This is a genomic window from Methylomonas sp. MED-D, from assembly GCF_050276835.1.
GTDB classification, from domain to species: domain Bacteria; phylum Pseudomonadota; class Gammaproteobacteria; order Methylococcales; family Methylomonadaceae; genus Methylomonas; species Methylomonas koyamae_A.
The window spans coordinates 5108142-5164957 of sequence record NZ_CP189965.1; the positions used below are offsets into that span (position 1 = coordinate 5108142).

General features: G+C 56.3%; 53 protein-coding genes (2 of these 53 cut by a window edge). 19 read left to right on the forward strand and 34 right to left on the reverse strand.

The window, feature by feature from the left end; translation table 11 throughout:
* Positions 1-1026 carry the 5' portion of an L-serine ammonia-lyase gene (locus ACQE3E_RS22795; protein ID WP_427501121.1) on the reverse strand. 354 nt of this gene lie to the left of the window's left edge, so 1026 of the gene's 1380 nt are visible here — the first part of the coding sequence; the start codon lies at positions 1024-1026; the stop codon falls past the left edge of the window.
* A 196-nt stretch (positions 1027-1222) separates the two neighbouring features.
* Here ACQE3E_RS22795 and ACQE3E_RS22800 point away from each other — a divergent pair, with 196 nt between their 5' ends.
* The 5 genes from ACQE3E_RS22800 (at position 1223) to ACQE3E_RS22820 (ending at position 4105) form a co-directional block, all read left to right on the forward strand.
* Positions 1223-1876, forward strand: coding sequence for a transglutaminase-like domain-containing protein (locus tag ACQE3E_RS22800; protein ID WP_071160790.1), 654 nt, complete (start codon positions 1223-1225; stop codon positions 1874-1876).
* Positions 1877-1920: 44 nt separating this feature from the next.
* Complete coding sequence (locus ACQE3E_RS22805) at positions 1921-2577, forward strand: FMN-binding negative transcriptional regulator (RefSeq protein ID WP_313730958.1); 657 nt, start codon at positions 1921-1923, stop codon at positions 2575-2577.
* Between the two features lie 14 nt (positions 2578-2591).
* Positions 2592-3161 (forward strand): class IV adenylate cyclase, encoded by a 570-nt coding sequence (locus ACQE3E_RS22810; protein ID WP_313730957.1) that lies wholly within the window; start codon positions 2592-2594, stop codon positions 3159-3161.
* Positions 3142-3309 (forward strand): hypothetical protein, encoded by a 168-nt coding sequence (locus ACQE3E_RS22815; RefSeq protein WP_313730956.1) that lies wholly within the window; start codon positions 3142-3144, stop codon positions 3307-3309. The genes ACQE3E_RS22810 and ACQE3E_RS22815 overlap by 20 nt, the downstream gene beginning before the upstream one ends.
* Before the next feature lie 166 nt (positions 3310-3475).
* A complete protein-coding gene (locus ACQE3E_RS22820; protein WP_313730954.1) occupies positions 3476-4105 on the forward strand; it encodes a hypothetical protein in 630 nt (209 codons plus the stop codon).
* 107 nt (positions 4106-4212) lie between these two features.
* On the opposite strand, the gene ACQE3E_RS22825 is transcribed toward ACQE3E_RS22820, so the two are convergent.
* The 6 genes from ACQE3E_RS22825 to ACQE3E_RS22850 all read right to left on the reverse strand — a co-directional run bounded on the left by ACQE3E_RS22825 (position 4213) and on the right by ACQE3E_RS22850 (position 7823).
* On the reverse strand, positions 4213-4797 hold the full coding sequence (locus ACQE3E_RS22825) for an NUDIX domain-containing protein (RefSeq protein ID WP_313730953.1): 585 nt from the start codon (positions 4795-4797) through the stop codon (positions 4213-4215).
* Positions 4798-4930: 133 nt separating this feature from the next.
* Positions 4931-5212: a hypothetical protein gene (locus ACQE3E_RS22830; protein ID WP_313730952.1), complete on the reverse strand. Its 282-nt coding sequence runs from the start codon at positions 5210-5212 to the stop codon at positions 4931-4933.
* A 35-nt stretch (positions 5213-5247) separates the two neighbouring features.
* Positions 5248-5565, reverse strand: coding sequence for a HigA family addiction module antitoxin (locus ACQE3E_RS22835; protein ID WP_313730951.1), 318 nt, complete (start codon positions 5563-5565; stop codon positions 5248-5250).
* A gap of 9 nt (positions 5566-5574) precedes the next feature.
* Entirely contained in the window at positions 5575-5832 is a 258-nt protein-coding gene (locus tag ACQE3E_RS22840) for a type II toxin-antitoxin system RelE/ParE family toxin (RefSeq protein ID WP_427501662.1), read from the reverse strand.
* Between the two features lie 153 nt (positions 5833-5985).
* Complete coding sequence (locus ACQE3E_RS22845) at positions 5986-6864, reverse strand: 3'(2'),5'-bisphosphate nucleotidase CysQ family protein (protein WP_313730948.1); 879 nt, start codon at positions 6862-6864, stop codon at positions 5986-5988.
* Positions 6855-7823, reverse strand: a complete 969-nt coding sequence (locus ACQE3E_RS22850; protein WP_313730947.1) for a phosphotransferase — start codon at positions 7821-7823, stop codon at positions 6855-6857. The genes ACQE3E_RS22845 and ACQE3E_RS22850 overlap by 10 nt, the downstream gene beginning before the upstream one ends.
* A gap of 83 nt (positions 7824-7906) precedes the next feature.
* Between ACQE3E_RS22850 and ACQE3E_RS22855 the strand changes: the two genes are divergently transcribed.
* Complete coding sequence (locus tag ACQE3E_RS22855; protein WP_313730946.1) at positions 7907-8956, forward strand: threonine aldolase family protein; 1050 nt, start codon at positions 7907-7909, stop codon at positions 8954-8956.
* Between the two features lie 756 nt (positions 8957-9712).
* Here ACQE3E_RS22855 and ACQE3E_RS22860 read toward each other — a convergent pair.
* The 8 genes from ACQE3E_RS22860 to yihA form a co-directional block, all read right to left on the reverse strand.
* Positions 9713-10009, reverse strand: a complete 297-nt coding sequence (locus ACQE3E_RS22860; protein ID WP_313730945.1) for a type II toxin-antitoxin system RelE/ParE family toxin — start codon at positions 10007-10009, stop codon at positions 9713-9715.
* Positions 10006-10233, reverse strand: coding sequence for an addiction module protein (locus ACQE3E_RS22865; RefSeq protein ID WP_071160799.1), 228 nt, complete (start codon positions 10231-10233; stop codon positions 10006-10008). Before ACQE3E_RS22865 ends, ACQE3E_RS22860 begins: the two co-directional genes overlap by 4 nt.
* A 1017-nt stretch (positions 10234-11250) precedes the next feature.
* Positions 11251-11556 (reverse strand): hypothetical protein, encoded by a 306-nt coding sequence (locus tag ACQE3E_RS22870; protein WP_313730944.1) that lies wholly within the window; start codon positions 11554-11556, stop codon positions 11251-11253.
* Complete coding sequence (locus ACQE3E_RS22875) at positions 11540-11866, reverse strand: DUF6804 family protein (RefSeq protein WP_409521130.1); 327 nt, start codon at positions 11864-11866, stop codon at positions 11540-11542. Before ACQE3E_RS22875 ends, ACQE3E_RS22870 begins: the two co-directional genes overlap by 17 nt.
* 83 nt (positions 11867-11949) lie before the next feature.
* Complete coding sequence (locus ACQE3E_RS22880) at positions 11950-12627, reverse strand: hypothetical protein (protein ID WP_313730942.1); 678 nt, start codon at positions 12625-12627, stop codon at positions 11950-11952.
* A gap of 199 nt (positions 12628-12826) precedes the next feature.
* Complete coding sequence (gene lnt, locus ACQE3E_RS22885) at positions 12827-14416, reverse strand: apolipoprotein N-acyltransferase (RefSeq protein WP_313730940.1); 1590 nt, start codon at positions 14414-14416, stop codon at positions 12827-12829.
* Between the two features lie 59 nt (positions 14417-14475).
* A complete protein-coding gene (locus ACQE3E_RS22890; RefSeq protein ID WP_313730939.1) occupies positions 14476-16827 on the reverse strand; it encodes a penicillin acylase family protein in 2352 nt (783 codons plus the stop codon).
* Between the two features lie 126 nt (positions 16828-16953).
* The gene (gene yihA, locus ACQE3E_RS22895; RefSeq protein ID WP_313730937.1) at positions 16954-17568 is read right to left on the reverse strand and encodes a ribosome biogenesis GTP-binding protein YihA/YsxC; all 615 of its coding nucleotides are present in this window, start codon (positions 17566-17568) and stop codon (positions 16954-16956) included.
* Between the two features lie 112 nt (positions 17569-17680).
* On the opposite strand from yihA, the gene ACQE3E_RS22900 reads away from it, so the two are divergent.
* The 4 genes from ACQE3E_RS22900 (at position 17681) to ACQE3E_RS22915 (ending at position 22298) form a co-directional block, all read left to right on the forward strand.
* On the forward strand, positions 17681-18352 hold the full coding sequence (locus ACQE3E_RS22900; RefSeq protein WP_064031452.1) for a c-type cytochrome: 672 nt from the start codon (positions 17681-17683) through the stop codon (positions 18350-18352).
* A gap of 371 nt (positions 18353-18723) precedes the next feature.
* Positions 18724-19329: a thiol:disulfide interchange protein DsbA/DsbL gene (locus tag ACQE3E_RS22905; RefSeq protein ID WP_064031453.1), complete on the forward strand. Its 606-nt coding sequence runs from the start codon at positions 18724-18726 to the stop codon at positions 19327-19329.
* A gap of 108 nt (positions 19330-19437) precedes the next feature.
* On the forward strand, positions 19438-20964 hold the full coding sequence (locus ACQE3E_RS22910) for a GGDEF domain-containing protein (protein WP_313730935.1): 1527 nt from the start codon (positions 19438-19440) through the stop codon (positions 20962-20964).
* A gap of 14 nt (positions 20965-20978) precedes the next feature.
* Positions 20979-22298, forward strand: coding sequence for a GGDEF domain-containing protein (locus tag ACQE3E_RS22915; RefSeq protein ID WP_313730934.1), 1320 nt, complete (start codon positions 20979-20981; stop codon positions 22296-22298).
* 53 nt (positions 22299-22351) lie between these two features.
* Here the strand turns inward: ACQE3E_RS22915 and ACQE3E_RS22920 are convergent, their stop codons facing one another.
* Complete coding sequence (locus ACQE3E_RS22920) at positions 22352-23038, reverse strand: hypothetical protein (protein ID WP_064031456.1); 687 nt, start codon at positions 23036-23038, stop codon at positions 22352-22354.
* Positions 23039-23245: 207 nt separating this feature from the next.
* Positions 23246-24946 carry an exo-beta-1,3-glucanase gene (locus ACQE3E_RS22925; RefSeq protein WP_313730933.1) on the reverse strand — a complete coding sequence of 567 codons (1701 nt, stop codon included), beginning with the start codon at positions 24944-24946 and terminating at the stop codon, positions 23246-23248.
* 229 nt (positions 24947-25175) lie between these two features.
* Here ACQE3E_RS22925 and ACQE3E_RS22930 point away from each other — a divergent pair, with 229 nt between their 5' ends.
* Positions 25176-26900, forward strand: a complete 1725-nt coding sequence (locus tag ACQE3E_RS22930) for a multicopper oxidase domain-containing protein (RefSeq protein ID WP_064031459.1) — start codon at positions 25176-25178, stop codon at positions 26898-26900.
* Positions 26901-26942: 42 nt separating this feature from the next.
* Here the strand turns inward: ACQE3E_RS22930 and ACQE3E_RS22935 are convergent, their stop codons facing one another.
* A complete protein-coding gene (locus tag ACQE3E_RS22935) occupies positions 26943-28583 on the reverse strand; it encodes a multicopper oxidase family protein (protein ID WP_427501123.1) in 1641 nt (546 codons plus the stop codon).
* Between the two features lie 250 nt (positions 28584-28833).
* Here ACQE3E_RS22935 and ACQE3E_RS22940 point away from each other — a divergent pair, with 250 nt between their 5' ends.
* Positions 28834-31464: a UPF0182 family protein gene (locus ACQE3E_RS22940; protein ID WP_313730930.1), complete on the forward strand. Its 2631-nt coding sequence runs from the start codon at positions 28834-28836 to the stop codon at positions 31462-31464.
* Between the two features lie 38 nt (positions 31465-31502).
* On the opposite strand, the gene ACQE3E_RS22945 is transcribed toward ACQE3E_RS22940, so the two are convergent.
* On the reverse strand, positions 31503-31949 hold the full coding sequence (locus ACQE3E_RS22945; RefSeq protein ID WP_254786882.1) for an Rsd/AlgQ family anti-sigma factor: 447 nt from the start codon (positions 31947-31949) through the stop codon (positions 31503-31505).
* Between the two features lie 99 nt (positions 31950-32048).
* On the opposite strand from ACQE3E_RS22945, the gene ACQE3E_RS22950 reads away from it, so the two are divergent.
* Positions 32049-32888, forward strand: coding sequence for a hypothetical protein (locus tag ACQE3E_RS22950; protein ID WP_313730929.1), 840 nt, complete (start codon positions 32049-32051; stop codon positions 32886-32888).
* Positions 32889-32923: 35 nt separating this feature from the next.
* Here ACQE3E_RS22950 and ACQE3E_RS22955 read toward each other — a convergent pair whose 3' ends face one another.
* From ACQE3E_RS22955 to ACQE3E_RS22965, 3 genes are all read right to left on the reverse strand, one after another.
* Entirely contained in the window at positions 32924-33310 is a 387-nt protein-coding gene (locus tag ACQE3E_RS22955; RefSeq protein WP_064031462.1) for a hypothetical protein, read from the reverse strand.
* 164 nt (positions 33311-33474) lie between these two features.
* The gene (locus tag ACQE3E_RS22960; RefSeq protein ID WP_064031463.1) at positions 33475-34308 is read right to left on the reverse strand and encodes an SDR family oxidoreductase; all 834 of its coding nucleotides are present in this window, start codon (positions 34306-34308) and stop codon (positions 33475-33477) included.
* Positions 34305-34895 (reverse strand): DUF4124 domain-containing protein, encoded by a 591-nt coding sequence (locus ACQE3E_RS22965; protein ID WP_064031464.1) that lies wholly within the window; start codon positions 34893-34895, stop codon positions 34305-34307. Before ACQE3E_RS22965 ends, ACQE3E_RS22960 begins: the two co-directional genes overlap by 4 nt.
* Positions 34896-34973: 78 nt before the next feature.
* Between ACQE3E_RS22965 and recC the strand changes: the two genes are divergently transcribed.
* From recC to ACQE3E_RS22980, 3 genes are all read left to right on the forward strand, one after another.
* The gene (gene recC / locus ACQE3E_RS22970; protein WP_313730928.1) at positions 34974-38069 is read left to right on the forward strand and encodes an exodeoxyribonuclease V subunit gamma; all 3096 of its coding nucleotides are present in this window, start codon (positions 34974-34976) and stop codon (positions 38067-38069) included.
* Positions 38059-41574 (forward strand): exodeoxyribonuclease V subunit beta, encoded by a 3516-nt coding sequence (gene recB, locus ACQE3E_RS22975; RefSeq protein WP_427501124.1) that lies wholly within the window; start codon positions 38059-38061, stop codon positions 41572-41574. Before recC ends, recB begins: the two co-directional genes overlap by 11 nt.
* Positions 41575-41676: 102 nt before the next feature.
* The gene (locus tag ACQE3E_RS22980; protein WP_313730926.1) at positions 41677-41862 is read left to right on the forward strand and encodes a YjfB family protein; all 186 of its coding nucleotides are present in this window, start codon (positions 41677-41679) and stop codon (positions 41860-41862) included.
* A gap of 39 nt (positions 41863-41901) precedes the next feature.
* On the opposite strand, the gene ACQE3E_RS22985 is transcribed toward ACQE3E_RS22980, so the two are convergent.
* Positions 41902-42288 carry a hypothetical protein gene (locus tag ACQE3E_RS22985; protein ID WP_313730925.1) on the reverse strand — a complete coding sequence of 129 codons (387 nt, stop codon included), beginning with the start codon at positions 42286-42288 and terminating at the stop codon, positions 41902-41904.
* Positions 42289-42537: 249 nt separating this feature from the next.
* On the opposite strand from ACQE3E_RS22985, the gene ACQE3E_RS22990 reads away from it, so the two are divergent.
* Complete coding sequence (locus tag ACQE3E_RS22990) at positions 42538-42930, forward strand: DUF5675 family protein (RefSeq protein ID WP_168028652.1); 393 nt, start codon at positions 42538-42540, stop codon at positions 42928-42930.
* Between the two features lie 61 nt (positions 42931-42991).
* Here ACQE3E_RS22990 and ACQE3E_RS22995 read toward each other — a convergent pair whose 3' ends face one another.
* The 3 genes from ACQE3E_RS22995 to ACQE3E_RS23005 all read right to left on the reverse strand — a co-directional run bounded on the left by ACQE3E_RS22995 (position 42992) and on the right by ACQE3E_RS23005 (position 48222).
* Complete coding sequence (locus tag ACQE3E_RS22995; protein WP_313730922.1) at positions 42992-44182, reverse strand: Wadjet anti-phage system protein JetD domain-containing protein; 1191 nt, start codon at positions 44180-44182, stop codon at positions 42992-42994.
* Positions 44179-47469, reverse strand: a complete 3291-nt coding sequence (locus ACQE3E_RS23000) for an ATP-binding protein (RefSeq protein WP_313731069.1) — start codon at positions 47467-47469, stop codon at positions 44179-44181. Before ACQE3E_RS23000 ends, ACQE3E_RS22995 begins: the two co-directional genes overlap by 4 nt.
* A 120-nt stretch (positions 47470-47589) precedes the next feature.
* On the reverse strand, positions 47590-48222 hold the full coding sequence (locus ACQE3E_RS23005; RefSeq protein WP_313730920.1) for a DUF4194 domain-containing protein: 633 nt from the start codon (positions 48220-48222) through the stop codon (positions 47590-47592).
* 144 nt (positions 48223-48366) lie between these two features.
* Here ACQE3E_RS23005 and ACQE3E_RS23010 point away from each other — a divergent pair, with 144 nt between their 5' ends.
* Positions 48367-48642: a type II toxin-antitoxin system Phd/YefM family antitoxin gene (locus tag ACQE3E_RS23010; RefSeq protein WP_071160822.1), complete on the forward strand. Its 276-nt coding sequence runs from the start codon at positions 48367-48369 to the stop codon at positions 48640-48642.
* Positions 48642-48977 carry a type II toxin-antitoxin system RelE/ParE family toxin gene (locus tag ACQE3E_RS23015; RefSeq protein WP_427501125.1) on the forward strand — a complete coding sequence of 112 codons (336 nt, stop codon included), beginning with the start codon at positions 48642-48644 and terminating at the stop codon, positions 48975-48977. Before ACQE3E_RS23010 ends, ACQE3E_RS23015 begins: the two co-directional genes overlap by 1 nt.
* A gap of 351 nt (positions 48978-49328) precedes the next feature.
* On the opposite strand, the gene ACQE3E_RS23020 is transcribed toward ACQE3E_RS23015, so the two are convergent.
* The 8 genes from ACQE3E_RS23020 to ACQE3E_RS23055 form a co-directional block, all read right to left on the reverse strand.
* On the reverse strand, positions 49329-50240 hold the full coding sequence (locus ACQE3E_RS23020) for a hypothetical protein (protein ID WP_427501126.1): 912 nt from the start codon (positions 50238-50240) through the stop codon (positions 49329-49331).
* A gap of 62 nt (positions 50241-50302) precedes the next feature.
* Positions 50303-51469, reverse strand: coding sequence for a hypothetical protein (locus ACQE3E_RS23025; protein ID WP_313730917.1), 1167 nt, complete (start codon positions 51467-51469; stop codon positions 50303-50305).
* Between the two features lie 285 nt (positions 51470-51754).
* Entirely contained in the window at positions 51755-52141 is a 387-nt protein-coding gene (locus ACQE3E_RS23030) for a type II toxin-antitoxin system VapC family toxin (protein WP_313730916.1), read from the reverse strand.
* Positions 52142-52375 (reverse strand): type II toxin-antitoxin system Phd/YefM family antitoxin, encoded by a 234-nt coding sequence (locus ACQE3E_RS23035; protein ID WP_281021847.1) that lies wholly within the window; start codon positions 52373-52375, stop codon positions 52142-52144.
* An 83-nt stretch (positions 52376-52458) separates the two neighbouring features.
* Positions 52459-53913 carry a DUF3375 domain-containing protein gene (locus ACQE3E_RS23040; RefSeq protein WP_313730915.1) on the reverse strand — a complete coding sequence of 485 codons (1455 nt, stop codon included), beginning with the start codon at positions 53911-53913 and terminating at the stop codon, positions 52459-52461.
* Positions 53910-55268 (reverse strand): DNA recombination protein RmuC, encoded by a 1359-nt coding sequence (locus tag ACQE3E_RS23045; RefSeq protein ID WP_313730914.1) that lies wholly within the window; start codon positions 55266-55268, stop codon positions 53910-53912. The genes ACQE3E_RS23040 and ACQE3E_RS23045 overlap by 4 nt, the downstream gene beginning before the upstream one ends.
* Before the next feature lie 160 nt (positions 55269-55428).
* The gene (locus tag ACQE3E_RS23050; protein WP_313730913.1) at positions 55429-56388 is read right to left on the reverse strand and encodes an SdiA-regulated domain-containing protein; all 960 of its coding nucleotides are present in this window, start codon (positions 56386-56388) and stop codon (positions 55429-55431) included.
* Positions 56389-56437: 49 nt separating this feature from the next.
* Positions 56438-56816, reverse strand: partial view of a lamin tail domain-containing protein gene (locus ACQE3E_RS23055; RefSeq protein WP_313730911.1) — the 3' portion only. It continues 299 nt past the right edge of the window; only the last 379 of its 678 coding nucleotides appear in the window; its start codon lies beyond the right edge, outside the window; its stop codon occupies positions 56438-56440.

Below are 56816 nucleotides of genomic sequence, written 5' to 3' on the forward strand. Positions count from 1 at the left end.
GACTTCGGCACCGGACAGCGAAGCGTTTTCCTTGTACAAAATCGCGATGGCCGCCGCCGTCAACAGGAAGCGGATCACGCCGTCTTCGCTGGCGTCCGGGCAAAACCGCCAGTAATAATGCAGCACCGCCGGGATGATGCCGGCCGCGCCGTTGGTCGGCGCGGTGACGACCCGGCCGCCGGCGGCGTTCTCCTCGCTAACCGCCAACGCGAATAGATTGACCCATTCCATCGTGCCGACCGGTAGGTTCGGCGTCTGGCTGGGAATTTCGCCGGTCAATTGCCGGTGCAGATTGGCGGCGCGGCGTTTGACCTTCATACCGCCCGGCAAAATGCCTTCCTCGTGCAAGCCGCGTTCGACGCAGGCCTGCATCACGTGCCAGATGTTCAGCAATTTAGCGCGGATTTGCTCCTCGCTTTGCCAGGCTTTTTCGTTGCTCAGCATCAGCTCGCTGATCGGCTTGCGGTGGGTGTGGCATAGCTTTAGCAGCGCGGCGCCGGTGCGAAACGGGTAGGGCAAGCGGGTATCGTCGTGGGTCAGTTGGTCCAGCGCCGCCGCCGCATCGGTCACGACGAAGCCGCCGCCGACCGAATAAAAATCCGCTTGCGCCAATTCGGCGGCGTCCGCGTCGAACACGCTGAAACGCATGCCGTTGGCGTGATAGGGCAGCGCCTTGCGGTGAAACAGCAAGTCGGCTTTTTCGTTAAACGGCAACGGATAACGTTGCAGCAGGTTCAACAGGCCGGTATCGCGGATTGCCGCCAAGCGGGTCGGGATAATCGCCGGATCGATCAAGTCCGGCGCTTCGCCTTCCAGGCCCAGCATCACCGCCTTGTCGCTGCCGTGCCCCTTGCCGGTGGCGCCCAACGAGCCGAACAGCTCGATTTTGACCCGGCTGATTGCCGGGGCGATACCGCGTTGCTCCATGTTGGCGGCGAAAGTCATCGCCGCCCGCATCGGTCCGACGGTATGCGAACTGGACGGGCCGATGCCGATTTTAAAAATGTCGAAAACGCTGATTGCCATGAAGGTTGCCCGAAATTCGAAAGGAATATCGGCAGTTTACCAATTGCAGCGCAAAACGCCGCGTCGATCGGCATTCTGGGCGGCACCCGGCCGGCAAACGGCGGCGAACGGTTTCTCGCTTAGCCGCGAACATCGCACAGACCCCAGACGAATGCGATAATCGTGCCCACCCTTTGCCAAGCATTCGAAGTCCGCGATGACCAACCCAACCGACCCCGCAGCCTTCCTGGCCGCCAGCGAATACATCGACTGGCGGCATCCGGCCGTTTTGGCCCAAGCCGCCGTTTTGGCGGCCGGCGCGGGCGGCGACGAAGACATCGCCAAACGCTGCTTCGAATTCGTCCGCGACCGCATCCAACACAGTTGGGATTACCGCAAAAACCCGGTGACCTGCCGCGCCTCCGAGGTTTTAAGCCACGCCACCGGCTATTGTTACGCCAAGAGCCATTTGCTGGCAGCGTTGCTGCGCGCCAACCGAATTCCGGCCGGCTTGTGCTACCAGCGCCTATCTATAGACGGCGACATTCCGCCGTATTGTCTGCACGGCTTGAACGCGGTGTATTTGACCGACCACGGTTGGTACCGGCTCGACGCGCGCGGCAACAAAGCCGGCGTCGCCGCCGAGTTTTGCCCGCCGACCGAACGCTTGGCCTTCGTACCGCGCGCGCCGGGCGAAACCGACATCGCCGGCATTTGGGCCGAACCGTTGCCGTCGGTAATCCGGGCCTTGACCGCGCACGCCGACATCGAACAGGTTTACCGCCATTTACCCGATTTCGAGCCTGGCGATCTTGGCCCGGCCTTGCTCCCGTTCCACGGCCAACGCAATGGCGCGCATCAAGTGCCATAGCCCGGCTTCCCAACGCATCCTCCCAACCATCGCCGCTGAGCCCCATGTACAGTCCCGAACAGTTCGCCGAACCCCGCATAGAAGTCATGCAAGACCTAATCCGCCAATATCCGTTGGCGACACTGGTGACGCTGGCCGGCGACGGTCTGAACGCCAACCACATTCCGCTGCATTTATGCGGCGACGACGGCTCGGCTTACGGCTGCTTGCGCGGTCACGTCGCCAGAGCCAACCCGCTGTGGCGCGCCGACGAGTCGTCCACGGAACTACTGGCGATTTTCCAAGCCCCGAATGCCTATATTTCGCCAAGCTGGTACGCCAGCAAACGCGAAACCGGCCGGGTGGTGCCGACTTGGAATTACGCCGCCGTCCACGCCTACGGCCGTTTGCGAGCCTTGGACGATCCGGTCTGGATACGCGAACAAATCGCCGCTATGACGGCGGCACAGGAGGCGGCGTTCGCCGAGCCTTGGGCCGTCGCCGACGCCCCGGCGGATTTTACCGAGCGCCTGCTGACCCAAATCGTCGGCATCGAAATCCGGATAACGCGCTTGCTGGGCAAATGGAAAGTCAGTCAAAATCAACCGGCGGCGAACCGGAGCAGCGTGATCGCCGGCTTACGGGAAGCCGGGCACGACGACATGGCCGACTTGGTTGCGGAACGCTCCGAATCCGCCGCCCGCAACCCACCCGAAACTTGAACGACGGACCTCATATGGCCAGAAATATCGAAATCAAAGCCCGAATCGCCAGCGTCGCCGCGCTGCTGCCGCTGGTCGCCGGTATCGCCGATCAGGGACCGTTCACGCTGACACAGGACGACACCTTTTTTCAGTGTCCGAACGGCCGCCTCAAGTTGCGGGCGTTTTCCGACAACAGCGGCGAACTGATTTTCTACCAGCGTCCGGATCAAGCCGGACCGAAAACTTCGTTTTATCGAATCTCGCCCACCGACGCGCCGGCCAGCCTGCGCGACGCGCTGACGCTGGCCTACGGCACCATCGGCCGGGTCCGCAAGCAACGCACCTTGTTCTTGGTCGGCCGCACCCGCATCCATTTGGATCAGGTCGAAGGCTTGGGCGATTTTCTGGAGTTGGAAGTGGTGTTGAACGACGCCGAAAGCGAAGCCGCCGGCCGAGCGGTCGCCGACGGCTTGATCGCGGCGTTGGACATACGCCCGGAACAGTTGCTGGCCACCGCTTACCTGGATTTGCTAGCCGAGGCTAGGCCTTCCGAGGATTCGGTAGCAAACTCGAATCGCGACGATGAAACGCCATCTGCTTAGCGCCGCGCTGCTGCTGACCGCGCTAGCCTGCTATTGGGCCGGCTATGCCGGCGCCGGCACGATAGCCTTCGCGGTCGGCGGCGTTTTCGAGGCCGGGTTTTGGTACCGGATTTTGTTCGGGCCGATGGCGGACAAAGAAAAAGAGTAGGCGATTATCTTAGGCAGGGATGGACATTAGCCGGTTTTGATCTAACTTCAGATGTCGGAAATCGGAAATCGCAAGCCGAATCGACCATTACCCAAACGGCGGCGCGCGAACCGCCGTCGCCCCTCCACACCCGCCAATCCAACCAGCCTATCGCCTAGGAGGCATCATGCCATCGAAAACTCTCCCCCAACAAAACGGCAATTCTTGCGCGGCGCATTGCACGGTCATTGCGATCGCCGAACTTTCTAACAATCAGCTGTGTTTGGACCAGACATTTGCCGAAAAAACCGTCTGGCCGGCCATCCAATTCGTATCCACGGGCGGTTTGGCGCCCGGAATCGACCAGCTCGCCGCCGCCAAAAATAGCGACCCGCGCAAAATCATCACCGAAACCGACAAAATCTCGAACAAGACGGTAAAGGCCGAGTTGGTTTGCGACGATAGCCAAAAGACCGGCGCGCTGGTTTACGTAACCGACCTCGCAACAAAACAAGGGCTGGGTTCGCTGTTTAATTTGATTAAAGGCGGCGGGACAAGCACCAGCCTTACGCTAACCGACGGCGTTTTCTATAACGCCAGCTACTTGATGTTTAACGGCGCCAAAGCAGCCACCGGCACCTTTACCGGTATGCACAATATCTTGGTGACCCGCGAAGGCGGCAAGGATTACTACTACAACCCCAACGAAAACAAACCCGGCTGGAGTTTAACTTCGGATTGGAAAGTACTCGACAACCAAAACGGCGGAAACCACAGCTACGTGTTCACGGGCGTTTGCGTGGAGATGAAAAAGTAGGGCAAGTTGACGATCAAAAAAAGGATTTCGCGCTGAGTATGAAACACGTCCTTCCGGGAGAGGCTTTAACTGCGATTACCGGTGTGTCGGCCGGATAATACCTAGGCTCAACGGTCGGTCGGGCACTCCGCCGCCGATGGCAATAGCCCGTCCGTTTTGGCTTGGCGCAATGCCTTGAGCGAGTTCGGCCAAAAATAAATTTCGTCGACCGGGCCGTCGTAGACCGAAACCCGCAGATCGTCGGCACTCGAGTCCAAAGCCTCACCGAATTCGTGGTCGCTTACCCAGACCCATTGCTTGCGCTCGACGTGCAAGCATTCTCGCTGCATCGCCAGCACGTTGGCCGGCACGAACGGCACTTTCGCGACGAAGGTTAGAAACGCTGAGTCCGGCGACCGGGACGGCCCGCGGATATTCGCATCGGTAAGCGCCGCCAATCGATAGACGCAGTTCGACTCCTCGAAAAACTCCCTGGCGGCCGTCTCAATTGGCGATTCGCTACCTTCCCGCGTGCCGCCGAAATGCGCCCAACCTTGCCGTCCCGGCGCGTCGTCGAACGCCAACAGATGAAGAATCTGCCCATTCCGGCACGCATACGCCGCAATGCCGGCCGGCGGCCCCGGTTCGGCAACGGATGAGCCGACGAGAAACCATAAAAATAAGGCAATAGGCACCGAAAGAATGAAGCGCATGGTTCGAACTCCCCGAAGGCAATGTATCGATCGGCCAATACTATACGGCGACTTCTCGATGGCAAATAGCGATTTTCCGCCGCGTTAAAAATTCGCGACCGGCTGGTGTCCATGGCAATTGCCGAGTTATACGTCATAAGCTTTCGAACCATGCCGTATCAATGCTGACGCGTTCCACGAGTTCCGTTTTTACCCCGAGCGCCAACTCTTTCAATTTCTCCGCTAACTCGTCGCCATCAACCAGATCGATTGGCGGCGCACCATCTCTGGTGACTTCTTTTACGGGGAAACGTGAAAACTCATGAAACCATGGATACGGGCAATGCCTTCGCTTCAATTCCGCAATCCAGACGGCACGAACGAATCGAAGCTTGCCATCATCCGTGGCACTGGATGCCCGTTTCCCGGCGGGCATGACGGCGTTGCTTAAATCCGAAAACCTTATTTCAGTCAGGCGCTTTTCTTGAAATGATGAAAATCCTGAATGCTATCTAACTCAGCCTGTTCAAATTGCTGGGTTTGATAAAGATCCCAACGAATTTGTATATTCAGCCAAAAATCGGCGGACATGCCAAAAAAACGGGCGAGCCGTAAAGCAAGGCTGGAGTTAACGCTATCATTTTGCTGAATCAAATCCTCGATTTTTTGCAGAGGCACATGAATCGCTTCGGCCAATTGCTGACCCGTGAATTGCATCGGCTTTAAAAACTCTTCTTCCAACATTTCGCCCGGATGAGTGGGTTTTCTATGGGTTGGTATGCGTACCATGGGTCACCTCTAGTGGTAATCGACGATTTCGACCTCGTCCGGCCCTGACTCCGACCACTTGAAACAAATTCTAAACTGATCGTTAATGCGAATACTGTATTGCCCTTTTCTGTCCCCCGATAACGCTTCAAGACGATTCCCCGGCGGAACCCTTAATTCCTCCAGAAAAATGGCCGAATCCAACTGATCGAGCTTTCTAGCGACGATTCGCCAAATGGCTTGCGGGCAAGCTTTTCTGGCGATCGCCGAAGATACGCCGTTGAAAATATCTTCGGTAGCCTAATCTTTGAATGCAACGATCATGAACACAGCTTAACAAGCATCGTTTAGTCCATTCGCCAATGGATTCCCGGTAAACTCATCCGAAGCTTGGGGCGGCGAGCCTTACCTCATTCGAATCGTAGCACGGCCTCGCCCGTTTTAACCAGATAAACGCCGATACAACGCCAGCATCCGCTCCGCGATCCCGCCGTCGCTGCAATACAACACGCCGCAATGGTTTAGATAAGTCGAGCCTTCCGGATTCAAGGCCAGCGGCCGGCCGCGCATGTCGCTAAACGGCGCGCCGGCTTCGCGAAACAGGCAGGCGGTGGCGGCATAGTCCCAGATGCTGCCGCCGCCGACTTGGGGTTTGGGGTATTTGAAGTAGCAAGCCGGGGTTTGCAGCGCCAGGCAGGCGTTCAGGGCCGCGCCGCCTTGCAGTTTCAATTCGGTCTTTGCGTAGCCCAGTTCGGCGGCGATGCGCTCGAGCTCGGGCAAGGTCGCGGCGTAAAGCGGGTCGTCGGCGAAGCTTTTATCGGTGACGAAGGTCAGGATCGGGCTGCTCGGACGCGCCGGCAACCGTTGCCGATTGCGCCAAGCGCCCCGGCCGGCAACGGCGCTATACAAGGTTTGGCTCAACGGGTCGTAGACCACGCCGATCGCCGGCGTGCCGTCGCGAGCCACCAGCGCGATGGCCACCGAATAGCCCGGCACGCCTTCGATAAACGGCAAGGTGCCGTCCAGCGGGTCTATGCACCAGAAATAATCCCGGTCCAGCCGCGCCCTATCGTCCGGGCTTTCCTCGGACAACAGCGCCAAGTCGTAATGCGCGCAGGTCGGCAGCAACACTTGCAAAATCACATCCTGGCTGAGATGGTCGACTTCGGTGACCACTTGCGCGGCCAGGCTGGCGCCACCGGCCTTGGTGTTGACCGCTACCTCGCGCGCGGCGTGGCGGGCGATCAGTTGGCCGGCCTGGTAGGCGGCCGAGATCGCGGCTTGGCCGAGCAGGTGCAAGTCCAGGTCGCTCAATCGCATTGGACCTCCTTCAGTTGGGTTATCACTTGCCGCGCCAGCCGTTCGCTGTAGCTGTCGCGCGGCCAATGGCCTGGACTCCAGCCTTTTAAAAAGCGGTGAAAATCGGTCCAGGCCAGCGGATACAAGGCCCGCCAGTCGCGTTCCAGCGCGTCGGCATCGATATCCGGGCGCTTGACGCTTAAGGCCCGGCGCAGTTCGGCGAAATACACCGCCAACAATTCGGCCTCGCGCCGTTCGCATTCCGGCAAGGGCAAGCAACTGTCGATGAAATAGGCCACGTCCTTGACGCCGGGCCCGCCGCCGACGTATTGAAAATCCACCGCCGCGACTGGGCCGCACTCGGCGAAGCAAAAGTTGTCCAGCTTGGCATCGCCGTGGACCAGGGTTTGAAACGGGCTGGCGCTCAGCGCCCGGTCGATCGCGGCGGCGGCCTGTTGTAACGGCGGATCGTTCAACGCCTGCAACTCGTCGGGCCGGGTCGCCAGATGCCAGTAAGTGCCGGTCGGCCACAAGCCCTCCGGCTTATCGCCAAGAAAAGTCGCGTGAAAATTCGCCAGCCAGGCCAAACAGGCGCTTAAATCGTCCTCCGTAATCCGCGAGCGGCGCCGGCCGAAACCGGCGGCATCCAGGTCTTCCAGGATCAGCACCACTTCGTCGCCGAACCTGGCCGAAGCCAAGCTCGCCGGCACCCGGCAAGCATGATCGCAACGCGAACTCCAATCGCTATACCAGACGGTTTCGACTTGATAGGAGCGCAATTTGCGCCGGTGCGAGAGGTCGCCGTGCCCGATGCGCGGCGGCTTGACGTGCTTGACCACGACGCCGGCGCGGTCGGCGCCGTGCAAGCGGTAGCGGACGATCCGGCCGTAGCCGCTCCACAGCCGTTGCACGACTTGGTGCGGCTCGGTCTGGACGGCGCCGGTGGCTTGGCAAATCAGGGCGGCGATGTCGGGCGGCATAAGCAGTCGGGCTGAGAAAATCGTCATTATACAAAGCGGCGATCTGGGTTAAGGTAGAGCGACCTTTGCACTCAGGATTTGCGATGAACTTTGCCTCCGACAACTGGGCCGGCGCTCACCCGGCCATCGCCCAACATTTGCTGGCCGCATCGGCCGGTTTCGCCGCGCCTTACGGTGCCAGCGAGCTGGACAAAGCGATCGAATGGCGCTTTAACGAACTGTTCGAACGCGAGGTGGCGGTGTACTTCGTCGGCACCGGCACCGCCGCCAACTCGCTGGCGCTGGCCGCGATCAACCGGCCCGGCGGCGTGACCTTCTGCCATCGCGAAGCCCACATGCTGGAAGACGAATGCGGCGCGCCGGAATTTTTCACCCACGGCGCCCGGCTGGCGGCGGTCGACGGCGAGTTGGGCAAGCTCGATCCGGCCAAGCTGGCCGCCGAAATTCGCCGCTTTCCGGCCGATTTCATCCACGCCGGCCAGCCGATGGCGGTGTCCATCACCCAAGCCAGCGAAATCGGCACCGTTTACCGTCCCGACGAAATCGCCGCGATCGCCGAGGTGGCGCAAACCCACGGGCTGCCGCTGCACATGGACGGCGCCCGCTTCGCCAACGCCTTGATCGCGCTGGACCTGACGCCGGCCGACATGACCTGGAAACTCGGCGTGGACATCGTATCGTTCGGCGCCACCAAAAACGGTTGCTGGTGCGCCGAGGCGCTGGTGTTCATGAACCCGGCCGCGGCCAAGGATCTGCCCTTCATCCGCAAGCGCGCGGCGCAGTTGTTTTCCAAAAGCCGCTTTATCGCCGCGCAATTCCAGGCCTATCTGCACGACGGCCTGTGGCTGGCATTGGCCGGCCACGCCAACGCGATGGCCGCGCAACTGCAACAAGGCATCGCCGCCTCCGGCCGCGCCCGGCTGGCCTGGCCGGCCGAAGCCAACGAGGTGTTCGCGATTTTGACCCAGGCCGACGCCGCCCGGCTGCGCGCGGCCGGCGCGGTGTTTTATCCGTGGAATCCGCCGCACGCCGCGCCGGGTCTACTCGCCGAGCACGAAACCCTGGTCCGCCTGGTCGCCAGCTTCGCCACTAAGCCGGACGACGTGGAGAGGTTTATCGATGTGTTGGGTTAATTGATACGGCGGAACCGCCGACGCGTTCCGCCGAGTTTTCACCGACCAAAAAACGCAAAAACCCCAAGGTCTGGGGATTCTAGGGTTACCGGCATGAATAAAAATGAATCATGGAGACTAGCGCCACGCCCGATGATTCAAGCATTTCGCTGATTACAAAGCCGTCCCACCCTTAGCTAAGCTCCAGCGACATGCGGTGTCGAGTATTTTTGCCCGGCCGACTACCAGCGATACTCGGCGCCGAATGTTTTTTGCTCGGCCGACCACCAGCGATACGAACCCACCTTTCCCGCCAGCCGGAGTCGCCCAAACAACTCGGCCGGAGTACAAACCTAGGTTTGTACTCCAATGCAACTATCCCCTGGCGCCAAGCTCCGCAGCGAGAAATCGAGTGGATAGGCTTAACAACATCTCGGCCAGAACTTGCCCCGCCTAATCGAGCAAAACGCGGTTTATTTAGGCTCAGGGAAGTCCATCAAACGCCCCGCCGGAATCGCGGGACAGTGGTTGGGGATTGAGGTCAGGTAGGGCGGAAGCCATCAGGCGTTCCACCTTACGGGTTTGATCCACCAGCTGGAAGGAGAGCACTGTTGGCGCCGAACTGAAACCGCCTGTCGATAGCGCAACGACGACAGCAAGAGACAGGAGCACCGAGGCGAGACGGAGCATGACGGCTAACGTAGAGCTAACCGGGCGCGGCACGAAAAGCTGAAAAAATAAGACTGCATCACAACCCCGCTCCGGTTGAGCGCCAGGTTAGGCTCTCGCATGCCAAATGGCGGGATCTCTGCTGCAATGAAATACCGCCAAGACAACGATGCGATGATCTTCTGCGCGAAAATAAACGTTGTACGGGAAACGATTGGCAACAACACGTCGTATGTCCGCACGAACAATGGCAAACTGGAGCGGCTGTTTAGATGCCAGCGATACGCAACGTTCAATTTCAGCCATGAACTCAAGTGCAAGACCAATTCGCTTGGCCTCATACCACGCACTTGCCTCGATGAACTCTGCACTGGCGGCACGATGAAACGTGACGCGCAGACTCATTGCCTGATTTTGGCAAGAGCAGCGGCTTTTACTTCACTCCAGGGAACTACATCATCGGGGTTGGCAAGGTGGTCCGCGAGGCGGCGGTCAAGTTCCGTTTTTTGCGCTTCGGTCAACGATGGCGTGGCGCCACGACTAACAATACCATCCCATATAGCTTCAACCAGTTCGATCTGCTCATCAATGCCAAGTACACGAGCTTGCTGTAAGAGTTGTGTATTCATGATCTGGCCCCCGTTCAAAGCTAACTAAGAATTCTACCGAGCTTTGCTGCCAATGTCGAACAGAGGGCTAACGTGAAAGTGAGCTGACCTGCGCGGCTTTTCGCGCAGGTCGCCTCGAACGCAGGGTTAGGGTTAGGTTTCATGGATGAATTCCCTGCTTACTCGGTAGTGCCGTCGTGCTCGATCTTGCGAAGCACGACATGAATGGTGGCAAGGTAGCGGAAATAGAACATCCAACTTAACCAAAGAACCTGGTAGGGTACGCACCGCGTACCTTCTTCATCGGAAACCTCGAAAATGGCATGCGGCGCATGCATGGCTGTTGTTTACGATTTGAAAACCCGCCAATCAGGAATTTCCAATACCTAACGCTCATGAAACAGTTGCGTCGCCCCGGCAAATGAAAGTCCCTGGCGTGGGAGCGGCTCTAGCCGCGATTGACAACGCTACGACACCGAATTGAGTGACCGCTTCGGGTGACTTTCAGAGTAATGAATCGGTAACAGCGTGTCGCGTGGGCACAAACACCGTGCCCACCCTACCTGGCTGTAGGGTGGGCAAGTTTGCCCACCGGTAGCGTTTGATTCCGCGTGGGCACTAAATCGTGCCGACCTTACATTACTACCCGCCAACAATTCTACTCGCGGCGGGGTTAATCCCCTGATGCCGCGCCGAGCACCGAAGGGTTCGAGCGGAAATTGCCCGGCAGGGGCGCGGCAGGGATGCCGCGCGTTTTTGGAGGGCTATGGATAGCCCTTCCAAAAACCCCGCTCAAACCCGCAGGAGCGCAGGATACAAGCGGCATGGGGTGTCCTTTCTTTTGGATACTTTTCTTTGGACAAGCAAAGAAAAGTATCTCGGCTGTCGGGCCGAAACCCGACATTAAATCAGCTTCACGTTAGCGAAACACAAAATAAATTTGCTTTCAATCCGCGTGGGCACAAACACCGTGCCCACCCAGGCTGTTGGTTTGGCGGAACCGCTAACGCGTTCCGCCTTACGGGTTACCCGATTAACTTAGCGCTTCACTGCACTGACAAGCGATGCAAAAAACGCCGGCACCATAAAGAGCAGACCCGGTGCCGCGAAAAGAAGCGCGAAGAACCAATGCCAGTCCCAGATGTTCTTGGCGAAAAGGAATGCGCCAAGAACTATTGGAATGGTGAATCGGAAAAAAATTGCAGCAACCGCTGCCGCACACCCCCAGCCCCAGCCAAACGAATCCTCGATTCCGGCCCAGCCAGCGCCAAGCTGCAGGATGCCGAAACCAAATAAGAGGATTGCGAACCCGCAACCGAATGTGCTCTCAAGCTTCTCCCCCATGTTGGTTCCCCTTGTTGAGTCGTAACACTTTATGGCCATACCAAGCCACAACCCCAATCGTCACGACATTGACGATAGACCAAATCTCCCGATTGGCATGCACGGGAAAGATTGGGTTGTAGATACCAGCGATCACTCCCCAGCACCAAGCCCACTCCTCGCACTCATTGCGGTATGACGTGAGTGCAAGCCGCGCGCATGACGCACAGACAACCCAGCGCATTACGGAGTAGTAGCCATACGGTAGTGACGGAATGAGGGCCACAACAACCGCGATACCAACAACCCATAGGATGCCGTTTGTGCGCATGCCGTGATTCCTACGTTCAGGTCAAAGGCGTTGCGCGGCATTATCGCGCAGCGTCCCATGGACCGCAGGGTTGGGTGTCGGCGTCAAAGAGCACCTTCCTGATCTGCCAAATACATGACTCTCGCAATCTTTTTCAATTCGGCCAAATATGCCGATTCGAAGATGGGAATGTATGAGGCAACGGAGAGTTGGAGTGGCAAACTGGTAGAGATACCTACAGGGGATTTAACGGTGGGCGAACCACTCTGGAAGGATGAAATCAGGAAGTTGGCAAATTTCTCCTCTGGGGGAACGTCTTTGTATTTTTCATCGTATGAATAAGCCATGCTGCGTTTTAGGAGTAGCTCCGTTGGCAAGTCGAAGTTCGTTTTGCTTTCCAGTAGCGAACTAGTGATATTGGCGGAAACCTTCAAGCACTCGAAATACGCGTCATCCTCGGGTTCTTCATCATCAGCGTTGAGGATCTCGCGCATCAACCAGTAGTGGCAGAACGCGGCGGCCTCGAAAGTAACTGCGTCATAAGCGAATGGACTGTTGGTGCCCCTAGTCTTTGCCAGAGATGTCAGCATTTCGCGCAACCCAGTTGAGAACCGATGAGCGAGGTATAGAACCCAGGTCGATAGGGCAGCAGGAAGACGGAGACTCTCATCTTTCACAGATCGGTAGGTTGCTTGGGACTGCTCCGGCGTTACTAAACTTACAAACGCTTCAAGTGGCGTTTGCACCGCGTGTTTCTGGAATAGCTTGGAGAAGATGCCCATCTAAGTAGCCCTGTGGATTTAAGACGCCTAACTATTGATCATCAGGCAAATCCGCCCGTATAAGCCAATATTAACCGCCTTTTCAGGCAATCCTGCCTGCGCATTAATTTGCCGCCGACTCTATCAGGTAGGCACTCTATGTCAAGCGAGATTCCCGTAGCCACAAGCACCCAACGAATACCCAACCCATCAATCGTCCTCACGTCTCCCGTCTCTTCCGTTTATTGAGCAACACACCCGCGCCCAGCAATCCCGCCAGCCCAGCCCATAACAATCCCGGCATCAGATAGAAATGGGTCTGATAGAAAGTGGCGGGCGGTTCGGCCACGAAGGGTACGTGATAAGACTCGGCCCAGCGGGTATGAAAGGGCGAAAACGCCAACACGTCGCCGTTGGCCAGCGACACGGTGGAAATGCCGGTATTGGTGACCCGCAACACCGGACGGCGGAATTCGATGCCGCGCGCCAAGGTCATGTACAGGTGCTGGTAGGGTTCCTGCCAGGTGCCGTACCAGGAATCGTTGGTGACGTTGACGATGAATTGCGCGCCCAAGTCGGCCAGGCCCTTGGAAAACTCCGGAAACAAACTTTCGTAACAGACTTGCGGCCCCATTTTGAAGCCGTTCATCTCCAGCAGTACCGTCGGCCCCGGCCCGCGGCCGAACTGGCCGACCATCGGCAACAGTTGTTTCAGCCAGGGGAAGGTTTCCGCGCCGGGCAGGTATTCGCCCAGCGCCAGCAGAATGGTTTTGCTGTAGTGCGGCTCCAGCACCTTGCCGGTCTGATCGACCGCGAACAGCGAATTGGTGATGTCGCCGTTGCGGTCCCGGCCGTAGGCGCCGGTCAGCAGCGGCAATTGGCGGTTGCGCAGGTATTCGCTCAGCAATGCGGCGTAAGGCGATTGGTTGAATTCGCCGCCGAGCAGCGACGGGAACGCGGTTTCCGACCACATCGCAAAATGCACGTTTGGCGATTTTTCCAGGCCAAGGTCGGTGGCTCGGAAATATTCGGTCAGGATTTCGGCCCGGTAACCCTTGCCGCCCTCCATCGCCCGCTTTTGGCCGTTGTCGATATTGGCTTGCACCAGCAACACGTCCAACGCGGCGTCCGGCTCCGGCAAGCGCTGTTTCAGCCACAGGCCACCGCCGTTGGCGCCGGCGAAGGCCAGCAAAAAAACCAGCAAGGCCAGTTTGCCGGCCCGTTGCCGGCGGCGCTGCCAGACGAACAGCAGCCACAGATTGGCGAGTATCGTCAGCATGCTGAGGCCGGCGAAGCCGACGAACTCGGCCCACTGGTAAAGCGGCAGGCCGGCGCCGTACCAGCTATAGCCGAAATTCCATTTGAACAGCATCGGCACGTACAACTCGGCCAGGGCGGTGGTTACCGCCATCAGTCCGTAGGACAGCCCGGCGCGGCCAGCCGCGAACCGGCGCAGCCCAAACCAGGCAATTCCGGCAAGCGGCGCGAACACATGGCCGAACATCGCGAAAATCAGCATGCCGATCCCGGCGACCAACCAATTCACCTGGGCGAATTCGTGCAGCGTATACGTCACCCAATTGAAGCCGATCAGGGTGTAGACGGTGCTGGTCAGCACACCGCCGTAAACGACCGGCTTCAACGCGGTTTGCCGCTGCCAGAACAGCCACAACGGCACGAAGCCGAACAGCGAGGCCCAGGGCGGAAACGGAATGTAACTGGTGCCGATGAATAGGCCGGACAGAACCGGCAGCCACCACTCGGAAAGGTTGCGCGCCCGGTCCGCCGGCGCCGTCGAAATGCTTGTCATGAGTCGTTGTTCCGGCCCGGCCGGATTCGGTTGAGGAAAGAGGATGGTCCGGCGCCGGCTTATTCCGGCAAGACCTCGAGCACACCCGGCCGGGCCGGGCCGAACAGCGCCGCCGGTTGGCCATTTTGCCAGAAGGCTTGCTGGTCGCGGTAATGGGCCGATAGAAAATGGCCGGACTGACCGCCCGGCATTTGCAGAATCGCGTCTTCCGGATGCGCAGGCGACAGCACCAGACGTTCGCTGGCGCCGTGGGCGTTGTCCATGACCCGCACGCAAACGCTGGCGCAACCTGGGCTGGCGAAGGCGGGCAGATTCAATACGGCGGCCAGTTGCGGCATCGCTTTGGTGAACGGGTGTTGCAGGCCGATGGCGTGGGCTTCGCCCCAAGTCAGCCGATCCGGCTCGGTCCGCGGATATTGTTGCCGCAGTGCCCGCACGGTTTCGCGCAGGGTATCGGAGATCATCGCCGACCAATCGTCGCGGTAGGACTCGGCCAGCAAGCCTGGCGGGCGTTCGGTCAGCAGTTGGCGTAGCGGGGTTTCCATGGCCCGCCAGGCATAACGAAACTCCGGATCGTAAACCCGGCAAGCCGCGACGATCTTGGCGAACACGGTTTCCGCCAGGCGTTTGCGAAATTCGTTGACCACGGCTGCGCCGACGCTATCGGCGTTCATGCGGCCGTCCCAGGCCTGCAACGCGCGTTCGGCGCTTTGCAAATCGCCGTCCTTGTTGGATAGGTTTCGCAGTTCGTCCAGCGCCAGTTGCTGGTAAAAGTCCAGCGCGCCGGCCCGGCTATCGAGCTGAATCGCCAACATGGCCGATTCGTCGATCTTGTCCTTGCCGCGCAATAATTCGGCGATCCGAAACGCGCGGTAGCCCAGGGCCCAGTTGTGGCCGATCACGTACGGATAGTCGGCGCCCAGCGTGCGATTGTTGGCGGTGGCGATAAAGCCCTCGGCCGGGTCCACCAATCTCGGCAATTGCTCCGGCGGGATGAAGCCTTGCCAGCCGATGTCGCCGTCCGCCCAGGAACGGCTAATCAAGCCGTCGAAGCCGCTCCGTTTTGGGAAACGGCCCATGTAGGTCCAGCCGATGCGCCCGTCCCGGTCGGCAACGACCACGTTTTGCGGCGGACCGGCGGCTTGATTGATCAGCGTCAATGCCTGATCGACGTTGGCGGCGCCGTCCAGATCGAGCAAGCCCAAATCGACGCCGTAGCGTTCCAGCGCGGTCCATTTGATCGCGACCGGCTTACCCAGCAAGGGCTGGTCGGATACCGGTCCCCAAATCGTGTCGCGCAATTCGATGTCGACGTCCGGCTGGCCTTTGACCTTGATGGTTTCGCGCCGGCTGGCGAAGGGTTGCCAACCTTGCGGGGTGCGGTAGGCGCCGGGATGGTCGGCGTCGGTTTCCAAGCTCACCAAGTCGAACAGGTCGGCGGTGACGTTGGTAAAACCCCAGGCTACCCGACCGTTGCCGCCGACGATGACGCCCGGTACGCCGGGCAGCGTAACGCCGGCGACCTGCCGGTCCCGGTATTGCAACTCGGCGCGGTACCAGATGTTGGGCAGGCCCAGCGCCAAGTGCATGTCATTGGCGACGATGGCCCGGCCGTCGGCGGTCTTGCGCCCGGATACCGCCCAATTGTTGGAACCGGCGACCGCGTTGTCGGCATCGACGCGGTTGACCGCCAGTTGCCGGCCGGCTTCCGGCAATGCCGCCAGCGCATCGCGGGGCAGGTTTGGACTGTAGCGGCGCGGTCGGTCGCCGCCGGTCAGTACGGTCGCGTAGGGATCGGTGTCGGGGGTTAGGAAGGTCAGCAAATCGGCCGGCAACGCCTTGGCCATCACGCTGGCCATGCGCTCGTCCTGCTCGTAGCCGTTCAGAGTTTGGAACATCGCCAACACCACCAGCAGGCTGTCTTCCGGCCGCCACGGCTCAGGGCGCAAGTGCAGCGCCAGAAATTCCGGCGCCAATATCGTGGTTCGAGTCAGATACGCGTTGACGCCGGCGGCGTAAGCCTGCAAAGCCGAACGCTGGGTTTCCGGCATATCCGCAAAGATTTGCCCGGCGACCCGCTCGAAACCGAAAATCCGCTGCTTGCGGTCCAGGGCCAGCGCCGAATCGCCGAACAACTCGGCCAGGCGGCCGGCGCTCTTGCGCCGCATCAATTCCATTTGAAACAACCGGTCGCGGGCGTGCAGAAAGCCCAGCACCCGAAAGGCGTCGTCCCGATTCCGCGCCGCGATCGTCGGAATCGCCAAGTCGTCGCTCCGCACCGTCGCTTCCGCCGACAAGCCCGACAAACGGATCTCGCCGTCTTGGTTCGGCAACGATGCCGCGAGCAGTCCGTAAACTACGGCGGCGATCGCGAGAATCAGTCCGAATATCGAAAAACCGGCGGTTTTCATGGCGGCAATTGGTTCGCTGTTGAATGGATGGAACGGATCGAAGCCTCGCGCCGGACCTCGACGATCGGGATTGCGGATAGGCTTGGGCTAGCCTTCACGCGGGATCGCCGGCACTATCCGGCGCTTTCAAGCGCTCGCTTCGGACGAAAATCCAAACCATTCGTCCAACACCTGGTGTACGTCGTCGATGCCGGTTTTATTCAAGGCCGAAAACAATTGCAGGCTGACGACGATTTCGGCCCGGCTCAAATCGCGCTGCACTTGCAACAACGTGGTTTTGGCGGCGCCGAATTTCAATTTGTCGGCTTTGGTCAGCAGGATGTGCAGCGGCAACTTGCTGACCTCGCACCATTCGACCATTTGCCAATCGAAATCGGTTAGCGGATGGCGAATGTCCATCACCAACACGATGCCGGATAGCGCTTTGCGATTCTTCAGATAGGTTTCCATCATTTGCTGCCATTCCCGTTTCATCGCCTCCGGCACCTTGGCGTAGCCGTAGCCGGGCAAATCGACCAACTTGCGGTCGTCGTCGATGCGAAAGAAATTCAACAGTTGGGTGCGGCCGGGGGTTTTACTGACCCTGGCCAACGCATTTTGCTGCACCAGCGTATTGATCGCGCTGGATTTGCCGGCATTGGAACGGCCGGCAAAGGCGATTTCCATCCCTTGATCCGGCGGCGCATCTTGCAATCTCGGCGCGCTGGCGACGAATGAGGCCTGATGATAAAGGGGGTTCATGACGATCTCGCTTAGTCAAATTAAATCGGTTAGAATCCCGGCATTATAACGTCTATAGGCAAGTGTCCATTTGCTTATGTCGATCCATCATCCTGAACAGGGGCTTCAAATAATGATAAAAAAACTGCTGACTGTTTCCGTCACCCTGGCGCTGGCCTTTACCGGCCACGCGTACGCGCAGGGGAATAGCGCGGGCAAAACCAAGGCTGCGGCTTGCGCCGGTTGCCACGGCGAAGACGGCAACAGCATGATGCCTAGCTTTCCCAAACTGGCCGGCCAACACCAAAATTATCTGGCCAAACAGTTGCAAGCGTTTAAATCCGGCACCCGCAATTCGCCGATGATGGCGCCGTTGGCGGCCGGCCTGGACGAACAAGCGATACAAGAAATCGCCACCTATTATTCGGCTAACCGCATCGCCGGCAACCCGGCTCCGAAACTACCGGACAATGACGACGACGAGGCGCCCGCCAAAACCGACGAACAGAAAAAGGCCGAATTGACCGCGCTGATCGCTCAAGGCAGCGACCTGTACCGTAACGGCGACTTGAGCCGCGAGGTTTCCGCTTGCGTGGCCTGCCACGGCCCCTTCGGCGAAGGCAACAAACCGGCCGCGTTCCCAGCCCTGCACTCTCAGCATGCCGATTATTTGATCAAATCGCTGACCGACTTTAAATCCGGTGCGCGTAGCAACAACCCGGAAAACATGATGCACATGATTGCCGGGAAAATGACCGATCAGCAAATCCAGGCCGTTGCGTACTACATCTCCACGATGAAGTAGCCTAATCCGCCGCCGGCCTTTTCGGACCGGCGGCGCCATCTGTCGCTGTTTCGCCAAACAAGCCGGTTGAATCGGCTCACCGCCTCCCTCCGCATTGTCGGCCCGCAACGGGCGACATCCGACCTCCTCCTAAAACAGCCGGATGCGGAGCTTGCCGAATCGGCGTCCAGCGTAACGCCAACCGTCGCGCCAACCCGTCTTCATCCGCCCGGATTTTGCGTTTTTCGTAGTGCCCGCTATAGTGTCGGCACTTTATCGGGACAGCCGAGTCTGAACCGACAATGCCGGATTCGGCGGCCATGTATCCTGTTCCATTCATGTCGACCGGGATAACGTTTTTGTTGGGATTTCATTCTTACGGAGAACTATAGATGTTGAAAAAAATCGCGATATTAGGCCTGTTCTGCTTCACCGCGCTGGCGCGCGCGGAAGGCGGCTACGAAACCTTGACCCCCGCTCAGCCGGTGCAAAATCCGGAGAAAGTCGAAGTCATCGAATTCTTTTGGTACGGCTGCCCGCATTGCTACAGCTTGGAACCGTCGATGGCGGAATGGTTGAAAACCAAGCCGGCCAACGTCGAGTTCATCCGCCAACCCGCGGTTTTTAGCGACATCTGGGGCAAGCACGCCAAGGCATATTTTACGGCGGAGGCCCTCGGCGTCCTTGAAAAGGTCCACGCCGACTTTTTCGACACCATTCAGAACAAAAAACAAAAACTGATCAGCGAAGACGAACTGGCTAAATTCTTCGCCGAACACGGTGTCAAGGACGAAGATTTTCGCAATGCTTACAATTCTTTCCTGGTGGACGCCAAATTGCGTCAGGCCGAAGCGATGGGGCCGCGCTACGGCATCACCGGCGTACCGGCCTTGATTATTAACGGCAAATATAAAGTGACCGGGCAATCCGCCAAATCCCAAGCCAATATGATTAGCGTGACCAACGAACTGATCGCGCAAGAATCCCAAAAGAAATAACCAGCCCCAGCGCGTTTTTCGGCCGGGCCAAGGTCCGGCCGCCGCGCGACTTATATTGAATAGTCTATAATTCTCCGTCGGCGAATTGTAAATTTTGGGGCATGTTTCATGGTTTTTTTCAGGAACAAGGATGACGGGCAGGAACAGTGGAAGGAAAAGTACTTCCACCTGCTTGAAGACCAGGAAAAAACCGAAAAACAGTACAAGGCCAACGAAGATCTGCTTTGTAAAACCATCGTCCGTTTCGCGTTGGCGGTTAAGGGTCTCAATCGCCAATTGGACCCCCACTTAAACCGGATACGCAACCTACTGAAAAATGGCTTGCAAAGCCAGTTGCTGCAAAAGGAACTGACCGCGTTCTCCAGTGCCTTGATCATGCTGGAAGACGATGGCGCCAATCATCCGCTCGATTCCACATTGCTGTTCGAATTTCTGGGCAAGCTGTATCCGCAATGGCCAGACCAGTTCGAAGATATACAGCAACGCTACCAAAACCGGCAATTCGCCAATAATCAAGCGCTGTACATGGCGCTGCTGGAGTTGATCGACCAGGACAAATCGGCCAACAGTATCGATTTGGCGCTGGATTTCGCCGAGATCGACAAGAAGGCCATCAATCTGCAGTTAATGAGACTGCTTGAAAGCATCGATATTCCAACCCAATTCGCCGAGAAATCGGCGCAACTCAAGCACCGTCTGAACGAAAACCAGTCATTGGGACCCATTTTCGACGACACCGTGGCGTTATTGCTCACCATCAAAAAATACATGGAAGCCGAGCAATTGGAAATGGCGGCGTTTCTGTCGAAATTGACCGAACAATTGACCGAGCTGGGCATCAAGGCCATCGGCGTCAATCTGGCTAACGAATCTTCGGCCAAAAAACGTAACCTGCTGGATCGCACGGTCTCGGATCAACTGGTGGATTTGCAAACGCAATCGGCCAACGCCACCCAGCTCGAACCCCTCAAACAGTTGATCAATAGCCGCTTGCAGACCATTAGCCAACAAATCCAAGCTCACAATCAACTGGAACAGCAGGAACGCGAAAAAGTCGACCGCGAATTGCGCGTGTTAACGGAAAAATTGAAAGACATGGAAGCGGAATCCGGCGAATTGCGGGAACGCTTGGACCAAGCGCAACACCGCGCCACGCGGGATCCGTTGACCGGTTTGGCAAACCGGCTTGCGTTCGAAGAACGGATTGACCTCGAAATCGCGCGTTATCGCCGCACTCTTCAGGCGTTCTCGTTGATCGTCTGGGACGTGGACTTTTTCAAGGCCATCAACGACACCTACGGCCACAAATCCGGCGATAAGGCCTTGGTAGCCATCGCCAAACTGTTATCCAAACACTGTCGGCAAAGCGACTTCGTTGCCCGCTTCGGCGGCGAGGAATTCGTGATGCTGTTGCCGGACACCGATGCCCAAGCGGCATTGTCGGTCGCCGAAAAATTGCGGGCCATCGTCGGCAACAGCGGCTTCGTAGCGAACGGTAACCGTTTGGCGATCACGATTTCCGGAGGCATCAGTCAATTTGCCGCCAACGACACCCAAGAAACCATCTTCGACAGGGCCGATAAAGGTTTATATCAAGCCAAACAGAACGGCCGAAATCGTTGCATAGTCGCATAATCGGGATTTATTAAATGGAAGTCATGTCCCCGTACGCCAAACCGGCCGACATCGAAAAGTTTTTGTACAAATTGGTGTTGCAACTGCTGATATTTAGCCAGGGCAGCCACAAATTATTGGAACCCCATTTGGTGACGATAGGCGGCAAGCTCAGAAACGGCGCCAATTTGAACGATTTGGTCGGCGACTTACACTCGGTTTCCAAAACCCTGCTACATATTTCCAAAACCAAACAGGACGTCAAACCGGAAACGCAAACCTACCCAGCCGCCCAGGACGATTATCTATTAAACCGCCTGGACGAACTGCTCGCCGAATCCGAAGTACCGCTACGCTTCCAGCAACATACCACGTCATTGCGGCAACGCATTCGAGAACGCGACGGCGAACAATCCTATCGAAAAGTCATCGATTCGGCCTTCAGCCTGTTGTTGAACGTTCGGGATTTTACCGTCTCCGAACAATCCGGCGTTGATGCGTTCTTATCCGATTTGAGCAATCAATTGATCGAGATCGAGCAACAAGCTGAAATCGCCAGCGAAGCAAATCGACTGTCGATCGATAGTCGCGACTCGTTGAATCATTCGATACAACGCCAAGTTCACGATTTTCAGGATACGATGCGTTCTGTCGACGAATTGAGCAGCGTCAAAAGCAAGACCGGCGAACATCTGGATAGGCTGTTACTACAACTGTTGGAACACAAACAGCAAGAAGATGCCAGACAACAAGAAGCCCAGCTGAAGATTGAGACGATGGCACTCAAGCTGATGGAACTGGAATCGGAAACCGAATCGCTGCGGACCAAACTGAAAATTGAACACGACCGCGCCTTGGGCGATCCGTTGACCGGGCTACCGAACCGCGCCGCCTACAATAACCGGGCCGAAATGGAGCAAAACCGGTGGCGCCGCTATCGTTCGCCGTTGTCTCTGGTGATTTGGGATATCGATTATTTCAAGCGCATCAACGATACTTACGGACACAAAGCCGGCGACAAAACCCTGACCCTGGTTGGTCAATTGCTGGCTAACAATTGTCGCGAAACCGATTTCGTGGCGCGCTATGGCGGCGAAGAGTTCGTGATGTTGATGCCCAACACCAGCGCGCTGCAAGCACTGGAAGTCGCCGAGCATTTGCGGAAAATGATTCAAGGATGCGGCTTTAATTCCAACGGCGAGCAAATCGATCTGACGTTAAGCTGCGGTATTAGCGCATTCGACAACGACGATACGCACGACGATGTCTTTGTCCGAGCCGACAAGGCCTTGTACCATTCAAAACGCTTGGGCCGCAACCGATGCACGGTGTATGCGGCCGAGATTGACAACTAACCGAATCGACTTGTTTGTTTCGACAAAACGGCTAAATTCGGTGGCAATAACGATTACGCGTAACTTACCGTTCTCGTAAACTTTTGAAATAGAGCCACCGGCTCCAAGCAACGATCGAAAATACCGATTGCCTCGTCACAGGAAATGACTTCCTGCTGACTATCCAGGATAAAATTCGCCAAACTTAATATACATTGCCAATGGCAGGAGTTTTCGACGAAACGGAAAGCCTGTTCCAGCAATTCCTGCATTTTTTCTTCGCGCTGAGCTTTGGAAGCGATGAAACATTCCAAATACCCTTCGGCTTTTTCCAAGTCGCTGTAACCGCCGTAATTATGTAGGGCTTCAAAACTCATTAGACCCAGGTTGAAAACCTCGTCGTCTCGAATAGCCACATATTTAGCTTCGGCCAAAGGCCCGACCAATAAGTTGACGACATCGGCTTCGTAAGCCCTTTGACAACTATGCTGATAGGGTTCGTCGGAAAATGTGGCGAAACTTTCCAGCACCGCTATCGGCAAATTTTGAATTAAATTGCCATCGACGACTTTGGCGGTAAAGTATCGACTATCGAGGCTGGGACGTTTAAGTTGGATTTCGAAAAATACTGGGGGTAATTGTTTTTGGCGGTTGCCTAAATGTATCGCAGCGGCATGCCCCGCTTCATGGAAAGCCGTCCGCCGATTTAACTCGTTGGGATGAACAAACGCGGACTTAGTAGAGCAAAAGTTCCGTTCCATAAGTAACCTCGTCCAAAAAAAGATGCGGCACAGAGGCCGCATTGAGGAAGGATATTAAACTCTTTACCCTTTAGGAGAGGGAGCGCATACAAGAGTTGCACATAGTTTATTGGCATCCGCTCGATTTGAAAATGTGACAAATTGCCGCGCGGCAAACTGTCACTCAATCCGCGACAAAAGAAACTCAAGCATGGAGCCGCGCCGGAATCAATTTCGTTCCGCGCTGTTACGATTAGTCCAGAACGGCAACGACAACGTCACCAAGCAACCCAACCAACTCAAGAGTTGCCAGTTATATAAGGTATATTCCAGCGCCACAGGTAAACCGGCGGACAATCCAGGATGGGCCTGGATAAAATCTCGGCCGCCCAAGAAGGCCATAGCTTCTCCGAAGACCATCGCCAAACAGGCTAACGTCAGGAAATACGCAATCAGCGGATCGCGCCGACGACCTAAATTCCAACCGATTAATTGATCGAAAGACAACAGCTGACCATTGATCTTCCCGTGCGCCAGCCACTGACAAGCCATCAAGCCCAGGATACCGAGCGCGGGTATTGCAAACTGTTCGATTGGAAAACTCAAATATCGGCCGTGAAAAGCCAAACCGTATGTTTTATAGAACGCCAAACCGATAAACAGCATATACGCGGTGCGCAAGATATTGGCCATTCCGAAATCGCCGGCTTTATCGCGTAAAATCGCCGAACAACGATGTAACAACGCGGCCGCCAAACCGGTATTGGCAAGCGTGATAACCACGGTATAGGCGCGTTGCCAAACGCTATAACTGGTATACCAAAGAAAATCAGCCAAACCCACCAAACAGGCGGCAAACACTTGGGCCAACGCCAAAAACAAAATCAAGCGACTAATAGGCAACGTCGCCAGTGAATTTCGAAAAAGCCCAGCCGCCAACAGCAGCAATAACGAGGCGAGCGCATAAGTAATCGGCCAATCCGGGTTTTCGTAAACCGGTCCGGTCAACGGAAACACCGGCTCCCTATCGACCGACAACAAACCCCAATTGGCGCCGACCACGCCTTCCAGCTCGCTTTTCCAGGGTTGGTTGAAGGCTTCCACGATGTTGTAGTCGAAGCCGTGCCGATTGGCGACCTGTATCATGCCGCGAATGAACTTGGCTTCGTTGACCACGCCGGGTACCGCCATGCCCCGTTGCCGCCCGGCGCTGGGCCAGCCCGACTCGCCAATTAATATCGGCTTGCCCGGTGCCACGCCGCGCGCTTCGTTTTCGACTTGGCGAACGATCTTTTCCAAATGCTGGGAGGCGTTATCGACCGAAATCGGCTCGTCCTCCCAATAGGGCAAAATATGGATGGTGATGAAATCCACCTCGGCGAACAACTTGGGATGCTTCATATACATCGACCACACATCGGCGTAAGACACCGGTTGCTTGACCGCCCGCTTCACCTCGCGGATGTAGCCGATCAGCCGATCCACGTCCAACTCGCCGCGCAGCAGCACCTCGTTACCGACAATCACCCGTTTCACCACATCCGGATTGGCGTTGGCGGATTGGATCAAAGCATCGACTTCCTTGCGGTTATCCTTATAACCTCCGCCTATCCAGGCGCCTTGTATCATTTTCAAGCCGGATTTGCGGGCCAAATCCGGCGTCGGCTGCAAACCGCCCAGACTCGAATAGGTGCGGATGGTTTCGGTCTTATCGGCCACCACCTGCAAATCTTCTTCGACGTGTTCGGCGAGCGGATAAATCTCCTCGAGTGGACTATAGCCCTCGCGGAATGGCGCGAACGACAAACTGCGCAGTTTGCCGGAAGGCACGTCGATACCCGCGTCTTGCGGGCGATTGGACAACCAGTCGTAACCGCCGTGAACGGCAAGTATCAACAATAGGAACAGCAGGATTCTGGAGCTGGGCATGATAGCGATGAAATCAGTGAAGAAGGCCGGATCGGCTAGTAATTTGCTAGCGTCGTGGAATTATAAAGGGCATTGTTTGGTTTGCGAAAACCGCATCTATCCAAGCGGCTCCGGTAATAAAGAATTGCTGTACTTTGCCTATGGGTTCTGGTTACAGTATCGCGCTTTTCTAATGTTCTTGGCCGCCACCCGGGTGGCTAGATAGTCGTCTGCTTTATGAGGTTTTTCTATGCATAAAAAGGTTATCCCCATGCTGTGTGGGGCTCTGCTGCTGCCGTTGTCTCCGCTTGCCCTAGCGGTCGCCGACAAGCTGCCGAGCTCGACCAGCGTTAAATTGGGTGCGGCAGAGGAAGTTTGTTCGGAATTTACCGATGCCAAATGGCGTGACGCGCAAGTGATCGACGGTGTGGAAATACAAGAATCACGGATGTGTAACCCAGATAATCCCGCCGAGGTCGCGGCCTTCGTCAAAGGCACCAACAATATATCGATGGCGACGCTGATGGAAACACAGTTGGCCGCCGACGCGCTGACTGTCAGCAACGATATGGACGGCGACGGCGATCCCGACCATTACATCATCAAGCTGGAAATCGCCGAACTGAACGGCCATTCGCCCGACATGCGCGAACCGACCACCACTTTCGACATCGCGCCCGGCATTCAACCGACCTTCTGGGTATTCGCGCCGAAAACTCGCGACATGTCGACGCTGAGTCTTTACGAACCCATCGCCAACCCTTTGCTCAGAGCACCCTCGCCAACCATAAGGGTCGAGCAGGGCGACATTGTCTGGATCGTACTGGAAAACAATCATTACTTTCCGCACTCCATCCATTTGCACGGCATCGACCATCCCTACATGGATCATAGCGGCGAAGGCAACGACGGCGTCGGTCAAACCAGCCAAATGGACGTGCTGCCCGGCCAAAGCAAAACTTACGTGATCAAGCCGCGCCAACCCGGCACGATGTATTACCACTGCCACGTCCAGCCGCATGTCCACATTCCGATGGGCTTGCAAGGCATTTTCGTCGTCGAGGAAAACCGGCCGAACAACTGGGTGCAAGTTTTCAACGTCGGCAACGGCCAGGTTCGCCATCCTTCGGTCGCCGTCAAGGAAAAGTACGCGGCCGAATACGACTTACACTACCAGTCCGCCGACAAGGAATTGCACGAAATGGCTCGGTCGGCCAATGATCCGCGCCTATTGGCGCGCCGCTTGAATCAGGAATACGACATCACCGATGCCAAGCCGGATTACTTCATGCTGAACGGCCGCTCGTTTCCGTACACCTTGCGGGAATCGTTGATTCTGATGGAAGAAAACAAAAAGGTGAAACTGCGGGTTCTCAACGGTCATGAAGAAGCCTTCGCGCTGCACATACACGGCCACAAGCCGATGGTGACGCACTACGACGGCGTCGATAACGGCCCGTCTTCCTACATCAAACGCGACGTACACGGCATGGTGCCGGCGCAGCGTCTGGATTTGGAACTGAACGGCGTCGACGACGGCCTGAATAGCTTCGGTCAAGGCGTGTGGATGTTCCACGACCACGTCGAAAAATCGTTCACGACCAACGGCATGGGCGAGGGCGGCGACATCAGCTTGGTCGTCTACAAAGGGTTCATGGACGAACGGGGCATACCCAAAGTTCACGGCATGAGTCTGGCGCCTTATTTCACCAAGGAATTCTGGCAAGGCAAATTTCCGGCCTGGCAAGATTACGACGCCTGGAAAAGTTTAGGCTTGCCGGAAATCACCACTAAAAAGCAGGCCGCTTTCGTGCCGCCCCCGCCGGTAGCGCCGAAAACCGACGCAACGGCGCAACCGACCGGCTCGGACACGTCGTTCTTCGGTCAACTGTTTAACGGTATTCTGCTTGGCGGCTTGCTGTACGCGGCTTACATCAACCGCGAACGCATCCTGTCGATGTTCGCCAAAAAATAATGCTGCACGGCTCCGAGCGCCTCGCTCGGAGCCGCTCCCGCTTCAATAAACGTAAAACTGCCGCATCATCCCCAAATCCTCGTGCTCGAGGTTATGGCAGTGGTAAAGAAACAAGCCTTTATAATCCTGAAACGGTTTGGCGATTTCCACGACTTCTCCCGGCATCACCAGCACCGTATCTTTCCAACCGCTGTCGATAAATCCGTCCTTGACGCTGGCGTAGCCATCGGTATCGGCGGCATGTCGGGACAGAATCTGATATTGCTGGCCGTGTAGATGAATCGGATGGGCCATATTCATCATCGCTCCTCCCATTCCCCCCATATCATGCTCGGGGTTCGGGTCTGCGTCGCCTCCATGCCGCATACCGCCCATCATACCCATGCCGCCACGGTGACCGCCGCGGGAATGGTCGTGAAAAATCCGGATCTTCTTGATCGATCCCAACGGTACTTTCTCGGCTTCCACGACCCTGTCCATCGCAAACGACATGCCGTTCAATAGCGGCCGCATCGGCTGCATCGAAAGCGCGATCGGCAGCGGGCTATCGGCATTGTCGGTGTCGGCGGCGGTCAAGCGCCGGAACGGCACCAGTTTTTCCGGCAATTTCGGCGAATCGGAGACTTTTTCGGTAACTTCAAATACCGCGATTGGAAATTTAGCGCCTTGGTGTATACCGCCGTGCATCATGCCTCCGTGCCCCATCCGTTCGTACATCGCCGGCATCGCCCCGCTGTACGGCAGACTATATAGCGTCAATTTCGATCCGACCGCGCGGCCGCTGAAGTCCAGCCACAAATCGATACGCTCGCCCGGCGCCAACATCAGATAAGGCCGGGTTTCCGGCCGGGCCAGTAAACCGGCGTCGGTAGCGATGGCGGTCAGCGGCGTGCCGTCGTCCCAGCCCAGCTTATAAATTCGGGAATTGGACCCGTTCAAGGCCCTGAACCGATAGGCCCTGGATTTGACTTGAAACCCGGCGTTCGGCTTGCCGTTGACTAGAATCGTATCGCCGAGAAAGCCCATCATCCGTTGCGGCATGCCGTGTACATAACGGAGCTGGTTGCGGTTGTCGAAGCTTCGATCTTGTATCACCAGCGGTAGGTCGTAGTCTCCTTCCGGCAAATCCAGCTTGGCTTCCTCGACGTCCCGGACCACGATCAACCCCGACAATCCCCGATAGACCTGCTCGGCGGTCAGATTATGCGCGTGCGAGTGGTAAAAACTGGTGCCGGCCGGGTTACGTACTTCGAACTCGTACACATACTGCTCGCCCGGCGCTATCGTATACATCGGGTGGCCGTCGCTGCTTTGCGGAACATGCAAGCCGTGCCAATGTATGATTGTGGCCTCGCTAAGCTGATTGGTGAAATAAACCCGTACTTTCTGGCCCTGCTGGAGGTTCAAAATCGGCCCAAGGTAGTTGTTGGGCAATTGCACGAGGCTATTCGCCGGGCCCTTGCGCACAGTGCCGAAAAATTTCTGTACCGCCGTCGCCGGTCCTTGGTTCAATATCTCGACCCGAGCGAGCTTGGCCGTGAAGTCCAGCTCGACGTCCGGATGGAAACCGGCCGTCGGGGCATTTCGAAGCGTCTCGGCACTCACCCATCGCGGACAAGCCGCCCACGCACCGCCCAGGGCGGAATACTTTAAAAACCGGCGTCTGCCGGCGTCGATAGACATGGATGTACCCATGAGTTCCCCCCTTCCTCGTTGTGATTGGCTTAATCGATAAGCTCTCGTTATTGACGCCGACCATACTCTTTTTCCTACCCCTAAACAACGCCCTATTACGCCAACCGAGTCCCTTACCGCGAAAGGTCACAATCCGGATTTGGGTGTTAGAATGCTCGGCTGGGGGCGATCTCTAATCACCGGCCGCGCGGCAAAGCGCCCATCGCGGCGGTGCCGGAATCTAAGCAAAGAGGAAATTATGCGTAACTGGAAACTGTTACCCGCGTTCGTGGCGGCGACCTTGGTCGCCGTTGTCGTGTCATACGTCGCGTTTTACTTCGTGTTTCTCGATTTTTTTGTCGATTTGTGGTGGTTTCGTTCGCTGGAATTCGAACCCTATTTTTGGCTGAGATTACTTTATCGCTTCATCTTCTCCGGTGCCGTGACGGTATTCTTCTTCGCCGTCTTCATGTTCCATTTCTGGATCGCCTCCCGCTACCTGGGCCTAAATCCACCCGACGAGGTGCTGCTCGACGACGGCAAACGTAAGCGCTTCCAACGCTTCGCCGAGATCTTCATGAGCGGCTCGACCAAGATCTACACGCCGGTATCCCTGCTACTGGCGATCGCGATCGCCGTACCGTTCTATCTGCAATGGGAACAAGCCCTGCTGTTTTTTTTCGGCAACGCGTCGGGCGTCATCGATCCGGTTTACGGCAACGACGTCAGCTTTTACATGTTTGCCTACCCGATCTACATACTGATTCAGAAAGAGTTGCTGATCACCGCCACTCTAGTGTTGGCGGCCACCGGCGTGCTCTATTGGCTGGAGCACATCTTCGTTCCCAACCAGAGCAAGGAATTCCCGCTTGGCGCGAAAATCCATCTGGGCGCACTGTTCCTGTTCGTCGTTGCTTTCGTGATCTGGGGATATTTGCTGGAGCGTTTCTCGCTACTGTACGTGGACAGCAACGAACCGGTGTTTTTCGGCCCCGGCTTCGTTGAGTTGCACTATCAGCTGCCGCTGATCTGGCTGGAAATCTTCTTCGTGGTAGCGATCGCCGCGGCCGCGCTGTTCTACGTGTTTTCCGAACGCCATCGCAGCAAGGTGCCGGCGGTGCTGGCGACCTTGGGTTTACTGAGCGTGGGCGGATTGAAACACACGCATTCTATTCCCGAGATGATCGAGAAATTCATCGTCAAGCCCAATTTTACGCGTACCGAAAGCGAATCGATGTTGAGTAACATCGACGCCACGTTGGCGGCATACGACCTGAACAATATCAAAACTATCGATTTTCAGGTCAATCTGGACGCCACCAAGGACATCGAAGAGTGGTCGACCAAAAAACATTTCGAAAATATTCCGGTTTGGGACCGCGAATTTTTGATCGACAGTTACATGCAATTGCAAGGCATACGGCCGTATTACGTGTTTCCGACCGTTGACGAGGATCGATATTTCATCAACGGCCATCATCAACAAGTCAATCTGGCCGCACGCGAGGTCAATATCGAACGCCTGCCCAAGGAAGCGCAAAACTGGGAAAACAAACACTTGCGCTATACGCACGGTTATGGCGCGGTGATTTCGCCGGCCGCTCAAGATGCCGGCATCCCTATCGTTTGGTATTTGCGCGACCTGAACATGAGTTCCGAAGTTGGCTTCTCGGTCACGCACCCGGATATTTACTACGGTCAGGAAAAGTATCAATACGCGATCGTACCGAACAATTTAACGGTCAAGGACATTTCCAGCTCGCGCGACAGCAGCAACTACGAAGGCAAATCCGGCATCCCGATTCCATCGTATTTTCGGAAAATGTTGCTGGCGTTTTATTTGCGGGACGAAAAGATCTTTTTCTCGCCGAACATTTCCAACCAAAGCAAGGTGTTGATCCGCCGCAATATCGACGAGCGGATTACCGCGCTGACACCGTTCCTGCATCTGGATAAAGATCCCTATCTGGTCGTCGACAAAGACCGGCTCTATTGGATTCAGGACGCTTACACGCTATCCAATTACTATCCGGTCTCCAAGCCGGCCGCCGACGATTATTTGGACGGCAAGCATAAATTCAATTACATTCGCAATTCGGTGAAAATCGTTGTCGACGCCTATGACGGCGACGTCGATTACTACATCTCCGATCCCAAAGATCCGATTATCGCCGCCTATAATCGGGCATATCCAGGGCTATTCAAAAAGCTCAAGGATATGCCGGACCAACTGCTGCAACATTTGCGTTATCCGCGCGATCTGTACTACATGCAGATGAAGATCTACGCAAAGTATCATCAGCGCAGCCCGGAGCTTTTCTACGAGCAGGCCGAAACCTGGGAATACGCTAGCGTGGACGGCCAATCGGTGTTGCCTTATTTCATTACGATGGACTTCGACCGCTGTAACGACGAAGAAGAATTCGTCATGATCAATCCAATGACGCCGGTGCACAGAGACAATTTGAGCATGGTAGGCGTTGCCGGCACGATGGACCCGATCAATTGCGATCACAGCTACCAACCCGGCTTGACGATATTCAAGTTTCCCAAAGCGGTCCAGGTCAACGGTCCATCCCAGGTCAATGCGCTGATCGACCAAAATCCGGAAATCGCCGCCCAATTCACGCTATGGAACCAACAAGGCTCCGAAGTTCGGAAAGGCCGTATGGTGATATTGCCGATGGGCAATTCGATATTGTATGTGCAGCCGATTTATATGTTGGCGACCAAAACCCGGATACCGGAACTGGCCAGGGTCATCGTTTCGATCGGCAATCAAGTGGTAATGGATAAAACTCTGCTGGCGGCCTTCAGCCGAATGAAAGACTTGTTCGTCAAAGGTGCCAGCGGTTCGGCTTCCGGCACCTCGGGCGATGAACCGAAATAGCTTGCCGCCGGCGTTGGATCGGCGGTAGCGAAGATCGGTCAATGCAGCAACATAGAACAAAGCCGGTCTTCAAGTTCCATCCGCTCGGCTAGATGTTCGCCGAGTTTGGACAGGTCGCTGGCTAAATCGTCGGTCTTGAAATTGCGCCGACCGTCGTCGTAGCGTTCGCTGAACGTCACCGCCGACTCGGTGGTATTCGAGTACACCGGATAAATCTTACCTGCGTAAGACAGCAATTCCGACGCACCTTCAGCGTCGCTCAATACGTGCTCGTAGATCCCAAAATGACCGAGCGACACGTAATCGATCAGCAGTTGCGAAAATTGGGATAGCATCGGCCTAACCTGACCAGCGTCGCTGAAAGGTTTCATTTCCGCGATTTGGCAATACAGGGACCAAAGCGCGCTACGTTCCTCGCGCAGGGCTTCAACCCAGTGCAGATGGGTGGATGTGGTTTCGGTCACTGACGAATGGGATGCGATCACGGTACGTCTCCTTTTCAAATTGACGAAGTCTAAATTTAAGTGAGTTATTAATAAGCTTCAACAATCTGTTAATTAATAAAGATAATTTTCTCGAAAAATGTGACCCACTCTGCACCTTACCGCTTTGTTTTTACCGCGCTCGCCTGCGAAGCCAAACCGCTGATCCGCGCCTGGAGTCTGAAAAAGACTTCCGACAGTTCGGCATTTTCGATGTACAGCGGCCCTGCCGGCACCGTGGTCGTCAGCGGTATCGGCAAAACGGCGATGGCCGGCGCGGTGGCGTATGCCTTAGCCCTGCGGCCGGTAACTAATCCGGTATTGCTTAATCTCGGCGTCGCCGGTCATCCGGAATATCCGATCGGCCACGTCTGTTTGGCCGACAAGGTCGTCGACGCCGACACCGGCCGCTGTTTCTTTCCGCAGTTGCCGTTCGACGTTCTCTGCCCGACCGCCAGCCTGATCACCTCGTCGAAACCGAACACGGCATACCTCCAAGACGCCTTATATGACATGGAAGCGTCGGCGTTTTACGAAACCGCCGTCCGCTTCGGCAGCAGCGAATTGATCCATTGCTTGAAAATCGTCTCCGACAACCCCGGTCGATCGATAGCGGCGATTAGCGAAATTCAAGTCGAAAGCTGGATAGGCACTCAAGTGCCGATGATCGAGAACGTACTCGGACAATTACAGGGCTTACGTCGGCAAATCGCCGTGGGTGGCGGAAACGATTGGTATGACGCTTGTCTGGCTCGTTGGCATTTCAGCGTCAGCAATGCCGGCAAACTGAAGAACCTGCTGGCTCGGTGGGACCTACTGACAAAACACGCCGAACCCGACTGGGACCCTTCTACGTTGAGAAGCGCCGCCGATGCGTTGAATTGGCTGGAAAATAAATTGGCGGAGATGCCGTTTTCGTTGCGCGAAACCGACGGGGGATAAAAAACAGGGTGCCGAAGGCACCCTGTTAAAAAACATTACAGCAATTTTTTCAGACCTTCGGTACCGGCTTTAGCTTTTGCCAAATGCTCTTTCGCTTCTTGCAGGTTCGCGGATTTCGCGGAAGTGATGGCTGCTTTCAGGTGACCCCTGACTTTGGAGTTTTCTCTGGAAACTTTGTCGTTGGCGTTGATTTCTTCTGAGAAATCAGCGGCTTTTTTGATCAGAGCCGCAACTTCGGCGTCTTCCGCGCCGTTGTTGATTGCAGCTTCGGCTGCACTGATGCGCTCGATCACGATGTTGACCGCGTCGATTGGCTTATAACTAACCCGGCCTTTGTCGGACTCGGCGCTGGCCGAAGTCGAAAAAGAACCCATCGCGACAGCCAAGGAGAAAGCGACAACAGCACTTTTGAAAATTTTCATGTAATAAACCTCACAGTTGTTTTTATTAAGAACATAGACCGGTTAATAGACCGCGTTAACCGCCATATGTCGGGCCGGGATAATAGCATAGATCATGCGGTTTGCGACCCGTTTATTACCCCTAAATGACCTCGAAAACGGCCATTTCCTTTAAAATACCAATGTTATTCGACGCTGACCAGCAAGCGGTCCAGCCAAGCCGTCGGCAACAGCCGTTTCAACCAGGCGAACACATAGGTCGGCAGCGTGACCGGATAACGGCTGCGCGGCTTTTCAGACTCCAACGCATGGCGGACTTTTTCGGCCACCGCCGTCGCCGGCAATGTAAACGGCGAAGCCGGACCTTGTTTTTGCAGTCGGGCTTCCATCGCCAGATAAGTGTCTCGATGCGCGCTGTGTTCCGGATCGATGTATTTTTGGTAAAGCGCGAAAGCGTTCTGCCGGAAATTGCTCTTGATCGGACCGGGCTCTATCAGCACGATGTGAATGCCGCTGCCGCGCAACTCCAATCTCAAGGTATCGGCCAAACCTTCCAACGCGTATTTGCTGGCGTTGTACGCGCCGCGAAATTTCATCGCCACAAAACCCAGCACCGAACTGTTGTAAATGATCCGGCCATGGCCTTGCTTGCGCATCAGCGGCAAGATCAGATTGGTCAATTCGTGAGTACCGAATAAATTGGTTTCGAACTGATGCCGCAACACCTCGCGGCTCAAATCCTCGACCGCGCCGGGCTGGCCAAACGCGCCGTTGTTGAACAAGGCGTCGATTCGACCGCCGGTCAGTTCTATCAAGGCCGCGACGGCCACCTGGATGCTGGCCGAATCGGCCAGATCCAGTTGCAGGCATTCGTATCCCTCCGACCGCAAGCGTTCGACATCTTCGGGTTTACGCGCCGAGCAGATTACCCGGTGACCGCGCTCGCGTAAGTAATAGGCGGTGCTGTAGCCGATACCCGACGAACAGCCGGTGATCAGCACGATTTTGCTGGAGGTCATGGTGGACTTAATTCCGATTCAGTGAAAGTAAAGGTCTTACCGCTGCTGCAATTGATCAAAAACACCAATTGTTCCAGCTTGCTCTTGGCGGTCAATTCGTCGGCTTCGACCCGTTGACACTCGCCGCTACTCAAGGCTTTTTGCGCGGCTAGCCGACGGAATTTCTCGACATCCGGCAATCGGCTTTCGAAGGGCTTGACCTGAGCCGGCAATTTTTCGGGATCGTAAGGCGGAATCGCAAACGCCGAAAACTGCAATGGATTCTGCTTGATCAGCGCCTGCGTCAATTCGGCTTGCGCCTTGGCGTCTTGCTTACGCTGGACGATCGCGTCCAGCTTGGCCTGTTGTTCGGCCTGTTCCTGCAAGGATTGCTGTTTCTTCCGTTCGGCTTCCTCGGCCTGCAAACGCTCGCTGGCGGTCAAATCAACCTTGCCGCCGGTGATGGTATTGACCTGCTCGGCCTTGTGTTCCTCGTTGCAGGGCGAGGATTGGTAATTGGTATGGCCGGAAGCATCGGTGCATTTATAAACGCCGGCCCAGCTCTCGGCGGCCAGACACAGGGTTAGAAGGCAGAAAAGTTTTCTCATTGTATTCCTGTCGGTTAAACGCTACTGTAAAACTATTACCCAGCTTACGCCGCCTGTAAATCATTTTTTCCACCGCCGATGTTCGTTCTACACAGCTCCAACAAAACTGAAAACCTGCTGGAGCATTTGGCGACCGTCATCGGCGCGGCACCGCTGGCGTCGCCGTTCGCTCCGGAAATTTTCCTGATTCAAAGCCAAGGCATGGAACGCTGGCTGTCGCAACAACTGGCCGAACGATTTCAGGTCTGGGGCCATTTTCGCTATCTGTTTCCAGCCAAGTTTTTCGGGGAACTGGCGGCTCGGCTGCACGAGCAACTACCGGATGCAGATTTCGACCGCCAACGCCTGCTGTGGCGTTTCGAAGCCTTGCTGCGCGATCTCGACGACGAAGTCTATCAGGCTCCACGCCAATATCTAGCCGGCGACAACGTCGATTTGAAACGCTACCAACTCGCACTGCAACTGGCCCGGCTATTCGACCAATACCAGATGCTCAGACCCGACCTACTGAGCGCCTGGCAAAGTCGGCAAACGTTGTACGACAACGATAATGAGCGTTGGCAAGCCGCACTGTGGCGCCGCCTCTCGGCTGCCGGCGGCAAACATCGCGGCCAGCACTGGTTGGAAACGATCGCCAAATTGAACACCGCTCCGCCCGGCACCTGGCAGCATGATTTACCGGAACGAGTCTCGGTGTTCGGCGTCAACAGCCTGCCGCCGTTGCTACTGACCTATTTGCAAGCCTTGTCGCGCCATTGCGACGTGCATCTCTACCTGCTGAATCCGGTGCAAGGCTACTGGGCCGACCTGCCCGGCAAGCGGCTGTTGGCGCAACTTCAAGAATTCGACGGTCACCCTTTATTGGTCAGGCTGGGGCAGCAAGGCCGCGAATTTCAACAAATGCTGTTGGAACAAGTCGAGTTCGCCTTCGAACCCAGCAGCTTCGAAAGCGCCGACACCGCCGGCTTGTTGGGCAGCCTGCAAAACGACATCCTCGCCAATGCCGGCGCCGCCGGCCCACAAGCGGCCGACGCCAGCTTGAGCATACACGCCTGCCACTCGCGGCTGCGCGAGGTCCAGGTTCTAAAAAATCTATTGCTGGACGCGCTGGAAAGCGACGCCGATCTGGCCTTGCGCGACATTGTCGTGATGGCGCCGGACATTCAGCTGTACGCCCCCTTCATCAGCGCGGTTTTCGACGATATTCAGCACGCCGTCGCCGATCGTAGCCTGAAAATCAGCAACGCCGCGCTGGATGCCTTCGTCCGCTTTCTGGCCTTATCGCAAAGCCGGCTGGGCTGGCAAACCGTACTGGATTTACTGGAACAACCATTGATCGCCGCCGGTTTCGATCTGGACGGCAATGATTTGGAGCTGATTCGCCACTGGCTGCTCGACACCCGAGTCCGGTGGGGGCGCTCGGCCGAGGCCAAACGGAGCCAAGGTTTGCCGGCGATTGCCCAAAACACTTGGCAGGCCAGTCTGGAGCGGCTGTTTGTCGGTTACGCGGCCGCCGACACCGAGTTCATCGACGGCATTCTGCCTTACCCGGACATCGAAGGCGCTTCTGCCGCCGCGCTGGGCGGACTGGCCGACTTCCTGAAACTGCTGTTTAGGGCAGGGGACGAACTGACCGCCGCCAAGTCGCTGGCCGAATGGTGCAAAACCCTGGATTATTACGCCGGCCGCCTGCTGGCCGGCGCCGATCCGGCCGACCGCCAGCCCTTGCAGGATCTGCTGGCCGAACTCGCCGAACTGGCCGACATTCACGACCAACCGGTAGCCTTGAGCGTCGTCGTCGCCTGGTTGAGCGGACGCCTCGACGAAACCAAGTCCGGTAACGGCTTTTTACGCGGCCAGCTGACGTTCTGCTCGATGCTGCCGATGCGTTCGATTCCGTGTCAAGTCATCGCCTTACTGGGCATGAACGACGGCGAATTTCCCAAACTCGACCGCCAACCCACTTTCGATCTGCTGGCCGAACATCCCCGCCTCGGCGACCGCTCCCGGCGCGCCGACGACCGCTACCAGTTTCTGGAAATCCTGCTGTCGGCGCGGCGCCGGCTGATTCTGACTTACGTTGGCCAATCGCAACGCGACAACAGCGAAATCCCTCCGTCGCCGATCGTCAGCGAATTGCTGGACGTGTTGCGCGACCATTACGGCTTGGCCGATCCGGTCGTCCGTCATCCGCTGCATGCCTTCAGTCCGCGCTATTTCAACGGTGCCGAACCGACCTTGTTCAGCTACGCCGGCCACGATTGCGCAACCGCCGCGCAATTGCGCGGCGAGCGCCGCCCGACCGAAGCCTGGTGGCGGGGCGAATTGGAAGCCGAACCGTTGACCGTCGTCGAAATTTCCGAATTACTGAATTTTTTCCAGCATCCGCAACGCTATTTTCTGCGCCGGCAACTGGACGTAAGGCTGCCGGTGTTGATTGCCGATGCCGAAGAACGCGAGCCGTTCGCGGTGGACGGCCTGGACGACTATCAAATCGCTCAGGACTGGGTGGCCGCCGAGTTGGCCGGCCGGCCGTTTTCGCTGGCCAAGCTGCAAGCCCGGGGCCTCTGGCCGGCGGCAGGTCCCGGCGAACTCGCTTGGCGGCGCCGCGAGCCGGGCGTTGCCGAATTCGCCGAGCGGATTCGGGCACTGGCCTTGGGTGCCGCGCTGCCGGCAGAGCATTTGGAGTTGAGCGTCGGCGATTTACGCTTGGTCGGCAAATTGGGCAATCTCTACGAAAACGGCGGATTATTGTACCGTTACAGCAAACTGAAAGGCCGCGACCTGCTGGCCGCCTGGTTGCATCATCTGCTGATCAATCGCCGGCAGCCGCAATCGACTTATCTATTGGCCGCCGACGCCGAATTGCATTTTCCCCCTGACCTGGCCGATCCCGCCCAACTACCCTATTGGCTCGGGCTGTTCGAGCAAGGCCGGCGTCGGCCGGATGCGTTTTTCAGCGAAGCCGCGTTGGCCTACTTGCCGCACGACGAACCCGAGCGAGCGCGCAAGGCCGCGCTGGACCAAATCGTCAACGCGGTCGCGCTGGGTTACGAGCCGGAGATTGCTCAGTTGCTGGCTTACCGCGACCTGGACAGCTTAATCGACGCCGACTTCGAAACCGCGTGCCGGGACTGGCTGCAACCGATCTGGAGGGCCGCGCATGGCGCATGAAGCCTTCGATGCGATCGCCACGCCGTTGAAAACCGGCATCAATCTGCTGGAGGCCAGCGCCGGCACCGGCAAGACCTACACGATCGCGATGCTGGTATTGCGTTTCGTGGTCGAACGCGAACTGGACATCAAGCAGTTACTGGTGGTGACCTTCACCAAAGCGGCCACCGAAGAGCTCAAGGAGCGTATTCGCGCCCGTCTGACCGAAGCCCGCCAGGCCGTACTGAACCCAACCGCCGCCGATTCGACGATAGCCGCTTGGCTGGCCGGCTTGGGGCTAGCGCCGGACATCGTCCGCCAACGCCTGGACGCCGCGTTGCTGGACATCGATCAGGCGGCGATCTTCACGATCCACGGCTTCTGCCAGCGCGCCCTAGCCGAGCACGCGCTGGCCAGCGGCCAGTTGTTCGATTGCGAATTAAGCGGCGATATCGCCGAACTGCAACAGCAATGCGCCGACGATTTCTGGCGCCGCCGGGTCGCCGACCGGCCTGCCTGGCAAATCGCGGTGCTGACCCGTGCTTTTCCGACGCCGGATAGCCTACTGGCCAGCGTCGTCCGGGTCGGCGGTCAGCAAGCCTTTCAACCGGCCGACACCGATCTGGATAGACAACTAGCCGAACTGGACAATGCGATTGCCGCCGCCAGCAGCGGTTTGGCGACGCTGGCCGCCACGCTGCAAACCGCCTTCCCGGAGGGCCTGTTCAGCGCCAGCTTCGTCCGCGATTTTCCGGCCCGCTTTGAGGCCTGGAAAACCTGGCTGGCCGACCGCGCGGCCGAACTGCCGAGTCTGGACGGCCTAACCCGCGAAGCCCTGCTCGGCGGTTTGAACGGCGTCAAGTTCAAGACCGGCAAGGCCAAACCGCAAACGCCGGCCGAACAGAAACAAGCTTATCTGGACGGTCTCGGCGTCGATACGACGGCTTTCGATGGCTTGGCCGCGGCAGCCGGCCAGCTGCAAACCGGACTGCGCGCCGCGCTGTTGGCAGATTTACGCGCCACGCTGGACGGCTTGCTGCAACAGCGCAATTTGATGTCTTTCGACGATTTGATCGTCCGGCTGGCCGGCGCGCTGACCGGCGCCAACGGCGAATTGTTGATCGCCGAATTGCGCCGGCGTTTCGCGGCGGCGTTGATCGACGAATTTCAAGACACAGACCTGCACCAATGGCAAATCTTCTCGACCCTGTTTGGCGCGCCGGATCTGTATTTGTATTTGATCGGCGATCCTAAACAGGCCATCTATAAATTTCGCGGCGCAGACATCTTTTCCTATTTCGCCGCCCAGCGCCAAGCCGCGCAACATTACACACTATCCCACAACTGGCGCTCGCATCCCGATCTGGTCGGCGCCGTCAACCGGCTGTTTCAACGGCCAAGACCGTTTTTATTCGAGCAACTGGACTTTCACCCAGTCCAGGCCGGCCGAGGTAGCGCCGACGGCAAGCTCGCCGACGGCGCGCCGCTGGTGTTGTGGCAGTTGGATAAACATTCGGACAAACAGGCACACTGGACCGCGCGGCAGGGCAGTTCCAGCGAAGTGGCCGAACGGCTGCGCGCCGCGACCGTCGCCGAAATCGGTCGGCTGCTGGCGGACGGTACCATCGTCGAAAACAACCAAACTCGCCCATTAGCGGCCGGCGACATCGCGGTGCTGGTCCGCAGCAACCGCGCGGCAGCCGATTACCAAACCGCGCTGCAAAGCGCCGGCATCGCCGCCGTATTGAACAGCAAACAGTCGGTATTTGCTTCCGAACAAGCACTGGAATTACATGCCGTGCTGCAAGCCGTGGCGCAAGCCGGCCAGCTGGAAGCCTTGAAATCGGCGCTGACCGTATCCTGGTTCGGTTTGACCGGTCAGGCGCTTTACCGCTTGTTGCAAGACGAAACCGCGCTGGACGGCTGGATGAATCGCTTTCAGGATTATCTGCAATGCTGGCAACGCCACGGGCTGCTGGCGATGCTGCAGCAACTGCTACGGCGCGAGGGCGTCGAAACCCGCTTGTCCGGACAAATCCAGGCCGAGCGAGCGTTGACCAATATTCACCACCTGGCCGAACGTCTGCAACAGGCCGCGCTGGACGAGCATCTGGCGCTCCACAAAACCCTGGATTGGCTGCGGCGCGCGATCTTGCAAGCCGAGCGCGACAACGGCGACGATCGGCAATTGCGGCTGGAAAGCGATGCCGACGCGGTCAAGATCGTCACCACTCACAGCGCCAAGGGTCTGGAATATCCGGTAGTGTTTTGCCCTGACTTGTGGCGGCGTAGCGACCGGCTGAAAAACGAGCGCTGGCTGGTGCAATGCCACGAAGACGGCGCGATGATGGCGGATTTGGGTTCCGCCGAGTTCGAGCGGCGCCGGGAACTCGCCTTGCGGGAAGAACTGGCCGAAGACCTGCGCTTGTTTTATGTCGCCGTCACCCGTGCCAAATACCGCTGCTATTTGTTTTGGGCCGACGTACGCGGCAAGGAGCGGCCCAACGAGTCGGCGATGGCTTACTTATTCGAGTTCGCCGATCTGGATTTCGCCGGTCAACGGCAAGTCTTGGCCGGTCTGGCCCAAGCCGAGCCGGCCAGCTTCGAACACCGCCTGTTGGCAAGCGATGCCGGCGCGACTTTGATTCCGGCGGCCAGACCGCAACGGCCGAGCGCCGTTGCCGCACTGGAATACCGTCGGCAAACCCGGGACCTACGTAGCCTGTGGCAAATGAGCAGCTATACCGCGTTGGCCGAATCCGGCCACGATACCGCTCCGGAACTGCCGGCCGACAAGGCCGCCGAACCGGCCGACGCCTACGTCGAAGCCGGCGGCCTGCCCAAGGGCGCCGCCACCGGCAACGTCGTACACAGTTTGTTGGAGACGCTGAGCTTTCAAGCCTTGGCCGCCGGCGCGGATTTGGGCCGGCCGCGCGACATGGCTTGTCTGCGCCACGGACTACACCTGACTCAACCGGAGTTGCTTGACCAACTGCTGGCGGCGACAGTCAGCACGCCGTTAGCCGCGAACGGCGGGTTTCGGCTAGCGGATTTACCGGCCGAGCGCTGCATCAAGGAAATGCCGTTTTATCTGTCGCTAGCCTATCCTATCGATACCGCCCGCATCAACCGGCTGTTGGCCGGGTGTCCGACCTATCAAGCCCTGGCTCCAAAACGTCTGAACGGCTATCTAACCGGCTTCATCGACTTGGTTTGCGAATACGGCGGCCAATATTTTCTGATGGATTACAAGACCAACACCTTGGCCGATTACGGCCACGACTCGCTCACGTTGGCGATGCGCGAACACAACTACGGTTTGCAATATTGGTTGTACAGCGTGGTGCTGGATCGTTATTTACGACTACGCCTGCCGGATTACGACTATCAACGCCATTTCGGCGGCATCAAATATTTGTTCGTGCGCGGCATGCGCCCGGATCAACCCGACCATGCGGTCTACGCCGACCGACCCGACCGGGAAACCTTGAACGGCTTGGCGGCAATTTTCTTCCCCGCCGGCTGAAACCCGGCCGGATTGAATTTGGGTAACCCTCAAGTTTTCGGCCCATCGTCCGCTAACCAGACAGGCCGGCTATCGCCGGCCCCAACTCAACGAGGTATCGCCATGCTGGATTCCGTCCCGTCCATCGCCGCGTTCGCGACGCAATTGTCCAACCAAAAAACCGGCCAACAACTCGAAGTCGCCGTGCTGAACAAAGCCAAGGAATTGCAAGAGCAACAAGGCCAGGCCGCGCTGAAACTGCTGGAATCGGCTGCCGCGCCTACCGGGGGCATCGACGTCAGAGTCTAAGCACGGCCCAAGCCGGTTCCGCCACGGCGAAACCGGCGTTCATTTCTTGGCCTTTTTACTGTAACGGCGGCCGGACTGCACCGCATAATGCTTGGCCTTGTCCTTGCTCGGTTCCTTGAAGTAGTTCTGATAAGTGTCGCTGCCGCGATTGGCGATCGCCTGAGCGAAATCCTTGAATAAATAGGTGTCGTCCAGCACCGCGCGCGGACTGACGCCGTGCTGTTTAGTCAGATAAAACGACACGCTCATCAAATAAGCCTTTTCCCGGCCGTTCAATTTCAACAGACTATGCTTGGCCTTGACGTAAACGAAATACGACGTCAGCGCCAGAATGCTAAGCCCGAAAAACTTGGTCCACAGCAGGATGTAGTCATCGTCTTCGTACAAGGTTTTACCCTTACGCAAGATCGCCTCGGTTAAATTCATAAAACTCCCCGGTTGGTTGAGGCCGGCATGTTAATGCATTGTCGGAGGATTTTGGCGGGGAATCTGCGTCCGGAACACTTAGCCGAATTGGTCGGTCTGCGATTAGAATTCAGCGTGAATAAGCCGCGCGCTCGGCGAAAATCACTCCCGCTTGACAAACCCAGTGTTTCAAGAGAAATAATCGCCCGCCCGCCGTACCGAAATCCGACGAGACCCCCCTGTTGAAAATCCTAGCTTCGAGGAGGCCACATGGAGCTGAACCTGACCCGCGTCGAATTCACCGACGAAAGCACGATAGGCGAATTAAGTATTAACGGAACCTTCGAATGTTACACCTTGGAGGACAAGGTCCGGCCGGTCAAAGTCAAGGGCATGACCGCGATTCCGGCCGGCTCCTACGAAATCATCATCAATTTTTCCGAGCGCTTTAAAAAACCGTTGCCGCTACTGCTAAACGTGCCGAATTTCGACGGCGTCCGGATACATCCCGGCAATAGCGCCAAGGATACCGAGGGCTGCATTCTGGTCGGGAAATCGAAATCGGCCGATTTCGTCGGCTCCAGCCGGGCGGCTTTCGAAACGCTGTTCGAGAAACTCAAACGCGCCGCCGAAAACGAGAAAATCTTTATCCATATCGTTTGAAATTGCCCGGCGCTTGGGAAAACTTTTGCCGCTTTGAATGCCGGGTTCCGCTTCATCCTGGCTAGGTTTCCGCTTGGAGCCGCGTCAGCAACGCGCCGAGCGCGGCAAAACCGACATACTCCTGCTCCAACCTCAGGTTTTGGCCGAAACGGTTATCGCGCAACGCGTCGTACAGCGCGCTTTCCTCAAAGGTTAAACCGGATAAATCGGCGCGGCCCGGAGCGGTTTCCGCAACCCAGGACTCGCGGTGCGCCAACAAGGTCGCTTGGTCCATCAGCAATGAGCTGGTTTGCGGAAAGTATTGGCGGAACTGGCTCAAAATCGCGAAGCCGTGGGTGTCGATGTCGCCCCAGTAGTGAATTTCCTTATCCTTCAACCATTCGACTTGCGCCAAGGCATCGAAGCCGTAGCCTCTGCCGAAAATCACCATGCCGCCCTGAACGTTCGGAAATGCCAGGCCGTTGATGTCGTTTTCGGTGACGAATACCCGCTTGACCTGCAAATTCAAAGTCGCGAATTCGCCGGCGGTCACCGTCAGATCGCTCAAGCCGGCGATGCGCAGCCGACTATCCAGCAAGCGGAAGCGAATCGTCGCCGGCTTCGCCAAAAAGCCGTAGCGCGCTTCGAAGCCGGCGACACCGGTTTGCGCGGTATCGATCGCCACGGCCGGTAACAGCAAGTCCAGCCATTCGCCGAGCAACTTCTTGCGGCTTTCGATGAATTTGCTGTCGATACTGGGCAAGCTGATTTGGCGTAGATAAATGCCTGGCCGAGGATGTTTTACGACCCAGCCGGCCACGCTCAACAATTTTTGCCATTCGTCGGCGTGCTCCAAGACGCGTAACGGATATTTCAATAACCAAGGCCGCAGGGCGGCGAAATCGTCAACCAGCGATGCCGCCAATTGCCCGAAAACCGCCAATTCCTTCGCTTTTTTCAAATACGCCGCCGCGTCGTCCGGCTTGTCGAAAACCACCGCCGCCGGCAAACGGTTGCGCCCCGACAGCCGATGATTAATGTCGCGCCATTCGACGGCAAAATGCTTGGCCTCAACGGCCAACCAAGGCTCCACCCAAGCCTGCACGGCAGAAAAATCGGCGGCCAGTTGCGTCGGACTGGGTGGCTTTAAAGGAATACGCAGCGGAAACAAGCCGCTGGGCACGAGACTTTCCGTCAAAATTTGCCCGCGCTGCCAGCGCTTGTCCAGTTCGGCGCGCAACTCGGCCGGCAAGGTCCAGACCGGCTTGCTCATCCGCCGCGCGCCGCACGTTCGGCGTGGTACTCTTCGATGCTCAGATTGCGCAGCTTGGACGCACGTCCTTCCTCGTTATGCACGAAGCCGACCGCTGCGACGTAGGGCTCGATGATGTGAATTTTCTGCAGCGGCGTGACGATCAACAGTTGCAGATTGAGTTTTTCGAACAGCCGTAAGCCGTATTGCGCCGATTCGTCGGAGCCGCGGCCGAAGGCCTCGTCGATCACCACGAAGCGGAACGAACGCGAGCGCACCGCGCCCCATTCCAAACCGAATTGATAGGCCAAGCTGGCGGCCAGGATCGTGTAAGCCAGTTTTTCCTTCTGGCCACCGGATTTGCCGCCGGAGTCGGAATAATGCTCGTGCTCGCTGTTGTCCTCGCGCCAACGCTCGCTGGCGCCGAAGCTGAACCAGTTGCGCACGTCGGTAACCTTGGCTGTCCAGCGCCGGTCTTGCTCGGCCTGGCCCTCGCGGCCGCGAAAACGCTCGATGATTTTTTTGACTTCCAGAAACTTGTTTTCCGAATATTGCTCGTCGTCGGAACCGGTCAGCGCGCCCTCGGTGCAGGCGCGTAACTCGCTTTGAAAGTCGCGCACGTCGGCGTCCGGCGTCGGTTGCGCTTCCAGCACGATGAAGCGGTTGGTGTTGTAGTCGATCTGAGTCAAGGACTCGTTGATCAGGGCGATGCGCTCCTTGATGGTTTCCCGCTCGCGGGCCAGTTGCGACTGGAAGTTAGCGACCTCGCGGATGGTATTTTCGTTGAGCAATTCCTTGAAGCGAGCCTCGAAGCGCGGGAAGGCCGCGCAATAGCCGCTCATCGCGTCGATGATCTTGTCGCGCAGATAATTGAGCTTTTTGGTCTCGTTTTCGATTTTGGTCTGCAACCAATCGCGCATCTCGCGTTCGCGGTTGTCGCAGGACTCCACCGTGACTTGCCGTTCGGCCAGCACTTCGCCGCGTAGCGCTTCCAAAGCAGGATATTGCGCGCCGTGTGCGTCACCGGCTTCGTTCAGGATGTCGGAAGTCTGCGTCAGCAACGCTTCGGCGGCCTGTTTGCGTTGCTCGGTGGCGCCGATTTCCTTGATTTTGTCGTTCAGCGCGTGCTCGGTATCGGCCAAAGCATGTTGCAGCGCTTCCAGCCGCTCCGTCAGTTGCTTGAGCAGATCGGACGCCGCTTCCAGCTCGCGCTTCTCGTGTTCCAGCCGAGCAATCTCCGCAGCCAAAGGCTGCCAGTCCAGTTCGCGGAAATCGCGGTATTCGCCCAGCTTGCTTAAGGTTTCCAATTGCGCCTTGACCGTGGCTTGTGCTTTGGCGATGTCGGCCAAGCGACCGGCCAGATCGGCTAGCTGATTTTCCAATAGCTTGGCCTTGGCTTCCAGCGCGGCTATCTTGGCGGCATTGGACCAGCCCAACACATAGCGGCTGCGGTCGTCCAGGCGGTGGCGGTCGTCTTTTTCGTGGCGTTCGCCGGGTGCCTTGATCTGGCCGGCGCGGGTGATGGCTTTTTGCTCGCGGCGGAATTGCTCCTGGGTCGCGCAGCAAGCTACGTCGAAGCGGTGACCGATCTCGCGCTCCAGCCAATCGTAAAACGCCGAATCGGGTTTAATCGCCAATTTGCGCGCCAACGAATCGCGGTGCGGCTCCGGCAGCTCGGCGCGCTGGCCGGGCCTGACCCGGAAGTAGACCAGCCGGCCGCGCAAATGGGTTTGATCCACCCAATCGGCTACCGCCGAATAATGCGCATCCGGCACCAGCAGCGATAGGCCGAAATTGCGCAACATGCGTTCGGCGGCGCCTTCCCAATCCTTGTCTTCATCGCGCACCTGGATCAATTCGCCGGCGAACGGCATCCGGTCCTCGGCCAGATTCAGCGCTTCACAAAGCGCCTGGCGCATTTTGATTTGCGCATCGTCGATATTGCTACGCCGGGCCTTCAGGCTGGTCAATTCGGCTTGCAGGAGTTGATGTTCGTTGCGACCTTGCGCAAACGCCACGCCGATTTCGCTAGCTTGGTTTTGCAGATCGGCTTCGCGCGCGGACGCACTGTCCCGTAACTCCAGAAAACGGACTTGCTGCGCCAGAAAGGCTTCGGCGTCTACCGGTGCCGGCAAATCCAAGCTTTGCAGCAGTTTTTCATAGCGGGCGGATTTATCGCGGCGGCGCGCCATATCATCTTGCAGACGCTCGATTTCCAATCCCAATTGAGCGATGCGGTCGCCGCCGTTGGCGGCAATATGGCGTTGCAGTTCGCCCGCCTGCATTTGCAGTTGTCGCTTGCGTTCGCTCAGCCGCTCGAGCTGGGCGTTTTGCCGGGCAAGCTCTTCATCCAATGTTGCCAGACGCTTTTCCAGCAAACCTTGCTTTAGGCCCGCGAAAAACGGCCGCAAGGCTTCGCGGCAGGCGCGCAGGGTTTCGGTTTGCTCGTTGAGTTGAGTGTGACGCTGGCAATCGGCGACCAGAGGCGTTAACAGGCTCATCTGCCGCTTGGCCTTCAAAACCGCGTCGTGGGCGCGGTTCAGGTCGTCGAAATGGTTGATCAAAGCGGTGATGCGCGGCGCGACTTCCGAGGGTTCCAGCATGTGGCTGCGCACAAAATCGGTCAGATTGCCGACCGACTTCATCGATACGGTTTGATGGAACAATTCCAGCGCTTGCTCGTTGTCGATGCCGAAACGACGGCGGAACCAGGCGCCATAAGGCGGAAAGCTGTCATGCAACTCCGCGCCCAAGCCGCGCAGCTTCTTGCGCAGTTGACCGATGTCGCTGCCGAAGTCGGAAAAATCGCGAGCTATGCTCAAGTCCCGTTCGGCACCGACGAACAGCCGCGCCGGCTGGCCCTGGCGGTCGCTGATCCAGAACACTTGGGCCAGCGTCACGGTCTGATCGTAGCCAGCGTTGTGGAAAACGCCCAAGATCACCGAATAACTGTTGTCGCCGCGCAAGGCCACTGGCTTGGCGCTGCCGCTGACCTCATTGCGCTCGGACTTGTAATGGCCCAGCACATAGGATCGCAGGCTGCGCTCTTTGGCGTCGGCGCCGGCCGCCTTGTTATAGGCGATACGATGGGCCGGCACCAATAAGGTCGTGACCGCATCGACCAGGGTCGATTTGCCGGAACCGATGTCGCCGGTCAACAAAGCGTTGCGGCCATTCAAGTTCAAGACCCAAACCCGGCCGTCGAAGGTTCCCCAATTATAGACTTCCAGACGTTGCAGCCGGAAGCCGGACAGGGTGTCGTCGTCGACGAAATCCAGCGACAGTTGCAGGTTGTTATTGGTGATCATCACGCGGTGGATTTTGGTTGATAAACGCCCTGAGCCTTTTTCCAAAGCAAGGCGTCGTAAAACGGGCTGGAAGTCCCCCTCTCCCTGAGGGAGAGGGCTGGGAATCAAGCTTAAAACCAATCATTCGCCACCCTCCGCACCGCCGGCCAGTTGCGTCTGATACTCCGCCAGCCGCGAATCCAATTCCGACAACCATTGCGCATCGACAAAAGCCTTGAGTATCCGCCTGACCTCGTAACTGGCGGCTTGATTGGTGCTGGTCTTGAGCTTGCGCAAAAAACCCAGTTCGACCACCTTGTTGATATGGGTTTCGATCTGATCGATCAGCCTAGCCTCGTTGCTACGCTGCGGCAAAAACACCCGGATCAATTCGACGATGTCCTCGCGCGACAACACCAGCCGAGTCTCGCCGCCGCCCTTGTCAAACTCGGCCAAGCGCTTGCGCAACAAGGCCAGCAACAAACTGACCGGAAACGACAACGGCCGACGCGCGATCAAACGCGGCAACTTGGGTGCCGCATCGTCGTCTTCGACGTCCGTCTGGCGCGAACGCAAGAACGCATAACCCTCGGCCTCGTCCAACACCAATTCCAAACCCAGCACCGAGATGTAGTCCCGCACCCTGGCCTGTAGATTCAGCAAGGCATTCCACAAACCGCCGTCGCTTTCCTGATAGACCACACCTTTCAATAATGGAATGACCACGGCCGACAGGTCGTATTGGGGTGCGGCTTCGAGCTCGGTTTCTGTCATCGCGTTTGGGATCGCTGGGATAAAGTCGGGGATTTTACGGGGAAGAGACGGAGAAATCGAACCTACTTGCTTTACACGCGCAAGCATTGCCTCAGAACTTTTTAAAGACTATATTAAGTCCTTTCTAAAAAGTTCGAGGCAGTCATGCGTTACTCATCTCAAGTCAAACCGATCAGTTACCTGAAAGCCAACGCCGCCGAAGTGTTGTTAAAACTGGCCGAATGCCGCGAACCTTTGGTCATTACCCAAAACGGCGAAGCCAAGGCCGTATTGCAGGACGTGGCCTCCTACGAGGAAACCCAGGAAACCCTGGCCTTATTGAAAATATTGGCCTTGGGCAACCGGGAAATCGAGAGCGGCAACGTCAAACCCGTGGCCGAAGTCGCCGCCCGACTGCGCGCGAAAAAGACTAGCAGCTAATGCCCGAAGCATCTTATCAAGTCTTGTTGACTCGCGGTGCCGAGCAGGATTTGGAAAGCCTGTACGATTACATCGCCGAATTCGATTCGCCGGCCAATGCCGATGCCGTCTTGGACAAGTTGTTGCAAACGCTGGACGATTTGGCGAGTTTCCCGGAACGCGGCAACTTCCCGAAAGAGCTTGCCGCCTTAGGCATACAGGAATACCGCCAAGTCTTCTTCAAACCCTACCGCATCGTCTATCGCATCATAGCCCGACAAGTCTATGTTTATCTGATCGCCGACGGCCGGCGGGACATGCAAGCTTTGTTGACGAGGCGGTTGCTGGGTGGATAAGGCGGATTAGATCATGGATACTTTATGGGGCCTACCCCGGCCGACCGGTAGCCGATATTCTTCCCATTACGGATGACTGTGTTTCTTCCGTAACTGACGGTGGTTGAAAGTCTGCCTGTCCGACGCTTGATTGCAAGAGCAGACCTCGATTTATTCGTAGGATGTGGTGAGTTTACGAACCGCACCAATCGCGAACGATGCGGTGCACGTCGTTTACCGCATCCTACTCCCCTGGAAAACGGAGCAGCCTTGGTGTGAAAAACATCGGAAAGCCGTGTGCGTTAATAGCGTATGCACGGTTTGATGTGGGAGGGTAGGCGTAAGCCTGTTCTCTACTCTACCCGATTTTGTTTAACGTTCAAAGACCCAATATATAATTGTATTGCCCGGCAGTAGTCCGATGTCACATGAAAATTTGTTACTACCTTTGTTATTAATTTTAGAATTGTGTTCGAGGACTTGCCCGCTAATTAAGTTAGCATATAGAATAAATTGATGATTTTGCTTTGGTGGGGTGTCGAAAGCGATTTCAACTGTAAGATTATTGATAGAACCATAGTAACAAGCCTGAGGAACAAATACTAAATCCCAATGTGGTAACATTACATCATCCCAATCATCCGAAAAAGAAATATCAATCACTGTACCTTTTTGCCAGCCAATACGTAGAGGAATATTTATACAGGCTATTCGATCCATATAGGTATGTGAAGCGGATTGAACTTCTACCCACTTTCTACCTTCCTTTACTTTTACCTTATATTTATAGCTTCCGTCATTCGGTATTCCAGCTCCAACTTGAAATATTTTTATTCCTGTTTTATTCGGAGATTCAATGAATCTGAATTTGTAATCTTCATTTGTAATAATTTTCTTACCAGATATCTTGAATTTTCGTTTAAGCTCTAACACCTCTAAATGGTCGCATTCAAGGCTTTTCGGATTAAGAAAATCTCCGTTTAATAGGGCGTTATTCAAGAATGATGATAGCGAGTTATAAGTGTCTTGAGGAATTCTTGTTCTTAATGGGGAAAGAAAATCCATATGACTCCTTGTCTTTTTTATAGAAAGTTTTTTGGCTGAAAAACAAATAAACTTGCCTATGATAGGTTTAAGGTTTTGTAAAAATCGCCATAATATGATAAACAGTACAGGAATAACTACAACGAAAAAGACATTGCTTGGATTAGTGAAAATGGTTTTAAGAAGCTCTTTAATTGTATCTGATGTGATCGATAATAGTAAATCTTTTCCAAGCTCCATAAATCCTGAAATCCACATAATATCTAGCAATGATAGTTAAAGTCGCCTGTTTTATAATAAAGTCAGCGTATGATAAAACTTGCGGGATCATTGCTTAGATAAAGACCAGACCAACAATTTGGTTGTAATCTGGTTACAACATTATGAACGAAGTAATAGCCTGTTGCGTATGTCGGAAAATATAGTTTCCACTTTATAGCGAACAACAAGGCGGTCTCTGCTTTTTCTTTTGAACACCATGTATTTCTTACGAGTTCTTCAGAGGCTTCTTCTTTTGTCATTGTGCCTGATAAAATCTTAATTGCTAAATTATGACGAACATCAGTAAAAACTTTGTCATAGACAAAGCCCATATAATCACTAACTGTTAAGGATGTTTTAAAGTATTCTAGTGAATAATCAGCAAGACCCTCAGATAAAAGGTTACGTGGAGTGTTTAAAAGCTGGAGAGTATAAAACGAACTTATTTCATTTTTTCGATACAAATATTCCCGAATAGCCGCTTCCGCAACATGGCCAGGAAAAACTTCATGGAAAGCGAATAGGGCGCATTGATCTTGATAGAGTGGATACTTTCCATTGATTTCTATCGTATATTTAAATTCATCTTCATAGATACAATATGCTTGCCAATTGTCTTTAGTATCTACTATTTTATATTTTCCTTTCAAACTCCCAATAATTGAGTTTATATCGTGTTTGTCTAAAAAACTCGGAAGAATTTCTGTAGAGGCTAACTGAGTACCTAGTTGAACAAAAGCAGATAATCTATTAAGGTATTCGTCTGCTGAAACAATGTTGTCTTCTCTCCATTGTTCAAAAGCAGATTTCAAGCTACGGGCTGGATAGGCGGTATGTAAAAAATCATGGAGTTCTTTGAAACGCGCTAGAATTTTTCCTTGATCAATTTCTTCAATTTTTACCTGATAGATGTCTTCTAAATTATTTACGTAAGAATTTTGATTAAAGTTATCCGAACTTTGCAAAACTGTAACTAAAGCACTTATTGCTAGCCCCATGTCACGTTTCAATTGATGGGAGATGGTTGATTTAGTTGCTTCTTGGCTGAGTTGCGACAAATTAGCTATAGCATCATCAACGCTTTGTAGTATTTTTGGCGGATTGGCTGGCCTGGGACCTCTATCAACAATAGATCCTGCACCAAGTAGCTCATCAATCGAAAAACATAGTGATATGAATTTTGAGACGCAAGGGTGTTCGTTATTCATTTGTTGAGCTTCCATTTGCTGAGGGGTTGGCAGGTGTGGGTTGAGAAATATGACGCCCGAGATATTAAACTTTTTTTTAATTACAGCATTGTTTTCAGTCCGCGTAGCTCCGATTGGCGATAGCGTAATCGGAGGAATGTTGGCTTCGAAATGTGCGATTACGCAAGCTAATCGCACATTTCGAAGGACAGCTTCATTGCCATTTGTTGCCCCTGCTAATTAAATCTTATTCGGCAGCAAAGGGATCGCCTATCGACAACCTGAATACTATTTTCTGATCTCCATTCACCAAATCCGTCTAACCCCATAACTATCGAACAACACTTCATTGCTGATCAAGGCAATATTCTCGGCCTGAGCCTGGGCGATCAACATTCGGTCGAAAGGGTCGCGGTGCGGACCAGGCAGGCTGCCGGCTCTCAACGCGTGGTCGGTTGTGATAGCCAGCGGGGTAAAACCTTGTTCCTTTAGGCAATCCTGGTAGCTATCGACCACGGCTTCGGCACCCGGCAATTTGCCGATACGTACCTTGGTGGCGATCTCCCAGGCCGAAGCGGCGCTGATCAGCACGACGTGGCTGGGCTCGGCAATCCATTCTTTTGCAATCGGAGACAGCTTCTCGTCGCCGTCCAACCACCACAACAAAGTATGGGTATCCAACAGCACTTTCATCTATTGCGCCCAGGCATCCAATTCGTCGTCCGGTAATGGTTCGAAGAAGGCTTCGGTCACCGGAGCTTGACCTTTCATGGCGCCGAATCGCCGTTGCGGACGACTTTCGGTGATCGGCACCAGCTTGACCAACGGCACCTTGCCCTTGGCGATGATCACTTCCTCACCGGCGAATGCTTGTTCGACCAAGCTGGATAAATGGGTTTTGGCGTTATAAAGCGTATAAGTGCTCACAAGCATACTCCTTGACCAAGTAATTTGACTAACCCAGTATAGCAAACCCCCGCATCGTGGCAACGCAACCTTTTATTGAGCAGTCACCTAACAAAAATCACCCTAGGCAACCGTGCCTGTTTGCTCAACTCCCGGCCTTCGCCATCCACAGCCTGCCAAACGATCACATCCTCCACGCCTTCATCGACCGTGGTTTTAAAGCTGTCGCCGCCGAGTTGCAGATAGGCGACCAGTTCCGCCAGGCCGTGTTGCAGCGGGCGGGCGCGGCAGAGTTCCGCCAGCGTGATTTGCGGTTTGTCTTGCAGGGCGTGGCGGATGTGGCGGGCCAGTTGCGTCTTGTCGATGACGATTTGCGAGAACAGCGCGGCGGCGTCCAGGTCTTCGTCGCCGGTTTGCGGGATGATGCTTTCGATGCGCGGTTTGACCGGTGGCGTGTGTAGCGGCCGTTCCATCGGCAGCTCGATGTCGGCGGCGGCTTCGGCGACGATCATGACTTCACCGGCGGGTTGTTTTTCGCGTAAGGCCAGGGCCTTGGCTTCGATGCCGTGCAGGATTTCCATGATCCGGCGATTTTCCAGCCAGGCCTGGTCGTCGAGAAAACGGCGCAATTGCCGGCTCAGTTCGGCGACGGTGCGCTGGGTATGCTCGCCGGCTTCCAACCAATCGTAATGCACCCGGCGAATGCGGGCGTCGGGCTTGAGTTCGGCGACAGGCTCCAAAGCCAACACCCGTTCCAGCAAGGCCGACAATTCTTCCTGGCGGCGGCTGGACATTAGAAAATCCCAGAAGGCGCGGAAACTGCGGCCTTGGTCGGAGTCGGCTATGGCGTCGCGTTCGCCCATGATGTCTTGCAGCAGTTCGCCCTTGCCGCCTTCCCACAAGGCGATGCGCTCCCGCACTCGCCGGTCCAGGCCGCGAAAGTTATGTTCAACTTCGCGAAAGTCGCCCAGCAGTTCGCGGGCCAGCCCGGTGAATTGCTGGAAGCGGTCCTTCAACGCGGTGTCGTCCAGCACTTGCAGGTCGCCGGCGCGGATGCGGGCGATTTCGGCATCGAGATCGGCACGGCGTTTTTCCAGTTCGACGATGCGGGTTTCCGGGTCGGTCTCGCTGCCTTCGCTGATTTGTTTGAGCAGCTCGAATAAGGTCAACAGTCTGGACTCGGTGCCGACGAAGGCGCGTTCGGTCAGGCTATCCAACCAAGCGATGGCTTTTTCGGTGGCTGGCGTCAGGTCGAAAAACGGCTCGTCGGAACCTTGCCGGTAAAACTTGCGCAACCAAGCCTTGTCGTTGCCGGCCCAGTCGTTCAGATAGTCCAGCGCGGGCTTAGGGAAAGCATCGTTACCCAGCCGTTCGCGTAACGCAAACAACTCATCTTCCAGCGCTTCGGCCAGATCGGCCTGACCGATCAGACGCTGATTGGGGGCGACGAAGACCCGGTGCAGGAAGCTGGCGATCAGCGGCGCATGGTCGGAGCGCAATAACCGCCAGGCCGGGTGGTTTTGTTTCAGCAGCTCCAGCGTGGCGTAGTCCAGGCTCATTCGGCGGCGTCCGCATCCATTTGTTCGGTCAGGCTCTTGGGTAGTTTCTTTTTCACTTTCACGCCCAGTTCTTCGAGTGCGCCGGCTTGGCGCAACAGATTGCCCTGGCCACTGCTGAGTTTGTTGACGATGCCGTCGTAGGTTTTTTGCACGGTGCCGAGTTGGTGGCCGAGTTTTTCGATGTCTTCGACGAAGCCGCGGATCTTGTCGTACAGTGCGCCGGCCTTGTCGGCAATCAACCGGGCGTTTTCGTTTTGCTGCTCGTAACGCCAGATGTTTTGGATGGTTCTTAGCGTCGCGAGCAAGGTGGTCGGCGTAACGACGACGATTTTGTGTTCGAAGGCGTCGTTGAATAATTTCTCGTCGCCTTGGAAGGCGGCCATGAAGGCGGCTTCGATCGGCATGAATAGCAGCACGAAGTCCAGCGAACGCAGGCCTTTCAGGCTGGAATAATCCTTGCCGCTGAGGCCTTTGATGTGGGCGCGCACCGCTTCGACGTGTTGTTTCAGCGCTTCCGCGCGTTCAGCATCGTCTTCGCTGGAACAGTAGCGCTCGTAAGCGTTCAACGAGACTTTGGAATCGATCACCACATCCTTGTTGTCCGGCAAGCGGACGATCACGTCGGGTTTGAACAGTCGGTTGTCTTCGTCGCGGAAAGCGCCCTGGGTTTCGTATTCGATGCCCTTGCGCAGGCCGGATTGTTCCAGCACCTTTTCCAGAATCATCTCGCCCCAGTTGCCTTGCGCCTTGTGGTCGCCTTTCAACGCCCGGGTCAAATTCAGCGCTTCCTGGTTCATCTTCTGAGTATCGCGGCGCAACGAGACGATTTCCTCGCGTAGCGAGATGCGATCCTTGGTTTCGTTGTCGTAGACGCTTTCGACGCGACTTTTGAATTCGCCGAGTTGCTGTTTCAACGGCGCCACCAAGCCTTCGATACTGACTTTATTATGCTCGACAAACTGCTTGCCGCGTTCTTCGAAAATCCTGTGCGCCAGATTCTCGAACTGGGTTTTTAACTGATTTTCCGCATCTTGCAGTAGGCGGATTTTCTCTTCGTTGTGTTTATGCTGCTCCTGCTGGCGGGTATTAAGTTCGGCGTTTTCGGTTTTCAATGCCAAAAGCTGTTGTTGCAAGGCTTGCAACTCGGATTCGCGCCGATTCAATAGGCTTAGCCTTTCCTCGGCCACCGCCAGCTTTACGGTTTGTTGCTGTAAAACCTGTTGTTGCAGATCGATTTCCGCTTGCAGGGTCTGGCGCCGCGCGCCCATCAGACGGGCGCCGATAAAGTAGCCAAGCGATGCGGCAACGGCGAGACTCGCTGGCCAAAGCCACGGAGTGATTTCCAAGAATGTCATTTTCGATGCAACGCCGACGCGTGCTTGAGGGGTGAATTGAACCGGATTGGACGAATCGGTCAATTGTAAGGGAAGTCAGCACCGACAGTCTGGAAAAACCGGCACGACGACGGCAAGCCGGAATACGGCCTGCCGTCGGGCTTGCTAGAAAGAACGCCGGTTAGGCTGATTTACGGCGAACCGCGAGGATACCGGCCAAGGCCGAACCGAACAACCACAACGCGCCCGGTAACGGAACCGCGGTCGGCGTCAGCACGAACAAGCGCGAGTTGGGGTAGGCGCTGCCGTTGTTCTCGGCAACCAAGTAGATGTTGCCTAGCGTATCCACGGTGACGCCTTCGATGGCTTGCTGGGTAACGGAGGACAGATCGAAGCTGCTGACTATTTGACCGGCCGTCGTCAATTCCACCAACATTTTTGAATCCAGACTCAGAATCAGCAAGTTGTCGGCCCCCGCGCCGCCGGCCAGACTATCGACGGCGGACAAGGTTTGCACGTCGGACAGACTGTTCAAGCCAAACAACGAACCGCTACCGGAAAACAGCGTCGTCGTCGATGCGGTGCCGTAGCCGATCGCAAAGTCCAGCGTACTTTTACGCAACTGCGCCGGATTGTCTTGCTTGACCGAGTAAAAGCTGCCGTCGCGCGGATCGACGCTGATGCCTTCGGTTCCGACATTGCCGACACTGGCCGTGCTGCCGGTAATCGCCACTTTCGGCTGATTGTTTAGCGCCACGCTGCCGCCGGCACTGTAGGTAAATTGATAAGCCACTTGCGGACGTTCGTCGACAACGACCAGCCGGCCATTACCCAAATAGGTCAGGCCTTCGGCATCGTTATTGCTGCTCCCGGTTCCCGCCCAATTGAACGCCATGGAACCCAGGGTTTGCCCGGTCAACGACACTTCGACGACGCCGAGGCCTTCGTCGCCGACGAAGAACAGCGTGTTGCGGTCGCTGGCGTAAGTCACCGCCGAGGCTTCCAGACCGATACCACCCAAGGTATCCAGCGCGTAGTTGCCGGTTAATTGGTAGTTGGCCAAATTCAAAGAGCTTGCCGCTTGGACGCCGCCGGCACTGACCGCCAGCGCAATCGCGCCGATCAAGGATTGGAGTTTCATAGTCTAAATTCCTGAAAAAAGATAAATAACAAAACGGGATAGCTGAAGCCTATGCGCGTTTCTTACGACCTATCGAGGACAGAGCCAATCCGCTCAACATTAACGGAAACGCCGCCGGAACCGGCACGGCCGCCGGCGCCAACGCGAATCTGCCGGGGTTGGCGACAAATTCGCCGGACACGCTGGCTATGGAGCCGAAACTGTCGCCTACGCTAGACAATACCCAGTCCGAAGTTACGTTGTCTTGATCCAAGACGGCCAAGTTGCCAGGATTGCCGCTGATATTTTGAGTACGGATCGTGCCGGGAAGATTGCCGTCGCCGTAACTCAGCCGGTCGATCAGCATGTTGGCGGCGTTATAAAGATTGATTTCGTCGTTGCGGCCGAGATTTACCGTGTTACCGCCAATGATTTTGACCGACGCCGAC

What these genes read in the sequence shown, in the direction of transcription:
- ACQE3E_RS22800 (WP_071160790.1), top strand. Translation starts at nt 1,223, where the DNA reads ATGACCAACCCAACCGACCCCGCAGCCTTCCTGGCCGCCAGCGAATAC.
- ACQE3E_RS22805 (WP_313730958.1), top strand. Translation starts at nt 1,921, where the DNA reads ATGTACAGTCCCGAACAGTTCGCCGAACCCCGCATAGAAGTCATGCAA.
- ACQE3E_RS22810 (WP_313730957.1), top strand. Translation starts at nt 2,592, where the DNA reads ATGGCCAGAAATATCGAAATCAAAGCCCGAATCGCCAGCGTCGCCGCG.
- ACQE3E_RS22815 (WP_313730956.1), top strand. Translation starts at nt 3,142, where the DNA reads ATGAAACGCCATCTGCTTAGCGCCGCGCTGCTGCTGACCGCGCTAGCC.
- ACQE3E_RS22820 (WP_313730954.1), top strand. Translation starts at nt 3,476, where the DNA reads ATGCCATCGAAAACTCTCCCCCAACAAAACGGCAATTCTTGCGCGGCG.
- ACQE3E_RS22825 (WP_313730953.1), bottom strand. Translation starts at nt 4,797, where the DNA reads ATGCGCTTCATTCTTTCGGTGCCTATTGCCTTATTTTTATGGTTTCTC.
- ACQE3E_RS22830 (WP_313730952.1), bottom strand. Translation starts at nt 5,212, where the DNA reads ATGCCCGCCGGGAAACGGGCATCCAGTGCCACGGATGATGGCAAGCTT.
- ACQE3E_RS22835 (WP_313730951.1), bottom strand. Translation starts at nt 5,565, where the DNA reads ATGGTACGCATACCAACCCATAGAAAACCCACTCATCCGGGCGAAATG.
- ACQE3E_RS22845 (WP_313730948.1), bottom strand. Translation starts at nt 6,864, where the DNA reads ATGCGATTGAGCGACCTGGACTTGCACCTGCTCGGCCAAGCCGCGATC.
- ACQE3E_RS22850 (WP_313730947.1), bottom strand. Translation starts at nt 7,823, where the DNA reads ATGCCGCCCGACATCGCCGCCCTGATTTGCCAAGCCACCGGCGCCGTC.
- ACQE3E_RS22855 (WP_313730946.1), top strand. Translation starts at nt 7,907, where the DNA reads ATGAACTTTGCCTCCGACAACTGGGCCGGCGCTCACCCGGCCATCGCC.
- ACQE3E_RS22860 (WP_313730945.1), bottom strand. Translation starts at nt 10,009, where the DNA reads ATGAGTCTGCGCGTCACGTTTCATCGTGCCGCCAGTGCAGAGTTCATC.
- ACQE3E_RS22865 (WP_071160799.1), bottom strand. Translation starts at nt 10,233, where the DNA reads ATGAATACACAACTCTTACAGCAAGCTCGTGTACTTGGCATTGATGAG.
- ACQE3E_RS22870 (WP_313730944.1), bottom strand. Translation starts at nt 11,556, where the DNA reads ATGGGGGAGAAGCTTGAGAGCACATTCGGTTGCGGGTTCGCAATCCTC.
- ACQE3E_RS22875 (WP_409521130.1), bottom strand. Translation starts at nt 11,866, where the DNA reads ATGCGCACAAACGGCATCCTATGGGTTGTTGGTATCGCGGTTGTTGTG.
- ACQE3E_RS22880 (WP_313730942.1), bottom strand. Translation starts at nt 12,627, where the DNA reads ATGGGCATCTTCTCCAAGCTATTCCAGAAACACGCGGTGCAAACGCCA.
- lnt (WP_313730940.1), bottom strand. Translation starts at nt 14,416, where the DNA reads ATGACAAGCATTTCGACGGCGCCGGCGGACCGGGCGCGCAACCTTTCC.
- ACQE3E_RS22890 (WP_313730939.1), bottom strand. Translation starts at nt 16,827, where the DNA reads ATGAAAACCGCCGGTTTTTCGATATTCGGACTGATTCTCGCGATCGCC.
- yihA (WP_313730937.1), bottom strand. Translation starts at nt 17,568, where the DNA reads ATGAACCCCCTTTATCATCAGGCCTCATTCGTCGCCAGCGCGCCGAGA.
- ACQE3E_RS22900 (WP_064031452.1), top strand. Translation starts at nt 17,681, where the DNA reads ATGATAAAAAAACTGCTGACTGTTTCCGTCACCCTGGCGCTGGCCTTT.
- ACQE3E_RS22905 (WP_064031453.1), top strand. Translation starts at nt 18,724, where the DNA reads ATGTTGAAAAAAATCGCGATATTAGGCCTGTTCTGCTTCACCGCGCTG.
- ACQE3E_RS22910 (WP_313730935.1), top strand. Translation starts at nt 19,438, where the DNA reads ATGGTTTTTTTCAGGAACAAGGATGACGGGCAGGAACAGTGGAAGGAA.
- ACQE3E_RS22915 (WP_313730934.1), top strand. Translation starts at nt 20,979, where the DNA reads ATGGAAGTCATGTCCCCGTACGCCAAACCGGCCGACATCGAAAAGTTT.
- ACQE3E_RS22920 (WP_064031456.1), bottom strand. Translation starts at nt 23,038, where the DNA reads ATGGAACGGAACTTTTGCTCTACTAAGTCCGCGTTTGTTCATCCCAAC.
- ACQE3E_RS22925 (WP_313730933.1), bottom strand. Translation starts at nt 24,946, where the DNA reads ATGCCCAGCTCCAGAATCCTGCTGTTCCTATTGTTGATACTTGCCGTT.
- ACQE3E_RS22930 (WP_064031459.1), top strand. Translation starts at nt 25,176, where the DNA reads ATGCATAAAAAGGTTATCCCCATGCTGTGTGGGGCTCTGCTGCTGCCG.
- ACQE3E_RS22935 (WP_427501123.1), bottom strand. Translation starts at nt 28,583, where the DNA reads ATGTCTATCGACGCCGGCAGACGCCGGTTTTTAAAGTATTCCGCCCTG.
- ACQE3E_RS22940 (WP_313730930.1), top strand. Translation starts at nt 28,834, where the DNA reads ATGCGTAACTGGAAACTGTTACCCGCGTTCGTGGCGGCGACCTTGGTC.
- ACQE3E_RS22955 (WP_064031462.1), bottom strand. Translation starts at nt 33,310, where the DNA reads ATGAAAATTTTCAAAAGTGCTGTTGTCGCTTTCTCCTTGGCTGTCGCG.
- ACQE3E_RS22960 (WP_064031463.1), bottom strand. Translation starts at nt 34,308, where the DNA reads ATGACCTCCAGCAAAATCGTGCTGATCACCGGCTGTTCGTCGGGTATC.
- ACQE3E_RS22965 (WP_064031464.1), bottom strand. Translation starts at nt 34,895, where the DNA reads ATGAGAAAACTTTTCTGCCTTCTAACCCTGTGTCTGGCCGCCGAGAGC.
- recC (WP_313730928.1), top strand. Translation starts at nt 34,974, where the DNA reads ATGTTCGTTCTACACAGCTCCAACAAAACTGAAAACCTGCTGGAGCAT.
- recB (WP_427501124.1), top strand. Translation starts at nt 38,059, where the DNA reads ATGGCGCATGAAGCCTTCGATGCGATCGCCACGCCGTTGAAAACCGGC.
- ACQE3E_RS22980 (WP_313730926.1), top strand. Translation starts at nt 41,677, where the DNA reads ATGCTGGATTCCGTCCCGTCCATCGCCGCGTTCGCGACGCAATTGTCC.
- ACQE3E_RS22985 (WP_313730925.1), bottom strand. Translation starts at nt 42,288, where the DNA reads ATGAATTTAACCGAGGCGATCTTGCGTAAGGGTAAAACCTTGTACGAA.
- ACQE3E_RS22990 (WP_168028652.1), top strand. Translation starts at nt 42,538, where the DNA reads ATGGAGCTGAACCTGACCCGCGTCGAATTCACCGACGAAAGCACGATA.
- ACQE3E_RS22995 (WP_313730922.1), bottom strand. Translation starts at nt 44,182, where the DNA reads ATGAGCAAGCCGGTCTGGACCTTGCCGGCCGAGTTGCGCGCCGAACTG.
- ACQE3E_RS23000 (WP_313731069.1), bottom strand. Translation starts at nt 47,469, where the DNA reads ATGATCACCAATAACAACCTGCAACTGTCGCTGGATTTCGTCGACGAC.
- ACQE3E_RS23005 (WP_313730920.1), bottom strand. Translation starts at nt 48,222, where the DNA reads ATGACAGAAACCGAGCTCGAAGCCGCACCCCAATACGACCTGTCGGCC.
- ACQE3E_RS23010 (WP_071160822.1), top strand. Translation starts at nt 48,367, where the DNA reads ATGCGTTACTCATCTCAAGTCAAACCGATCAGTTACCTGAAAGCCAAC.
- ACQE3E_RS23015 (WP_427501125.1), top strand. Translation starts at nt 48,642, where the DNA reads ATGCCCGAAGCATCTTATCAAGTCTTGTTGACTCGCGGTGCCGAGCAG.
- ACQE3E_RS23020 (WP_427501126.1), bottom strand. Translation starts at nt 50,240, where the DNA reads ATGGAGCTTGGAAAAGATTTACTATTATCGATCACATCAGATACAATT.
- ACQE3E_RS23025 (WP_313730917.1), bottom strand. Translation starts at nt 51,469, where the DNA reads ATGAATAACGAACACCCTTGCGTCTCAAAATTCATATCACTATGTTTT.
- ACQE3E_RS23030 (WP_313730916.1), bottom strand. Translation starts at nt 52,141, where the DNA reads ATGAAAGTGCTGTTGGATACCCATACTTTGTTGTGGTGGTTGGACGGC.
- ACQE3E_RS23040 (WP_313730915.1), bottom strand. Translation starts at nt 53,913, where the DNA reads ATGAGCCTGGACTACGCCACGCTGGAGCTGCTGAAACAAAACCACCCG.
- ACQE3E_RS23045 (WP_313730914.1), bottom strand. Translation starts at nt 55,268, where the DNA reads ATGACATTCTTGGAAATCACTCCGTGGCTTTGGCCAGCGAGTCTCGCC.
- ACQE3E_RS23050 (WP_313730913.1), bottom strand. Translation starts at nt 56,388, where the DNA reads ATGAAACTCCAATCCTTGATCGGCGCGATTGCGCTGGCGGTCAGTGCC.